Consider the following 45,851-nt stretch of genomic DNA (forward strand, 5'->3'; position numbering starts at 1 on the left):
CGGCCAGCGCATTCCCTGGTAAGTCGGCCTTCCTATCGAATTATTCGATGTTCTTGGCGCAGTTTTTCCACTTATTTTTCATTCTGGCTCGATGGATTATGCGCGCATCGCTGAATGTGCTGAACCGGAGCCTGCCATGATCGAACGTCGTCCCTACGCCAGCCTGGGGCATGCCCAGCACGGCTGGCTGGAAGCCCGTCACCACTTTTCCTTTGCCGATTACCATGATCCGCAGCGCTTGCATTGGGGACGCTTGCGGGTCTGGAATGACGACTGGATTGCCCCGCACAGTGGTTTTCCCGCGCACCCGCATCAGGACATGGAGATCATCACCTATGTTCGCGAGGGGGCGATCAGCCACCGCGACAGCCTGGGCAACCAGGGCCGCACGGCCGCAGGGGATGTGCAGGTAATGAGTGCCGGCAGTGGCATCGTGCACAGTGAATACAACCTGGAAGATCAGCCGACACGCATCTTCCAGATCTGGATCATGCCCGAGCAGCGTGGCTTGCCGCCGTCCTGGGGCAATCGCCCTTTCCCGCGTGGCGAGCGCAGCGGGGCGTGGGTCGTCCTGGCCAGCGGCCTGCCCGGTGATGACCAGGCACTGCCAATCCGCGCCAATGCGCGGGTACTGGCCGCCAGCCTGGCAGCGGGGCAGACATTGCAGTACAGCCCGCAGGCGGGGCGCAAACTGTACCTGGTGCCGGCACTGGGTACGTTGGAGGTGAATGGCGTGCGCGCCGAGTGCGGTGATGGTCTGGCGATTGCCGGAGAAGAGCTGCTGCAGATTAGCGCACACGCAGCGAGCGAGATCGTCCTGGTGGATGCCGCCTGAGTTTCAGCAGGCGGTTTTGCCACTGCCGCTTAGCACTGGCTACAGGTCGATGGGTTATCTGCCAGGGTCTTGCGGAACTGTTCATAGCCGCCGGCGTTGCGCACATGGCGATAGCCCAGTTGCCGCAACTGGTCTTCGGCGATGGACGAGCGACGGCCACTGCGGCAATAGACGACGATCGGCGTCTGTTTGTCCGGCACCAGGCTGGCGATGCGCTCGGCAATCTGCTCGTGGGGCAGCAGCAGGGCGTTGTCCAGCGCCCCGCCGGCAAACTCTTCGGCACTGCGCACATCGATCAGTTGGCTGTTTTCCTGTTGCAGCAGGGCCAGTGCGCCTTGTTCGTCCACCGGGCCGGCCAGCGCCAGGCTGGTGTAGCTGAGGGTCAGGGCGCAGGCCAGGCGGGTGATCAGGCGAGTTTTCATGGTGGATACTCCGGGTAGTTCTGTGGCAGGTTAAGCCCAACAAGGCGTTCTGCCAATCCTTGTCATCCAGCCTTCTTGTTGCTGTCGTCAGGTTGTCATCGACCTGTCCTGCAATGGCGGGCAGCCCACTGTGAAGCAGGACTGAGATGAGCCAACGCCACCCGCTACTGAAGAAATGCCTGTTTCCCGCCGCCGGTTATGGCACGCGCTTCCTGCCGGCGACCAAGGCCATGCCCAAGGAGATGCTGCCGGTGGTGAACAAGCCGCTGATCCAGTACGGGGTGGAAGAAGCCTTGCAGGCTGGCCTGCATGAAATCGCCATGGTAACCGGGCGTGGCAAGCGTGCCCTGGAAGATCATTTCGATGTCAGCTACGAGCTGGAACAGCAGATTCAGGGCAGTGACAAGGAGCGCTACCTGTATGGCATTCGCCATTTAATCGAACACTGCAGTTTTTCCTACACCCGCCAGGTCAGCATGCGCGGCCTGGGGCATGCGATTCTCTGCGGTCGCCCGCTGATTGGTGACGAGCCTTTTGCCGTAGTGCTGGCGGACGATCTCTGTCTGAACCTGCAAGGGGATGGCGTGCTGGCGCAGATGGTCCAGCTGTACCGGCAGTTTCGCTGCTCCATCGTGGCCATCGAGGAGGTGCCGGCGGCCGATACCCATAAGTACGGCATTGTCGCGGGGGAGGCGATTCGCGATGACCTGCTGCGCATCCAGCACATGGTGGAGAAGCCCGAGCCGGCAAAGGCACCGTCCAACCTGGCGATCATCGGGCGCTACATCCTCACCCCGGATATCTTCGACCTGCTGGAGCAGACGGCGCCTGGCAAGGGCGGTGAAATCCAGCTCACCGATGCCTTGCAGCGCCAGGCTGCCGAGGGGTGCGTGATCGGCTACCGTTTTCGCGGCCAGCGCTTCGATTGCGGCAGTGCCGAGGGCTATATCCAGGCCAGCAATTTCTGCTTCGAGCACTTCTACCGCAAGGGCTTGTAATCAGTCGTCGTACCCCAGGTTCGGCGACAGCCAGCGTTCGGTCACCGCCAGTTCCTGGCCCTTGCGCCGGGCGTATTGCTCGACCTGGTCCTTGTCGACCTTGCCGACGGCAAAGTACTGCGCCTCGGGGTGGGCAAAGTACCAGCCGGAGACGGCCGCCGCCGGGAACATGGCGTAGTGCTCGGTGAGGAACACGCCGCTGCGGCCGGGTTTGCCGAGGTCGGCGGCCGGGTCGAGCAGGCGGAACAGCGTGGCCTTCTCGGTGTGGTCGGGGCAGGCCGGGTAGCCGGGGGCCGGGCGGATGCCGCGGTACTGCTCGCGGATCAGCGCCTCGTTGTCCAGTGCCTCGTCCGGGGCGTAGCCCCAGAACTCCTTGCGCACGCGCTGGTGCAGCCACTCGGCGCAGGCCTCGGCGAGGCGGTCGGCCAGCGCCTTGACCATGATCGAGTTGTAGTCGTCGCCGGCATCCTGGTAGGCCTTGGCCACTTCTTCGGCGCCGATCCCGGCGGTGGTGATGAAGCCGCCGACATAGTCGGTCACGCCGCTTTCCTTGGGCGCGACGAAGTCGGCCAGCGACAGGTTGGGCTTGCCGTCGGGCTTGATGTTCTGCTGGCGCAGGTGGTGCAGGGTGGCCAGCGGCTGGCCGTCATCGCCGTACAGCTGGATGTCGTCGTGCTGCACCTGGTTGGCCGGCCAGAAACCGAACACCGCGCGGGCACGGATCAGCTGCTCGTCGATCAGTTTGTCGAGCATCGCCCGCGCATCGCTGTACAGGTTGCGCGCCGCCTCGCCGATGATCTCGTCTTCGAGGATGCGCGGGAATTTGCCGGCCAAGTCCCAAGAGACGAAGAAGGGGGTCCAGTCTATGTAGTCGACCAGCTCGCGCAGGTCGATATCGTCCAGTACCTGCACGCCGGTGAAGCGCGGGCGTACCGGCAGGTAGCCGTTCCAGTCGAAGGCCGGCTTGTTGGCGATGGCCTCGGCATAGGCCAGGCGCTCGGTGCGCGAGGCGCGCGCCGAGGTACGCTCACGGACCACGGCGTATTCCTCGCGGGTCTTCTGCACGAAATCAGCCTTGAGCTCCTTCGACAGCAGGGTGGTGGCCACGCCGACCGCGCGCGAGGCGTCGGTGACGTAAACCACCGCATCGTGGCTGTACTGCGGGTCGATTTTCACCGCGGTGTGGGCCTTGGAGGTGGTGGCGCCGCCGATCATCAGCGGCAGGGAGAAGCCTTGGCGCTGCATTTCCTTGGCGACGAAGACCATCTCGTCCAGCGAGGGGGTAATCAGCCCGGACAGGCCGATGATGTCGCACTTCTCCTCGATGGCGGTCTTGAGGATCTTCTCCGCCGGCACCATCACGCCCAGGTCGACGATGTCGTAGCCGTTGCAGCCGAGCACCACGCCGACGATGTTCTTGCCGATGTCATGCACGTCGCCCTTCACCGTGGCCATGAGGATCTTGCCCTTGGCCTCGGGCTTGTCGCCTTTTTCCGCCTCGATGAAGGGAATCAGGTGCGCCACGGCCTGCTTCATCACCCGCGCGGACTTGACCACCTGCGGCAGGAACATCTTGCCGGCGCCGAACAGGTCGCCGACTACGTTCATGCCGGCCATCAGCGGGCCTTCGATGACTTCGATGGGGCGTGCGCACTGCTGGCGGCACTCCTCGGTGTCTTCGACGATGAACGCGGTGATGCCCTTGACCAGAGCATGCTCAAGGCGCTTGGCGACCGGCAGCGCGCGCCAGGCTTCATCCTCGACTTCCTTGACGCTGCCGTCGCCGCGGTAGTTGTCGGCGATGGCCAGCAGCGCCTCGGTGCCGTTCGGCGTGCGGTTGAGCACCACGTCCTCGACTTTCTCGCGCAGCTCGGCGGGGATCTCGTCGTAGATCTCCAGCTGGCCGGCGTTGACGATGCCCATGGACAGGCCGTTCTGGATGGCGTGGAAGAGGAACACCGAATGGATCGCCTCGCGCACCGGGTTGTTGCCGCGGAACGAGAAGGACACGTTGGACACGCCGCCGGAGCTGAGCGCATAGGGCAGCTCGTCACGGATAAAGGCGCAGGCCTCGATAAAGTCCACCGCGTAGTTGTTGTGCTCCTCGATGCCGGTGGCCACGGCGAAGATGTTCGGGTCGAAGATGATGTCTTCCGGCGGGAAGCCCACTTCATTGACCAGGATGTCGTAGCTGCGCTGACAGATTTCCTTCTTGCGCGCGGCGGTGTCGGCCTGGCCGACCTCGTCGAAGGCCATCACCACCACGGCGGCGCCATAGCGCTTGCACAGCTTGGCGTGGTGCTTGAACTGCTCGACGCCTTCCTTCATGGAAATGGAGTTGACGATGCCCTTGCCCTGGATGCACTTGAGGCCGGCTTCGATCACGTCCCACTTGGAGGAGTCGATCATGATCGGCACGCGCGAGATGTCCGGCTCGCCGGCGATCAGGTTGAGGAAGCGCACCATCGCCGCCTTGGAGTCGAGCATGCCCTCGTCCATGTTGATGTCGATCACCTGGGCGCCGGCTTCGACCTGCTGCAAGGCGACTTCCAGCGCCTCGCTGTAGTTTTCCTCGCGGATCAGTCGGGCGAACTTGGCGCTGCCGGTGATGTTGGTGCGCTCGCCGACGTTGACGAACAGCGAGTTGCGGTCGATGGTGAAGGGCTCCAGGCCCGACAGGCGACAGGCCCGGGGGATCTCCGGGATGACGCGCGGCGGGTACTTGGCCACCGCCTCGGCAATCGCCTGGATATGCGCCGGCGTGGTGCCGCAGCAGCCGCCGATGATGTTCAAGAGCCCCGATGCGGCGAATTCCTCGACCACTTCGGCCATCTGCGCCGGGGTTTCGTCGTATTCGCCAAAGGCATTCGGCAGGCCGGCGTTGGGGTGGGCGGACACATGGGTGTCGGCCTTGGCTGCCAGCTCGGCCAGGTAGGGGCGCAGCTCCTTGGCACCGAGCGCGCAGTTCAGCCCCACGGAAATCGGCTGGGCGTGGCGCACCGAGTTCCAGAAGGCCTCGGTGGTCTGCCCGGACAGGGTGCGGCCGGAGGCGTCGGTGATGGTGCCGGAGATCATGATCGGCAACTCGATGCCGTCCTCGTCGAACACCTGCTGCACGGCGAAGATCGCCGCCTTGGCGTTGAGGGTGTCGAAGATGGTTTCGATGAGGATCAGGTCGGCGCCGCCCTCGATCAGGCCGCGGGTCGCCTCGGTGTAGTTGTCCACCAGCTCGTCGAAGGTGACGTTGCGGTAGCCGGGGTCGTTGACGTCCGGGGAGATCGAGCAGGTGCGGCTGGTCGGGCCGAGCACGCCGGCGACGAAGCGCGGCCGCTCGGGGGTTTCCAGGGTCTTGGCATCGGCCACCTGGCGGGCGACGCGCGCGCCGGCGACGTTCAGCTCATAGGCCAGCGCCTCCATGCCGTAGTCGGCCTGGGATACGCGGGTGGCGTTGAAGGTGTTGGTCTCGAGGATGTCGGCGCCGGCATCCAGGTAGGCCTTCTCGATCGCGGCGATGACCTCGGGCTTGCTCAGCAGCAGCAGGTCGTTGTTGCCCTTGACGTCGCTCGGCCAGTCGGCGAAGCGCTCGCCACGGTAGTCGGCCTCGTCCAGCTTATAGCTCTGGATCATGGTGCCCATGCCGCCATCGAGGATCAGGATGCGTTCCTTGAGGGCTTGCTGGAGTGCCTGGAGGCGGGCGCTACGGTCGGACATCGGGTACTACCTGGCAGGGTGGAACAAAAGGTGGCGAATGATAGCAAGGTTGCATCGCTTCGCCGCATTCGGCAGATCATCATGAATCTAGCTCATGTTGCTGCAAGGGTAGCCTGTTAGACTGTGCGCCTTTGTCCTACCTGCGAGGATTTGCCATGTCCCTGTGTCTGCGGCGCTTCGCCGGTCTGCTCTGCCTGTCGCTCGCCTGGGCTGCCCAGGCCCTGGCCCAGCCGGTTTCCTACAGCCGGGATGTACAGCCGATCCTGCGCGACAAGTGTGTGGCCTGCCATGCCTGCTATGACGCGCCCTGCCAGCTGAACCTGGGGAGTGGCGAGGGGCTGTTGCGTGGCGCCAGCCAACAGGCGGTGTACAACGGTGGCCGTCTGCAGGCCCAGCAGCCCACGCGTCTGTATCTGGATGCGCAGGGCGAAGCGGCCTGGCGACGTCGCGGCTTTCATTCCGTGCTGCAGGCGCAGGATGGCCAGGCCGCCTTGCTGCAACGCATGCTGGAGCTGGGGCGTGAGCACCAGTGGGCAGACAACGCGCGCTTGCCGGATGACCTGGACATCGCCATCAACCGCGACAACCAATGCCCGACGCCGAGCGATTTCAAGCGCTTTGCCCGCCACAATCCCTATGCCGGCATGCCCTTTGCGGTCAGCGGGCTGGACGAGGCGGAATACGCCACCTTGCAGCGCTGGCTGGCCCAGGGCGCGCCAGTCGATGAACAGCCCTTGCAGCCCACGGCGCAGGAGCAGGCGCAGCTGGCCGAGTGGGAAGCCTTCCTGAATGCCCCCGGTGCCCGCCAGGGGCTGGTGTCACGCTGGTTGTACGAGCACCTGTTCCTTGCCCATCTGTATTTTCAGCAAGGCGAGGATCGACACTTCTTCCAGTTGGTACGTTCGCGCACACCGAGCGGCCAGCCCATCGACCCGATCGCCACGCGCCGGCCCAATGACGATCCCGGTACGCAGTTCTACTATCGCCTGTGGCCGATCCAGGGCGTGATCGTGCACAAGACGCACATTACCTATGCGCTCAGTCCAGGCAAATTGCAGCGCGTGCGCGAGCTGTTCTTTGCCGAAGACTGGCCCCTGCAGGCCGTGCCTGGCTATGGCGCGCAACACCGTGCCAACCCGTTCGAGACGTTCCAGGCCATCCCGGCACAGGCGCGTTACCAGTTCATGCTGGATGACGCGGAGTATTTCGTGCGCACCTTCATTCGCGGCCCGGTATGCCGCGGACAGATTGCCACGGATGTGATTCGTGATCATTTCTGGGCGCTGTTCCAGGCCCCGCAACGCGATCTGTACATCACCGACGCCAGCTATCGCCAGGCGGTGACGCCTCTGCTGGCCATGCCTGGGCAGTTCGATGACATCGCCGACCTGCCGGGCCTGTGGAGCGCCTACAAGAACAAGCGCAATGCCTATGAGGATGCGCGTCGCGCGGCCTATGCCGATGCCCCGGCGCCCAGCTGGTCGCAGTTGTGGATGGGCAATGACAATGCCCTGTTGAGCATCTTCCGCCAGCATGACAGTGCCTCGGTACGCAAGGGCCTGGTCGGCGCGGTGCCGCAAACCCTGTGGCTGCTCGACTACCCGCTGTTCGAACGCACCTACTACCAGTTGGTGGTCAACTTCGATGTGTTCGGCAATGTCTCGCACCAGGCACAGACGCGTCTGTACTTCGACCTGATCCGCAATGGCGCCGAGCTGAACTTCCTGCGCTTGATGCCGGCGGCTGCACGCCAGGCCTACCTGGACGACTGGTATCAGAACAGTGGCAAGCTGAAGATGTGGCTGGATTACAGCGCCGCCGACCTGCGCACACCGACGGCGCTGCACCTGCCGGGGAGCGACCCGCGCCAGGCTTTTGCCGAGGCGCTGCTGGAACGCGCTGGCACGCTGAATGCCCGGCCCGATCCGATCAACCGCTGTCGTGGCGCCTATTGTCATCGCCCCGGCCTGCCAGCAGCGCTGGCGGATGCCGAGCAAGCCCTGTCGCGCCTGGCGGCACGCCCGGCGGCCGGACTCAAAGTCATCGAGCAGCTGCCGGAAGCGACCCTGCTGCGTATCGACCTGGGCCAGGGGCAGCGGGAAATCTACAGCCTGCTGCGCAACCGCGCGCACAGCAACGTGGCGTTCATGATGGGCGAGAGCCTGCGCTACCAGCCGGGGCTGGACACCCTCACGCTGTACCCCGGGGTGCTCAGCAGCTATCCGAACTTCCTGTTCAACGTGCCGCTGGCGGAGGTGCCGGCCTTTGTCGAGGCCATGCAGCAGGCACGCGATGCCCAGGCGTTTGGCGAGCTGGTGGCGCGCTGGGGGATTCGTCGCACCCACCCGCAGTTCTGGCGGTATTTTCATGACCTGGCCGACTACATTGATGAGCACGAGCCGCGTGAATACGGGGTGCTGGATATGAACCGCTACCAGAACCTGTAGCGCCCAGGGATAGACCTACTGAAATTGTCGGACTTTTGCCCGCCCGGTGATTGGCGTACACTGCGGCCATCACTGCGAGGAGTAGCCATGAGCGCCATTACCGTTACCGAATCCGCCCAAGCCTATCTGGCCGACCTGCTGGCCAAGCAGAACACTCCGGGGATTGGTATTCGCATCTTCATCACCCAACCCGGCACCCAGTATGCGGAAACCTGCATTGCCTACTGCAAGCCGGGTGAACAGAAGGCTGAAGACACCCCGCTGGCGCTGGCCAGCTTCACTGCCTGGATCGATGCACTGAGCGAGCCTTTCCTCGATGAAGCGGTGGTTGACTACGCCACCGACCGCATGGGCGGACAGCTGACCATCAAGGCGCCGAATGCCAAGGTGCCGATGATCCGCGATGACAGCCCGATCAATGAGCGCATCAACTACTACCTGCAGACCGAGATCAATCCGGGCCTGGCCAGCCACGGTGGCGAAGTGAGCCTGGTCGATGTGGATGATGGCGTAGCCATTCTGCGCTTTGGCGGTGGTTGCCAGGGCTGTGGCCAGGCCGATTACACGCTTAAGGAAGGCATCGAAAAGACCCTGCTCACGCGTATCCCCGAACTCAAGGGCGTACGCGACGTCACCGACCACAGCAATCGCGAAAACGCCTACTACTGAGTGGCTGCGATAACGAAAAAGGCCAACCCCAGGGGGTTGGCCTTTTTCGTTATACCTGCGCGGGACTAGTCAACGGCTTCGCTCAGGCCTGCATGCTCCAGGGCTGCAGTTGTACACCTTCGGCGCACAGGGCACGGCGGGTCTGGTCGAGCAGGCTGGCCAGGGTGGCCGGATCGGAATAGTTGCTGCGGCTCAGTCGGGTGCGGCCCAGCAGGCGGGTGCTGTGACGGTCGATGACGCTCAGGTTCAGTTCGCCATTGCCTTCCTGGGGTGCCCAGGCAACGCATTGGTAAGGGGCAAAGGCGCGGTTGGCGATGATCAGGGCTTCGTTGATACGCAGGGTGGTGCTCATGGGGGCAAGTTCTCGCAAAGGGTCGTGGGGGCTGTGGCGCCATTGATACGCTGGCCGTTGCGGGATAGATGAGCGATGCGATCAAGAAAGTCACGGTGCGTCGGCAAAGCGCAACATCTTGTCGCGTTCTTGACCGAGCGGGCAGGCATCGGGCACTGCCGGCATATTCTGTTGCAGCTTCTTGTGCAGGCCGGGGCGGTCAAACTGCCGTGGATTGGGTATAAAGCACAGCTGAATAGTCACCTTGCCGCCGGAGTCGCCCATGCAGTCGTTTACCGCCGAACATCCCCCGCGCCTGACCCAGCTGCTGGGCTATGCCGGCCTGCTGCCTTTTATCGGTGGCGCCTTGGGCGTATGGCTGACGCCATTGGCCTGGCGCCCGACGGTGTTGTCCGCGCTGCTCGACTATGCCGCGATCATCCTGGCCTTCATGGGGGCGATTCACTGGGGGTTGGCCATGCGCGCCGAGCGCAAGGACACCCTGGCACTCACCCAGCTGGGCCTGTCCGTGCTGCCGGCAGGCCTGGGCTGGCTGGCCATTGTCGACATCATCCCGGCGGGCCTGGCCGTGGCCCTGCTGCTGTTCGGCTTTATCGCGCTGTACCTGGCTGACCTGCGTGCCGTGCGCCTGGAGTTGGCGCCGCGTTGGTACCCGGCGCTGCGCAAGCCGCTGACCCTGGGTGTGGTGCTGTGCCTGCTGGCTACCTGGCTGGGTGTCATGCTGGTTGGCTGAGGCGCATCAGCGTACAGGTGGGTTATCCACCGAGCAGGCAGGCGACCTGTTGCTCGGCCATCTGGCAACGTGCTGCCCAATGACCGGTTAGCTCACTGAATGGCAGGCCCTTGGCTTGCAGCCATGCCCGGCACTGCGTCTCGAAGCGCTGGCGTTGCGCTAGCAACGGCTGGCAGCGCTGGCCATCGGCCTGCCAGGGCATGCCATCGGCAGCCAGCAGCAGGTGCAGGTGGTACTGCCGTTGGCCGAGGGCAGCTTCCAGCCAGACCGGAGCCTGGCCAAACAGCGTGCGGCTCCACAACAGGTTGCTCAGCAGATGGGTATCGAGCAGCAACAGCGGCGGCTGCTCGGCGCGTGCCAGGTCTTCACGGCGCAGCTGTTCGCGGGCTATCGGCTCGATATCGGCGTAACAGGTGTCGCGTTGCACCTGCTCGATGTATTCGCGGACATATTCATCCACCCGCAAACCGCCAAACCGTTCCTGCAGGTGCGCCGCCAGGCGCGTTTTGCCGCTGGACTCCGGGCCGGTCAGTACCACGACCTTCACGGGCTGAGCGCCCGCTGCCAGCTGCGCCAGCCATGCAGGGCCAGCAGACAGAGCAGGCCGTAGAGCAGGGCGGTGAGGTACAGCGCCTGGTCGATGAACAGCGCCACATAGGCCACATCGACCAGCAGCCAGAGCGGCCAGCACTGCACCCGCTTGTGGGCCATCCATAGCTGGGCAAGCAGGCTGAAGGCCGTCAGCGCAGCATCCGACCAGGGGGCCGCGGCATCGCTGAAATGTGCCAGTCCATAGCCCAGTAGCAGGCTGCCGAGGCCGGCCAGCAGCAGCCCGCGCAACACCGGCCAGGGCGCCAGCAGGCTGACCGTGCTTGCCGGGCTGGCGCTGGCCGGGCGCCGCCATTGCCACCAGCCATACAGCTGGGTGATGGCGAATACGCCTTGCAACAGGGTGTTGGCATACAGGCGCGCCTCGAAAAATACCCAGGCATACAGCAGCACCATGACCAGGCCGAGCGGCCAGCACCAGGGGTTTTGTCGGGCGGTGAGGTAAACGGCCAGCACCCCGAGGGCGGCGGCAAAGGCTTCAAGCAGGGTCACAAATGGGCATCCAGCAAGGCGGGTCGGCGCGGCCGGCGATTGTAGAGCAAATCAGCGGGGGTTGGCGGGCTGCAGGCACAGGCTGTCGGCCTGGCGGTACAGCAACAGCAGCTTGCGGGTAATCGACTGACGAATGTCTTCGCGCTCGAAGTTGGAGAGCAGCGGCAGCTTGGCCAGTTGCAGGCGATGCAGGTGCAGATAGGGCAGTTGCTGGTCGAACTCGCGCAGGTCGCCCTTGACCAGCAGGGGGAGGAACTCGTCGCCCACTTTGCGCTGACTGTTGATGATCTGCGCCAGGGCCGGCTTGAACGGCATGCTGCGCGGAGCCAGGCGATTGCCGGGCAACTGGTTGCTGAGCAGCAGGCCGCTCTTGCCGAGCAGTTGCCCGGGCAGCACGCACAGGCCGGTCTTGCGTATCGCCTGCGCGGCAATGCCGTGCAGGGTGTCGTGGAAGGCGTAGGGGTTGGGCAGCACGACCATCTTGCGGCCCAGCTCCGCGGGGAAGTGCAGGCTGTAGTTGGTGTAGAGCTGCTCGACCGACTCCGACCACACGCACAGGCGGTTCTCGAACAGGCGGATGAAGCGCTCGGCCAGCTCGCGGCGTGCCAGGCTGTCCAGGTCCCAGATCAGGTCCGGATTGCCAGCCTGGCTGAGGTCGACTTGCTGGTGGAGCATCTCCATCGTCTGCGCGCCCTCAGATACGGAACTGCCGGAGGATTTGTCCCAGGGCTTCGGCCAGACGCGCCAGTTCCTCGCTGGCTTCGCGGGTCTGTTCGCCGGCCAGGGCTGTCTGGTGGGAGAGCCCCGCAGCCTGGGTGACGTTCTGGTTGATGTCCTCGACCACATGCGACTGCTGCAGGGTGGCACTGGCGATCGAGGCGTTCAGCCCGGTCAGGTTGCGCAGCGCCTGGTTGATCTGGGCGAGGTTTTCACCGGCCTGGCGAGCCTGCTCCACGGTCTGTTGCGAGGCGCGGCTGCTTTCATGGATGGCTTTGACCGCCGCTTCCGAGTTGCCTTGCAGGCGCTGGATCATGTCTTGAATTTCCGCAGTGGACTGCTGGGTACGCTGCGCCAGCAGGCGAACCTCGTCGGCCACCACGGCAAAACCACGGCCCTGTTCGCCGGCGCGGGCGGCCTCAATGGCCGCGTTGAGGGCGAGCAGGTTGGTTTGTTCGGCAATCGAGCGAATCACCTCCAGCACGCTGCCAATCTGGTTGCTTTCGCTGGCCAGCGACTGGATGACCTGTACGGCATCCTCGATGGTATGGGACAACTGGTCGATCTGCCGCAGGCTGCCCTGGATGCTGTTGTGACCTGCCTGGGCCTGTTCTTCGGCGCTGTGCACTTCGCTGGAAGCATGCTCGGCATTCTTGGCGACATCCTGCACGCCGTAGGTCACCTGATTGACTGCGGTGGCTACCAGCTCCATCTGTTGCGATTGCTGCGAGCTGACATGCTGGGCGTTCTGCGCGATGTCGTGCAGCGAGGTCGAAGCCTGGTCCAGCGCACCGGCCGACTCCAGCAGATGGCCGATCACCTGGCGCAGCTTGTGGGTGAAGGCGTTGAAGTGGGTGGCCAGTTCCGTCAGTTCATCGCGGCCATGGGTATCCAGGCTACGGGTCAGGTCGCCTTCGCCGCTGGCGATGTCGGCCATGGCGTGCACGGCTTCGGCGAGCGGGCGGGTAATGCTACGGCTGATCATCACCACCAGGCCGAGCAGCACCATGGCCACCAGCAGCAACATGAAACTGGCACGCAGCGCCAGGCTGGAGAATTCCGCCTCCACGTCGTCGACGTATACCCCTGAACCGATGATCCAGCCCCAGGGCTCGAAGAGCTGGATATAGGAAACCTTGGCCACCGGCTCGCTGGCGCCGGGCTTGGGCCAGTAGTAGCCCACCGAACCGGCACCCTGGCTGAGGGCGATACGCACGAACTCATTGAACAGTGGCTTGCCGGTGGGGTCCTTGATGCCGGAAAGATCCTGGCCATCCAGCTTGGGATTGGCCGGGTGCATGATCATGCGTGGCTGCAGGTCGTTGATCCAGAAGTATTCCTGGCCGGCATAACGCAGGTCGCGGACCATCTCCATGGCCGCCTGCTGAGCTTGGCTGCGGTCCAGGGTGCCTGCCAGCTCGAGTTTTTGATAGTGCTGCAGGATGCCCAGCGCGGTCTCCACCACATGGCGGGTCTTCTCGCTCTTGCCGGCATACATCTGTTCATGGGTTTGTCGTAGCAACAGCACGGCGGCCAGGATCAGCAGCGACAGGGCGATGGCGAGAATCATCCACAGACGACGACTGATGGCCAGATTGCGCAACATGTTCATCAGAGTATTCCTTGTTCTGTGCCCATCCTGCGGTGGGAGGGGCCGGTTGGGCCGCTAGGGCCTGTAACGAATCGCAAAATGACCTATTGGTCATTGCTGAAACTATCACGTTCCGCAGACAGGTGGCGCATTAGCCTTTGGCCGCGTCTGGGCGGCAACTCTGATAGCATTTCGGCCCCCGCTGGCGTGACTTGAGGTTTTTCGTCCCGCGTGGCCGGTTTCAGCGAACTTTTTGCACTCTGCGCAGCCCAAGCGGGCCGGCGCTGATTAACGCAAGTCGCCGTGCGCCTGGCCATGAGTCAGGGCGTCGCAAGGGCCTACAACGCTGCTGTTTTCGGTATAGCAGCCAATTTGTACACAAGGAGTTCCGATGGACCTGTGGTTGGCTTTTCAAGCCATTGTTCTGGGCATTGTCGAGGGGCTGACCGAGTTTCTGCCGATATCGAGTACGGGCCACCAGATCATCGTGGCCGATCTGATCGGCTTTTCGGGTGAGCGGGAGATGGCGTTCAACATCATCATCCAGCTGGCCGCCATCCTCGCGGTGATGTGGGAGTTTCGCCCGCGCATCATCAGCGTGGTGGCCGGCTTGCATCGAGAGCCTCAGGCACGGCGCTTTACCGCCAACCTGCTGATCGCTTTCCTGCCGGCAGCGGTACTCGGCGTGGCGTTTGCCGATCTTATTCACCATTACCTGTTCAACCCGCTGACCGTGGCGGTCGCACTGGTGATCGGCGGTGTGATCATGCTATGGGCCGAGCGCCGCGAACATCTGATCGAAGTGCATGACGTCGATGACATGCGCTGGAGTCATGCCCTGAAAGTGGGCTGCGCGCAGTGCCTGGCGATGATCCCCGGCACGTCGCGCTCGGCGGCCACCATCATTGGTGGCCTGCTGTTCGGCCTGTCACGCAAGACCGCCACGGAGTTTTCCTTCTTCCTGGCCATGCCGACCATGGTCGGTGCAGCGGTGTATTCGGGCTACACCTACCGCGAGCTGTTCCAGCCGGGCGACCTGCCGGTGTTCGCGCTGGGCTTTGTCACCTCGTTCATCTTCGCCATGCTGGCGGTCAAGGCGCTGCTCAAGTTCATCGCCAACCACAGCTACGCAGTGTTTGCCTGGTACCGCATTGGCTTTGGCCTGCTGATCCTGGCGACCTGGCAGCTGGGCTGGATCGACTGGTCCGGCGTGCAGGGCTAACCAGCCGTTGCAAAACCACCTGTTTTGCAACGGCCTGGCAACGCTGCCGGTGTGTCAGTGCCGCCAAAAGGCGCGGGTCACCAGCACCAGCACGGTGATGATTTCCAGGCGACCGAGCAGCATGCCGAAGGACAGCAGCCACTTGGCGCTGTCCGGCAGGCTGGAGAAGTTGCCGGCCGGGCCGATGATCGGGCCGAGGCCGGGGCCGACGTTGCACACCGCGGTTGCCGCGCCGGTCAATGCGGTGATCGGGTCCAGGCCGAGCATCGCCAGGGCGAGCGCCAGGGCGGCGATAGTCAGGGTAAAGAAGAACGAGAAGGTGAGGATCGAACGGACGATTTCCTCGTCGAGCGCGTGCCCGTTGTATTGCTGCTTGATCACCGCACGGGGGTGGATGAGCTGCATCAGGCCGCTGCGCAACAGGGTATAGGCCACCTGGATACGGAAAATCTTCAGGCCGCCAGTGGTCGAGCCGGAACAGCCGCCCATGAAGGTCAGGTAGAAGAACAGCATGAAGGCAAAGCCGCCCCAGGCGCTGTAGTCGCCTACGGCAAAGCCCGTGGTGGTGATGATCGACACCACGTTAACCGTGGCGATGCGCCAGGCATCGAGCAGCGCGTAGTCGCTGTTCAGCCACAACCACAGGCTGGTCACCAGGCTGATCAGCAAGACCGCGCCGAGATAACCGCGTACCTGTTGGTCACGGATAACTGCCTTGCGGTTGCCCCGCAACATGCTCACATAGAGCACAAAGGGAATTCCGCCGAGCACCATGAACACCACGGCGACCCAGTGCGAGGCGTTGCTGAAGTTGGCCAGTGAGGAGTCCGAGGTCGAAAAGCCCGCGGTGGAAACCGTGGTCAAGGCATGGTTGATCGCGTCGAACCAGTCCATGCCGGCCAGCCAGTAGCTGAGCACACAGGCCACGGTAAGGATCAGATAGACCACGGCAATCGACTTGGCGGCCATGTGCGAGCGGGGTACGACTTTCTCGCCCCAGTCCGATGATTCGGTCTGGAACAGACGCATGCCCCCCACGCGCAGCAGCGGCAAAATCGCCACGCCCATGGCGATGAAGCCGATACCGCCAATCCACTGCAGCAGGGAACGCCAGATCAGAATGCCTTCGGACATGCTGTCCAGGCCAACCAGTACCGTGCCGCCGGTGGTGGTGATACCGGACATGGTTTCAAAGAAGGCATCGGTAAAGCTCATGTGATGCAGGAAAATCATCGGCAAGGCGGCATAGACGCAGACCATCAGCCAGATCGAGGTGGTCAGCATGTACATGTCGCGCGGGCGCAGCTGGCTATCCTTCGGCTTGCCCTGCAGCACCATGGCCAGGCCACTGCTGAAGGTGATCAGTGCCGACCAGATGAATGCCTGCAGGTCCTCGGGATGCTCCATCAGCAGCAGGGTGGCCATGGGAACCAGCATCGCCATGGAGAGCGTGATGAGGAAAATGCCCAGGATGAAGGCAATGGTACGCAGCGTCGGCAAGGCCATGGAGACAGGCTCGCAGGAGAAGAGGGCGCCATTCTACCGGGCTGCCCTGCGCTGTAAACCGAGCGGTAACAATCAGCGGATCTGCCGCCAGGGCGAAAAAGGTTGGCCCGGAGCGGGACTTATCAGACTAAAATGCTGGGGTTTTCGCGCCAGTCGCCTGGAGTAACCCCGATGAATGCCCTCGATGCCTTGCTCAACCGCGTGTCGGTGACCCGTTTACTGGCGCCCGCGCCTACCCAGGCCCAGCGCCAGGTGATGTTCCAGGCGGCTTTGCGTGCGCCGGACCATGCGCAGCTGCGCCCCTGGCGCTTCCTGTGCATCGAGGAGCAGGCCCGCGAACGCCTGGGCGAGTTGTACGCCCAGGCCCTGCAGACCGAGCAGCCCGAAGCAACTGGCGAACAACTGGACAAGGTGCGCGCCATGCCGCTGCGCGCGCCCCTGCTGGTGGTGGTGATCGCCAGCCCGAAAGAGCATCCCAAGGTGCCCCGTATGGAACAACTGCTGTCGGCCGGCTGTGCCGCCCATGGCTTGTTGCTGGCGGCGCATGCCCAGGGTGTCGGTGCAGTTTGGCGTACCGGCGAGATGGCTTATTCCCCCGTGGTGGCACAAGGACTGGGCCTGACTGCGGGGGAAGAAATCCTCGGTTTCATCTACCTGGGTACCCCGGAAGGTAAATTGCGCACGGCGCCGCTGCTGGAACAATCCGACTTTGTCAGCGACTGGCCGGCTTGAAAGCCTATGCAGCGCACAAAAACGCGCTGCCTGGGGAACCGATGCGCGCAACCGCTGGTCGGTAAGGCGCTGTTCGTTCGATCACTGTTCAGGGGCGTGCCAGAGCCTTTGGGCAACGCGGCAAGCATGAAGAAAGGTGGCCAAGCGCCATCAGGAGCAAAGTTGACCGCCGCCGTCAAGCTTGGACAAAGAGTCAGCTTCAGGCAGAATGCCCGCGCAATTGAAGAGTGGCGTTCTAGACAGCTTTGCCGTGTTTTTCAGTGCACAAGTGTTACGTTTTGCTGCGCAGCGGGATGAGGATCGAGCAGCCCGCAAAACGCTCGTAGGTAGTCATAAACGAGCCCAGGACAGAGCAGTTAAAGGACTAACCATGCAACAGATCACCCATCATGGCGGAGCCACAGGCGTAACAGGCTCATGCCATCGTCTGCAGCTGAACGCGCAACAGGCCCTGCTGATTGATTGCGGGCTGTTCCAGGGCGCGGAAACCGCTCCTGAAGGCGGCGCGGCTGCCGGACGCCTGGCCATCGACTTCAGCGTGCAGGATGTGTGTGCCCTGGTGGCAACCCATGTGCACATCGACCATGTTGGGCGTATTCCTTATTTGTTGGCTGCGGGCTTCAAAGGCCCGATTCTGTGCAGCGAGCCTTCCGCGCGCTTACTGCCCATCGTCCTGGAAGATGCCTTCCGCCTGGGTATCAGCAGCGACCAGCAACAGGTCGAGCGGTTCATCAAGCGCGTAGCCAGTCAGCTACAGCCGTTGTCCTACAACCACTGGTTTACACTGCTCGACACCCCGCAACAGCAGGTGCGCCTGCGCCTGCAGCGCGCCGGGCATATCCTCGGCTCTGCCTATGTCGAGGTCGAACTGCACGAGCGTAGCCTGGGCCAGCGAGAGCGCGTGGTGTTTTCCGGCGACCTGGGGGCACCGTATACGCCTATCCTGCCGTCGCCCAAGTCTCCCTACAAAGCCGATACCCTGGTCATCGAAAGCACCTATGGCGATCGCCTGCACGAAAATCGCCGGCAACGTCGCCAGCGCCTGCAAGGCCTGCTTGAACAGGCGCTGCGTGACCAGGGTACGGTGCTGATCCCCGCTTTCAGCATCGGGCGTACCCAGGAACTGCTCTACGAACTGGAAGACATCATTCATCGCCAGGCCCAGGCGCCTCGCCGAGCCGGCAAGGAACAGGCAGCCACTGCGCTGGATTGGGCCAACCTGCCGATCATCCTGGATTCCCCGCTGGCTAGCCGCTTCAACCAGGTCTACCGCGAGCTGGATGAGTTCTGGGATGGCGAAGCCCATGCGCGTCTGCGCAAAGGGCGCCAGCCACTGGCTTTTCGTAACCTGCTGACCGTCGATAGCCATGCCAGCCACCAGGCCATGCTCAACCGCCTGGTACAAACCGCCCAGCCAGCGGTGGTGATTGCCGCGGGAGGCATGTGCAGCGGTGGGCGCATCGTCAATTACCTCAAGGCCATGCTGGGCGACAGCCGGCACAACATCCTGTTCGTTGGCTACCAGGCGGCCGGTACGCTTGGCCGGCAGATTCAGCAATACGGCCCGCGCGGTGGCTATGCCGAGATCGATGGCCAGCGCTACCCCATCAAGGCCCAGGTGGCCAGCGTAAGCGGCTACTCGGCACACGCCGACCAGCACGACCTGCTGCGCTTTGTGACGCGGATGCGTCACTGGCCCAGGCAGATCCACGTGGTACATGGCGACAGCGATGCCCAGCAAACGCTGAAGAAAAAGTTACAACTGTGTTACCAGCAGCGGGGTAGCAGCGTTCAAATCACAACCTCCGCCGATAGGGATGCGCGCCCATGAGCTACAGCAAGCTGCAAAACGCGGCCTGGTATCTTGCCCAGTGCAAGCCCCGCCAGGACGAACGCGCCCAGCAGCATCTGGAAAACCAGGGTTACACCTGCTATCGCCCGCAATATCGGCGCGAGCGCGTGCTGCGTGGGCGTTTGCAGGCGCAGATGGAGTCGCTGTTCCCCGGCTACCTGTTCATCCAGCTGGCCGGCGACAGCAACTGGTCGCCGCTGCGCTCCACTCGGGGGCTTAGCCGCATCGTGGCGTTCAATGGCCAACCGCACCCGCTGCCGGCCAGCCTGATCGAACAATTGCAACAGCGCCAGGCTAGTAATGAACAGGCGTATCTGCAGCCCGGCCATCGGGTACGCATTACCGAAGGGCCGTTCGCCGAGCTGGAAGGCATCTACCAAGGCATGAGCGGTGAGCAGCGCGTCATCGTTCTGCTCAACCTGTTGCAACAAACGCAGACCCTGGAGTTACCGATTACCAGCATCAGCAAAAACGCTTGAGCCTGTGCTCCCGCCTAATCGGCGTGGGGCAGGGCACAGGGCGGTGCGGCAGCTTCTGAAAAGTCGCCCGCAGCCCGCTGGAAAGGCCGCCCAGACTGACCGCCAAGGCCTCTGGCCAAGGCAAAACAGCAAGCAGACCAAAGACTTGCGTCAAACTGCCAGCAAAGGCAGCTACACTCACCGTTCTCAGGAAATTGACGATCAATCCTGGGGCGGTAGCGTGCCTGCAACGCACTTGCCTCAACAGCACAGGTGCAGACACGCCCCAAACACCAACCCGCGCCCGATGGCGCAGCCACAAACGGAGTTGCTGTGAGCTCAAATCCACAAACCCCCAATCCGTCCATTCAGCGCGACAGCGATGAAATCGACCTGGGCGACCTGATGCTGCGCATCTGGGCCACCCGCGTCTACGTCGCCAAAGCCGTACTGGTCGTGCTGGCCCTGTTTGTCCTGTACATCGGTGTGAGCTACCTGCTCAGCGAAAAAACCGTGCGCTACAGCCAGGTGTTCGACCTCACCTTCGAAGGCCTGCGCAAAGGCGAATTCCCCAACGGCTCGCCGTTCATGATCAGCGACATCACCAGCCCAACGGTGCTCAATCGCGTCTACCGGCAGAACAACCTGGAAGCCCACGACCTGAAGATCGATGACTTCCGGCGTAGCGTGACCATCCAGCCCTATGCTCCCGACTATGCGCTGATCCGCAGCAAGTACGAGGCGCGCCTGGCCGACAAGAAGCTGACCCCCACCGACATTGCCGAACTGCAAAAGCAGATGGCCAATGAACTGGCCGCCGCGCAAAGCGGCAGCGTCATCATCACCCTGGTCCTGCCCGAGCAACGCAGCCTGAGCAAAGACCTGGCACAGAAGATCCTGCTGGATATCCCCAGCAGCTGGGCAGACCGCGCCATCAATGAACAAGGCGTGCTCAAACCCAATGTGCCGGTGTACTCCGAGCGCATCTTTAACAAGGAACGCTTTGAAAACCTCGACTACCTGCTGGGCATGGACCTGATCCTTAACAGCATCAAACTGGTGCGTAGCAACATCGCCAGCCTCAAGGAACAGCCCAACGCCAGCACCCTGGTTGACGATGAAAGCGGCTTCACCCTGGTCGACCTCGACAAGGCTATCCAGGACGTTGCCGACTACGATATCCGCCAGATCATCGACCCCATCAAGGAACTGGGCATTTCGCGCAACCCCGAAGTGGTCAAGCTGTACTACACCCGCCGCCTGGCCGACCTGCAACAAGAGCAGAAGCTTTGGAAAGACCGTGCCGAAGTCATTCGCCGCGTGCTGGCTGGTTACAGCAGCGATAAAGGCAGCAGCCCAACTGCGGTAAGCAGCAACCAGAACAACATGGTGCCCCAATTGGGTGATGCCTTCCTGGACCGACTGCTGGAAGTATCCCGCCAGGGCAGTGACTTGGAGTTTCGCCAGAAGCTGACCCAGGAAGTGCTCAAGTACGAAAACCAGTCCATCGACCTGGAGCAGCAAATCGCCGAAATCAAGCGTGTGCTGGCCACCATGAGCAACGGCCAAGGTACAGACCAGAAATTGCGCGATGTGTATGTGAAGGTTGTTCAAGAGCAGTTGCCGAGCGTACTGGACAACCTGCGCGAGTACACCCGAGTGATGGGTCGTATGTATGAAAAGCAGGGCAAGCAGAATGCGGGGAATATTAGTCAGTTGGTGGAGGCGCAGGGAGGGAGTTTTAGATTTTATACTAACCCTATATTTGAATCAAAAGACATTACGCTGCTAATCATCTTGATGGCTCTCGTAAGCGTGGCTACTGTATTTTTAGTTATGGTTGCGAGCATGATAAGACTGCGCAATAAATAGATAGAGCTTATATAAAGGAGTGCATAAAATGTTGAAAAAAATAATGCTGATTTCCTTGCTTTTGGGGTTATTAGTAGGTTGTGGAGATAAAGAGTCTTCTACTGTAAAAGTTGTCGGGAATACTGCGGATGAAGGAAGGGAACAGGTAGCTGACTCACAAGCCATAACGGCAATTTATTTGCCTGGTGGTGCTGGGCTTGATTTTGGCAAAAAGCCAGTGGCTGTGACAGAAAGTAAGTGGGAAGATAAAAAACTTTTCATATATGAGTTTGAGTTTGAGGATTCAATGCATGAGACATTAGATAATGCCATATCTGAGATTATGATAGAGCGTGGATATTCTAGGGTCGAGGCGAGTGATCCGAGGTTCATTAAGTATGTGTATTACCAAAAAGGCAAAGATATTATTAATGTCTCATACTCAAAGAGTGTTCGAGAGGGTTTTGTTAGAAATACTTTATTGAAGATTTGGTGGGCTAAATAGCTGATGCTAAGGAAACTCTGAAAAAGACTTCCTGATTTTGGCAAAATACCCGGATTCCACCCGCCGAGTTTTCCGATGAAGCAGATGACCTTCGCCGATGCCGAGTACGCCGGCAAGCGCAAGCAGACCCGCAAAGAGTTATTCCTAATCGAGATGGATCGGGTGGTGCCGTGGAAGAGTTTGATTGCCTTGATCGAGCCGCTTTACCCGAAGAGTGAAGGCGATCGTCCGTCCTATCCGCTGATGTCCATGCTGCGGGTTCATCTGATGCAAAACTGGTTTGGCTACAGCGATCCAGAGATGGAGGGCGGCGGCATAGTTATGGAATTTTATATTTAAGATTTGATTTGTATCTATGATTTTATGGGGCTTTAACGGTTTATGAAGATTCTAATTACTGGAGGGGCTGGATTTATCGGTTCGGCAATGGTGCGACATGCAGTTATGTATAGCAATGACTGGGTGGTTAATGTCGATAAGCTTACTTACGCCGGTAATTTAGAGTCGCTTGCTGGGGTCGCTAATAACGAGCGCTATCTATTTGAGCGGGTAGATATTTGCAACCGTGCCGAAGTAGACCGTGTTCTGGCCCAACACCAACCGGACGCGATCATGCACCTGGCCGCTGAAAGCCACGTAGACCGCTCCATCGACGGCCCTGCAGAGTTTATTCAAACCAACATCGTCGGCACCTATAACCTACTGGAAGCGACCCGCCAATACTGGCAGGCACTGGAAGCAAAAAAGAAAGCTAACTTCCGCTTCCACCACATCAGCACAGACGAAGTCTATGGAGACCTGCCGCACCCAAGCGAAACGCCCAACGCTGAACAACACCTGTTCACCGAACAAACGGCATATGCCCCCAGCAGCCCCTACAGCGCCAGCAAAGCCAGCTCAGACCACCTCGTAAGAGCCTGGCAGCGCACCTATGGCCTGCCGGTACTGGTGACTAACTGCAGCAATAACTACGGCCCGTACCACTTCCCGGAAAAGCTCATTCCGTTGGTAATCCTCAACGCCTTGGAAGGTAAAAGCCTCCCAATCTACGGCAAGGGTGACCAGATCCGTGATTGGCTCTATGTAGAAGACCATGCCCGAGCTCTCTATAAAGTAGTCACCGAAGGCAAGCCCGGCGAAACCTACAACATAGGTGGCTATAACGAGAAGCAGAATATCGAGGTGGTGCACAGCATCTGTGACATTCTCCAACAGCTGCGCCCGAAAGCATCCAGCTACCGCGAGCAAATCACCTTTGTTCAGGACCGCCCCGGTCACGATCGCCGTTATGCCATCGACGCCAGCAAAATCCAGCGCGAACTGGGTTGGCAACCGGAAGAAACCTTCGAGACCGGCATACGTAAAACCGTGCAGTGGTATCTCGATAACCTGGAATGGTGCCGGCGCGTTCAAGACGGCAGTTACCAGCGTGAACGTCTCGGTCAACTCTGATTACAGCAAGGGCAAAAATGAAAGGTATTATCCTCGCCGGCGGCTCCGGCACCCGTTTGTATCCGATCACCAAGGGCGTATCCAAGCAACTGCTGCCGATTTACGACAAGCCAATGATCTACTACCCGCTGTCGGTACTGATGCTTGCGGGTATCCGTGACATTTTGATCATCTCCACCCCCGAAGACCTGCCCAACTTTGAAAAACTACTGGGTGATGGCAGCAATTTTGGCATCCAGCTCAGCTACGCCGAACAGCCAAGCCCGGACGGTCTGGCACAGGCTTTTATCATCGGTGAAGAGTTCATTGGCGATGACAGCGTGTGCCTGGTACTGGGCGATAACATCTTCTACGGTCAGGGCTTCTCGCCCAAGCTGAAACAAGCCGCTGCCCGCACGTCTGGCGCTACCGTATTCGGCTATCAGGTGAAAGACCCTGAACGCTTTGGCGTTGTCGCTTTTGACGAGAACAACAAAGCGATTTCTATTGAAGAAAAGCCTGAGCAGCCCAAGTCCAACTATGCGGTGACAGGCCTCTACTTCTATGACAATGACGTGGTCGAAATCGCCAAGCAGGTGAAACCCTCCCACCGTGGCGAGGTGGAAATCACCAGCGTCAACCAGGCCTACCTACAGCGCGGCGATCTGAATGTGGAGCTGCTGGGGCGAGGGTTTGCGTGGCTGGACACCGGCACGCATGAAAGCTTGTTGGAAGCGAGCAGCTTTGTTCAGACCATCGAGCATCGCCAAGGCTTGAAAGTGGCTTGTCTGGAAGAAATTGCATTTAACAATGGCTGGCTCACCAAAGTGCAGTTAAAAGAGCAGGGGGAAGCATTAAGTAAAAATGGATATGGTCAGTATCTGATCAGGCTCGCAGGGGAGCAAGTATGAGTATTATCAAGCACCGCATTCTTGGAGACCACCGTGGGCAATTAGTCGCGATTGAAGGCCAAAAGGATGTCCCTTTCGAGGTGAAGCGTGTTTTTTACATCTACGGTACTCAACTAGGAGTACCACGCGGTCAGCACTCACATCACAAAACTCAACAATATCTAATCGCGCTGAATGGCTCCTGTAAAGTCACGCTGGATGACGGCAAAAAGAAAATCACTTATGACTTGAACCAGCCCAATATCGGTTTACTTCAAGATGCTTTGGTATGGGGGACAATGCACGACTTCACCCCGGATTGCGTATTGCTTGTGCTGGCCAGCGAGCACTATGACGAAGCTGACTATATTCGCAACTATGATGACTTCCTCAAAGTGGTGGGTGCATGAGCTTCATTTATCCGTTGGCCGATCTTGCCACTACATTAATTGGCGAAGACACAAGGATCTGGCAGTGTGTGGTGATCCTAAAATGAAAGAGTTCAGGCCTGATTGTTTTTTGGTATTTACAAGTGAGTCTCATATTAAGTCAGACTATATTCATGGTCGCTTAAATTTATTAAGTGTGGTAAGAAATGAAACTGGCGAATAATTTTATACTTGATTCAGCCGAGCATCTTCGACCAGCTTTTAGAATAAGCCCATTTAGGACAAGTGATATTGAAAGGAATTCTGCTCTATATTCACTCTGTGAAAATAGTTGCAACTTAAGGTCTTTTTTCAATAATAAATACCCGAGTAAAAATTTCCATGCAACACCGGATGGTAGAAGTGCTATTGGCTTGGCTTTAGAGTCGCTTAGATTAGGTGGAAACGATGTTTTGACGATAGTTACAACATCAAACAATTATTACATAAGTAGCTGCGTAACTAAGGAGGTAGAAAAATATTGCAAGTGGTCGAGAGTTTTAGAAAAAAATACAAAGGCTGTGCTTGTAAATCACGAGTTTGGTTATTGTAGTCAAGATGTCGGATATTATAAATCGTTAGGATATTTTGTAATAGAAGATTTTGCACACTCATTCTATTCTGGAATTGCGAGGAATTCAGGAGAAGATGTTGGTGATTATTTGATATATAGCTTATCCAAGTACTTCCCTGTCCAGGCTGGTGGCATACTGTTGTGCCCGAAAGGAAGCTTTCAGAATTTACATGAAGATGAAGTCTCGCGTTACAGTGAAAGAGTTGTCTCTGGTTATATTGACCAGATTGACAATATAGCAAGAACACGGATAAAAAACTATAAATACTATGAATTTCTATTTAGTGCCTTAGATTTGAAACCCTTTTTTAAAATGAATGAAAATGATTGCCCTGGTGTATTTTGCTTTACTGTTCCTGATCATGTTGACGCCCAGGGAATGAAGATTTATTTAAATAAGCAAGGAATTGAGTCTAGTGTATTTTATGGCGCTAATGCATATTTTGTTCCTTGTCATCAGTCGCTTTCAGAAAAAGAAATAGAATACATTTTCGAGGTTGTTAAGTCATATTTGGGCGGAATTCTATGAAGATTAAAAATATTATAATTAATGGTGATGTCGATGTGGATCCGTCTAGTTCAATTAATAATCTAATACTGAATAATGGTGTTAAAGTTGCTAAACGGTGCTCGCTCTATGGTTCTGAAGAACATGTTCTAGAAATTGGGGGGCATTCATACATTGGTATGAATACTGTTATTAATGGATTTAATGCAAAAGTTATAATTGGTTCTAATGTTAGCATTGCTCAATCCGTAAATATTATGGCGGATTCAGGCCCTAACGCTAGCACTCAAATGCAGGAGTTTTTCCCTATGGTAAAGGGTTCAGTTACTATTGGTGACAATTCCTGGATAGGTGCGAACAGCATTATTATGCCAAATGTTAGTTTGGGCGAGTTTTGTGTCGTTGCTGCTAATAGTTTTGTCTCTTGTAGTTTTGAACCATATTCTGTAGTTGGCGGTAACCCGGCAAAGTTAATTCGGAAGTTAAAGTGAATATTTTAAGATATACAGCCGCCTATAAAAGCGAATGGAATCTTTTTGTTAAAAGCTCAAAGAATGGTCATTTTTTCTTTGATCGTGATTACATGGATTATCACTCAGATAGGTTTAAAGATCATTCCCTGTTGATTTATAGCCCCAGTGGCAAATTGTTGGCGCTATTACCAGCTAATGAGCATGAGAAATATATTTATACTCATCAGGGACTTACTTTTGGCGGATTTATTGTCGATGATAAAATAAAAACAGCTGAGATGCTTGATGTATTTCATGCGGTAAGGGTTTTTTTGAAGACAGCTGGCTTTGAGAGGTTGATATATAAGTGTATTCCGTATATTTATTATATAAAGCCCTCTGAGGAAGATCGTTATGCATTGTTTATAAATGGTGCAACGTTGATAAGGCGTGATGTTACATCGACAGTCGACCTTGCTACGCCTCCAAAATATTCTAAAGGAAGGAAATGGAGTATAAACAAAGCTAAAAAGGAGGGTGTGTTGGTATATGAGTCAAATAATTATGCTGCTTTTTGGGAATTGCTTGAAGGCGTACTTCATGAAAATCATTCAGCAAAACCTGTACACTCAGTTGATGAAATTGCACTATTGGCGAGTCGTTTTCCGGAAAATATCCGACTCTTCTTGGCAAGAAAAGAAGAGACAATCTTGTCTGGTGCACTAATGTATGAAAATCAATATATTGTTCATACTCAATACATGGCGAATAGTGCTGAGGGGCGTGAAATTGGTGCGCTCGATTTGGTTATAGATCATTTACTAACGGGATATTACAAAGGAAAACGTTATTTCGATTTTGGGATTTCTTGCGAACAAAATGGCCGCTATTTGAATGTCGGACTAATTTCTCAGAAAGAAGGCTTTGGTGCCAGGCCAATAGTTCATGATTTTTATGAGTTAAAACTATGATTCAGTTTTTAGATTTAAAAGAGATCAACACACAATATCGTGCCGAGTTACTTGAAGCCTGTGCTCGAGTTATTGACTCAGGTTGGTTTGTTGGTGGTAATGAACTTGCCAGCTTCGAGAAAGAATTTTCTGCCTACTGTGGTACTAAATATGCTATTGGTGTAGCCAACGGCTTAGATGCGCTTATCCTTACACTTAGAGCATGGTTGGCCTTAGGAAAACTTGAACAAGGCGACGAAGTTATTGTGCCGGCCAATACTTACATTGCCAGTATTTTAGCCATCAGCGCTAACGGTTTGACACCTGTGCTGGTTGAGCCCGATGAGAATAGCTACAACCTAAGTCCAGAGAACACCAGAAAAGCAATTACAAAAAAAACTAAAGCCATTTTACCCGTGCATTTATACGGCCAACTTGCTGATATGCCAGCGCTTCTGGGAATTGCCAAAGAGCATGGCTTATTAGTTTTGGAAGACTCTGCCCAAGCACATGGTGCAGAAATTAACGGCATAAAAGCAGGCAACTGGGGCCATGCTTCTGGTTTCAGCTTCTATCCAGGTAAAAACCTGGGCGCATTAGGTGACGCAGGCGCAGTAACAACCAATGATGATGAACTGGCAGAAACTTTAAAAGCACTGCGTAATTATGGCAGTCAAGAGAAATACAAAAACCTGTTTAAGGGTGTAAATAGCCGCCTTGATGAAATTCAGGCAGCTATGCTCAGTGTAAAATTAAGAAAGCTGGACGAAGAAACACAGCGCCGACGCGAAATTGCAGCAGCGTATAAAACTGGTATAAAAAAATCAAAGATAAAACTACCAGATGTTCAACATAAAGCAGCAACCATTGAGCAATCATATTCTCATGTCTGGCATTTGTTTGTAATAAGAACACAATACAGATCTGCATTGCAGCAGCACTTAAACGAGCAAGGAGTACAAACTCTTATTCATTACCCTATAGCACCGCATAAACAAAAAGCTTACAAAGAATGGAATGACCAAAGCTATCCGCTCACGGAAGCCATGCATGAAGAAGTTTTAAGCCTGCCGATAAGTCCTGTGATGACAGATGAACAGGTGCAAGCAGTAATTTCAGCAATAAATTCGTTTACCAGTTGAGCTTCATTTCGTGACTCTGATTAAAACCAGTCTGCTCAACGCCATTGCGGTTGTTATCAAAATGCTAACCATGCTGGGCCTAAATAAGATTCTAGCAATCTATATTGGTCCAGCAGGTTATGCGGCTATAGGCAATTTCCAGAACGCGGTACAAATGATCATTATTTTTGGTAGTGGTGCGATCAATACCGGCGTAGTCAAATACACGGCTGAATATGGAGGTGATGAAGAATCGCAGCGGCAAGTTTGGCGGACAGCAGGTACTGTTGCGTTAATAGGCTCAATAGCAACGGGTGTGCTGGTAAGTATTTTTAGCAAGCCAATAGCGCACTTATTTTTACAGGATGAAGCCTACAGAACCGTATTTATTTGGTTCTCTGTAACCTTGGTGTTTTTCATTTTTAATACTTTGTTGTTGGCTATACTCAATGGAAAAAAGGAAATTCATCGCTACATTATCGCAAACATTGCAGGTAGCATCTTTTCCTTAATAGTGACCAGTTTATTGGCCACTCAGTTTGGTCTTATCGGGGCGCTGGTCGCACTGGCTATTCATCCTTCCTTTGCTTTTATTGTCACCCTTGCACTCTGCTATAAAGCAAAGTGGTTTAAATTTAGCTATTTATTTGGTCGGTTAGACAAAAAAGTAGTGCTTAACTTAGCAAAATTCACCGCCATGGCACTTACCAGCGCAGCATGTGTTCCCGTTAGTCATATTCTTATCCGAAACCACCTTGGTACTACGCTGGGCTGGGAGGCCGCAGGCTACTGGGAAGCTATGTGGCGATTAAGCGCGGCTTACTTAATGTTGGTGACTACAACTTTAAGTTTATATTACTTACCTAGGTTATCTGAACTTAGAGACCCTAAAGAAATAAAGTTGGAAATTCTGCAAGGTTATATGGTTATCCTACCTGTAGCAGCATTCTGCGGACTGGTGATCTACCTTCTACGTGACTTCATTATCGGTCTGCTGTTCACAGCTGAATTTGCACCGATGAGAGATTTATTCGCTTGGCAAATGCTGGGTGATACGCTGAAAATAGGCAGTTGGATTCTAGCTTATCTTATGTTGGGGCAGGCGTTGGTAAAAATGTTTATAGTTACGGAAGTTATATTTGCATTAGGATTTTACGGTTTTACCTATCTTCTTACTCCAGCGTTTGGCTTGCAGGCACCTGTAATGGCGCATACTGTTAATTATGCTCTTTATTGGGTCGTCATGTTTTTTGTAATTAGTTGGTTTTTACGTAAGAAACAGTATGCAAAATAGTTATTTTATTAATGTTGATTTCAGATGAATATTAAACCTTTAGTAAGCATTATTATCCCTTGTTACAATCATGCGCAGTTTGTACAAGAAAGCATTCAAAGTGTGATCGGCCAAGATTATGAAAATATTGAACTGATTATTATTGATGATGGGTCAAGCGATAATTCTGTTGAAATTATTCAACAGTTGATGCCGACCTGTCAAAATCGATTTAAGTCCTTCGATTTTATTTCTAGACCTAATCGAGGTTTAAGTGCAACACTGAATGAGGGAATTTCACTTGCACAAGGTGAAATTATAGGTTTTTGCTCTTCTGATGATGCATTCCATAAACACAAAGTAAGCAGTCAGGTAGCATTCTTCAATACCCATTCAGATATTCATTTTTGTTATACTCAAACCTATGTTTTCGATGACAATGGCATGATATTAGAAGAGCAAACATATCAAGCCAATAAAGGGTTGCACGAGAATGTCACTTTTGAAGAGGTTTTTACATTTAAAGTACATTTTCCTGTTACAGGCATGTATAGAGCGCGCTTTCTTAAAGATGTATTGAAAGGGTTTGATGGGGGTTTATCTGCCGAAGACTACGATATTAGTTTGAGGATACTTTCTGTTAGTAAGGCTGGTTATATTGACGAGAAGCTATTTTTTTATCGCTCACCTGCAGCAATAGGTGCCGATCGTAAGCGGCCAGTCATGAGAAAAGATGTTTCAGAATCACATTTGATAACGATTAATAAGTACAGAAGTCATCCTCTGTATAGCCAAGCTTTGCTGGAGTGGAACTTTAGAAGATTCCAATATTTTTCGTCTTATAAATCTACAAAAATTTATGCTTTGGCAGGTATGATCCGATCCTTTTCGAAAATTAAAGAGCGTTACTTCTATACGGCTTTTTTTAGGTTTATATTCAATTGGAATTGATGTATGTGGTTGCTGGCAAAAAAGTTTTTCCTTTTTATCTATGTTTTTTTGTTTTTATTTAATCCGACTAACTTTGCAAGTTTTAATTTACTATACATCTTGTCGGCGGTAGCAGTATTTAATATTTTGGCTTTTCCTGGTAGGTATTTATTTTTTTTAAATAGCAAGTATTTATTGGTGTTGTTGTTTTTTTTACTCTATCTTGTAGTTTATCTTCTCATTTTTTATTTCAGTGGCGGCCTGGATTCTCTATATAGAATTTATATTTACTTCCTGGTTTTTTTTGCTGTTCTGTGTTCATTGTTTGTCGTCGTTTGTTTTTCTAGGATTTATGCGAACGATTTCAATTTATTTTCTAATTTTTTGATTAAGGTTGGAGTTTTCCAGTTACTGTTTGTGCTGCTAACGCTTGTCTTTTCTGACTTTAGAGGTTGGGTTCTTGAAACTTCTAGAATTGAGAATATAGTTTCCATATCTAATGATTATGGGTTACGTTCATATGGTTTTGCAAATGGTTATACATCTACTTTTCCAATGTTGATGGGGCTTTATGCATTGTTTATGATTTATCGGGTTTTAAATTTTAAAAATTTAAGGATTTCATTTTTTTATGATTTGTTGTTGTTTGGCCTCTTTATTTTGAGTGTTGTTTTAAATGCTAGAATAGGTTTAGTGCCAGTTGTAATATATGTTTCCTTTATTTTTTTCACTATTAGCTATGATCTTAGGAGGTATCCTTCCTTTCTTCTTCTTGCACTTTTAATATTGTTTATTTTTACATTCGTCGATTTGGATGGTTATCAACAGTATTTTGAGCGTTTGTTAGCTGGTTGGTATGAGGCGGTTGAATTTTTTAAAGGCAATTACATTGGTACATTTGAAGTTCTTTCCCAAATGTTGCACTTGCCCGATGATTATTTCCACTTGTTGTGGGGGTATGGTCTTAGTGTTTTTGGTGAGCAAGATAACTTTTCATTTTCATCCGATATTGGGTTTGTTAAAGATGTATATCTCTTTGGGTTGGTGAATACAATTTTGCTTTTTTTTGTGTTGTCTTATTTTTCATATCCGGTTTTTCTTTATTTTAAAAAGAAATTTGGTTTGTTTTTTGTGCTTTCATTTTTCTTGTCTTTTGTTTTTTATTATGCAAAAGGTTCTATCTTTGCCGCTTCTGAAGTCTATAATTTTTTAATTCTTCTTGTAATATTCCAGATCTATATTAAACACAACTCCAAGCTCATCTGACATGTTGGTTGGATGTTATTTTTTTATTGGTGATCTTTTATGCGTAAAATTCTTTTAATTACTACTAAATATCCTACTGGTGAGGGTGAGGCGTGGCTAACCAATGAGCTAGCAGAATGCTTTGCATCGAATGGCGATGAGGTTGCCGTTGTTGTACTTAGCTGGGAGTATTCTGACGGAGCTAGTGGTTTTATTAGTTTGAATGGAGTTGATATTCATAGGGTAAGGTTATGGAAGTTTTTATATTCCAAGTCTTTTATTATGCCAATTCTAAAGATTTTTTTATTCTCGCTACTTGCTAGAGTTAAGTGCAGGGGGGTAATGAATAAGGCAGATATTATAGTTGGAACAACACCCTGCATTGCTGTCTGGGCATTGGTTGATTCATTAGGATTCAAATCTAATGCTCGTAAATTTCTAATTTTGTGGGATTTTTTTCCTTTCTATATGAAGGGCTTATGGGGGAAAGGAAGAAATATTTTATTTAATTTTTTGTATAAATGGGAAAATCGTCTGTATAACAAGTTTGATGTTATTGGATGTATGACTGATGAGAGTATAAAGTTTCTCTGCGATAAGTATACTCTGCCTTCTCCTGCTGTAATAAAACTTCCTTTGTGGGCCAAGCAGGTGGATAGGGTTAAATTGACTGATGCTGAAAAGCTGAATATTCGTATAAGATATAATATATCAACTGATGCATTCGTTTCTGTTTATGGCGGTGCGATGACTAAAATTCAAGGTCTTGATAACATAATCGATCTAGCTGCTAAATTGCATTCATCATCTCAGTTTCAATTTGTTTTAGTGGGAAGGGGGCCGGAGCTTGCTAGGCTCAAAAATAGGGTTCTGACAGAATCTGTCCCTAATGTTGTTTTTGTCGATTATGTTCCTCGTGATGAATACGAGTTGTTGATTGCTTCTTGTGATGTTGGATTGGTTTCATTATCTGGTAAGCATGAAGTCCCTAGCTTTCCATCTAAGTCCATTGATTACCTAAAGGTTGGTTTGCCGATATTGGCCTCAATAGATAAAACTACGGAATTTGGAGAAATATTATGCAATGAAATGAAGGCTGGTTTGTGGGCTGAGTCTGGTGATCATGAAGCTATGGCAAATATTTTGAATTTGTTTTTTTCTGATCCCGAGTATTTAAAAAGACTTTCCGAAAATGGTCGGAAATACTTTGAAGATCAGATGAATGTGATTAATGCAGTTAATGATATTGTTAATGCTTGTGAGGTAATATGAGGTTTAGTAAGAAGGTTTTATTATTGACTGGCGGCACCGGTTCATTCGGAAATGCCGTACTTAATGGTTTTCTGGATACGGATATTGCCGAAATACGTATTTTCAGCCGCGATGAAAAGAAGCAGGATGATATGCGTAAAAAATACGCCAATCCTAAGCTGAAGTTCTACATTGGCGATGTACGCGATTATCAGGCGGTGCTGAATGCCACCCGTGGCGTGGATTATATTTTTCACGCGGCGGCACTAAAGCAGGTGCCATCCTGTGAGTTTCACCCGATGGAAGCGGTGAAAACCAACGTGCTGGGCACTGAAAACGTGCTGGAAGCCGCTATTCAGAACGAAGTGAAGCGGGTGGTGTGTTTAAGCACTGATAAAGCCGTTTACCCCATTAACGCGATGGGTATTTCCAAGGCCATGATGGAAAAGGTAATGGTCGCCAAATCGCGTAACGTAGACCCCACCAAAACCGTTATTTGTGGAACCCGTTACGGTAACGTAATGGCATCCCGTGGTTCGGTTATTCCGCTGTTCGTGGATCAGATGCGTGCTAATAAGCCGCTGACCATTACCGACCCGAACATGACGCGCTTTATGATGACGCTGGCCGATGCCGTAGACCTGGTGTTGTACGCCTTTGAGCACGGCAATAACGGCGATATGTTCGTGCAAAAAGCCCCGGCAGCAACGGTTGAGGTGCTTGCACAAGCTTTGTCCGATCTGCTCGGCAAACCCGGCTACCCCATTAATGTTATCGGTACCCGTCATGGCGAAAAACTGTATGAGGCCCTGTTAAGCCGTGAAGAAATGGTATGCGCCGAAGACCTGGGTGGTTACTACCGCGTTCCGCCAGACCTGCGTGATCTGAACTACGGCAAGTTTGTGGAGCAGGGTGAGCAGGAAATTTCTCAGGCAGAAGACTACAACTCGCACAATACACAGCGCCTGGACGTCGCAGGCATGCAGCAACTGTTGTTAAAGCTGGAGTTCATTCGTGAACTGCGAAAAGGTCGTTACGTCAGCCCCGAGGAGTAAGCCATGCGTGTATTGGTAACCGGTGCCAACGGCTTTATTGGTAAAAACCTGCTGGTGCATTTGGCCGAGCGGAAAGACATTGATGTTGTCTGTTTTACCCGCGAACACTCCGAGGCGGAACTGCCAGCCATGCTGGATGGTGTGCAGTTTGTATTTCACCTGGCCGGTATTAACCGCCCGCAAGACCCCGCAGAGTTTACCACCGGAAATGCGGGCTTAAGTCAGCAGTTAGCCGATGCCATGTTGGCAACGGGTTGCAATGCTCAGGTTGTGTATACCTCTTCCATTCAGGCTGAACTGGATAACCCATACGGCGTGTCTAAGCGTGCGGCGGAAGATGCTTTGCTAGCTCTACGCGAGCAGGGTGTGCCTGTTTCTGTATTCCGGTTGCCGAATGTGTTTGGCAAGTGGGCCAAACCTAACTACAACTCTGCCGTGGCGACCTTCTGCCATAACATTGTGAATGACCTACCCATTCAAATTAACGACCCTGCGGCAGTGGTTAATTTGGTGTACGTCGATGATGTGATTGAGCATTTTCTGGCCTTGCTTGATGCTAAACGCAAGGGCGATGCCTTTGAAACCGTACACCCAGTGTACCAGCTTACCGTGGGTGAACTGGCCGAGCAGTTGTATCGCTTCCGCGATAGCCGCCAAAGTTTAATTACCGAGCGCGTGGGTACTGGGTTGGTGCGGGCTTTATACTCCACCTACCTCAGCTATGTGCCGAAAGAGTGTTTCACCTACGAAGTGCCTAAATACGGTGATCCGCGTGGTGTATTCGTGGAAATGCTGAAAACACCCGATGCGGGCCAGTTTTCTTACTTTACGGCGCATCCCGGTATTACCCGTGGCGGTCATTACCACCACACCAAAACCGAGAAGTTTTTGGTGATTAAAGGCAAGGCCAGCTTTAAGTTCCGACACATGCACACCGGCGAGTTTTACGAACTGGAAACCACCGGCGAAAAGCCGGAAATTGTTGAAACCATGCCAGGCTGGACACACGACATTACCAACATTGGTGATGATGAAATGATTGTTATGCTGTGGGCGAATGAAATTTTTGATCGGGAAAAGCCGGACACCTACGCTTGCCCATTAACGCCTGTGGCTAAGTAAATAGTTAGGTACTTTGTTATGACAAGCGCTGTTAAAAAATTAAAAGTAATGACCGTGGTGGGAACCCGCCCGGAAATTATTCGTTTGTCGCGCGTAATGGCTAAACTGGATGAACACTGCGAACACATTCTGGTTCACACCGGCCAGAATTATGATTACGAACTGAATGAAATTTTCTTTCAGGATTTAGGTATCCGCAAACCAGACCACTTTTTAAGTGCGGCTGGTAGCACCGGTGCGGAAACCATTGGCAATGTAATTATTAAGGTTGACCAGGTGCTAGCTGAGGTTAAACCCGAAGCGGTACTGGTATTAGGCGATACCAATAGCTGTATGGCGGTGCTGCCAGCCAAGCGCCGTAAAATTCCGACCTTCCACATGGAAGCCGGCAACCGTTGTTTTGATATGCGTGTACCGGAAGAAATCAACCGCCGTATTGTTGACCATACCGCCGATATCAACATGAGTTACAGCACCATTGCGCGGGATTATCTGGTGGCAGAAGGGCTACCGCCGGATCGCATTATTAAAACCGGCAGCCCGATGTTCGAGGTGCTGACTTACTATCGTGAAGGTATTGAAGCATCCACTGTGCTGGAGCGGCTGAACCTGAAAGAAGGCCAGTTCTTTGTGGTGAGTGCACACCGTGAAGAAAACGTCGATTCCGACAAAAACTTTATGAAACTGGTGGATGTGCTCAACACCGTTGCCGAGCACTACAATTTGCCGGTGATTGTTTCTACCCACCCACGTACCCAAAAACGCGTCGATGCCATGGGTGTTACCTTCCATCCGAATGTGCAACTGCTGAAACCGCTAGGATTTAAAGACTACAACAAGCTGCAGTTAAGCGCGAAAGCGGTATTGTCTGATAGCGGTACGATCAACGAAGAGTCGTCCATTCTGAACTTCCCGGCCCTGAATATTCGCGAAGCGCATGAGCGCCCGGAAGGTATGGAAGAAGCGGCCGCGATGATGGTAGGTCTGGAAGTGGAGCGTGTAATGCAAGGCCTGGCCATTCTGGAGATGCAAGCCCGTGGCGAGCAACGCGATTTACGGTTAGTGGCTGACTACAGCATGCCCAATGTGGCTGACAAAGTGGTGCGCATTATTCACAGCTACCGTGATTATGTAATGCGGACGGTGTGGAAGCAGTATTGATGTTCAAACGCCTGGACTTAGCGATTATTAACCGGAGTTTCTGGCCGGTTTATCCGGTTATCGGTGAAGCGCTGATGCGCTTTGCCGAGCAGCAGGCTAAAAAGCGAAAGGTCGGCGTGATTTTACAGGATCATGTTGATATTCGTGCTCAGTTACTCAAGCACCAGCGGGGCGAACACGTCAATTTTTACCCGGCTCATGCCTTTTCTGTGTCGGGCAGCAGTATTATGCGACGGGCAATGGATGCCGTATTTTTTATGTTGTGGGTATTTTTGATACTGCTGATCAAGCGCCCTAGAAAGGTTTATGTATCAACTGACCCCCCCGTTTTAGTCCCTTTTATCGTGATGCTATATTGCGCTATTTTCCGAGCTCAGTATTTTTATCACTTACAGGATATTCACCCCGAAGCTGCTAATGTTGTGATCCCGGTTAAGTCTTGGTTGTTTCGGATATTGCGCTGGTTAGATTCAGTAACGATGCGGCGCGCCAATCTGTTGATTACCATCACCCAGGAAATGGCCGATCAGATTCGTTTGCGCTCAGATACCCGATCATCCATTGCAGTGCTTGCAAACCCTTCTGTGTCGTTCGATCAGGTTAAGCTACCTGAGCATAAAATCCTTGGTTTTACGTTTTGTGGTACTGCTGGCCGTTTACAACGCATTCCGTTGTTAATCAAAGCAATTGAGCAATATTGCCACCAAGGAGGCGTGTTGCCATTTGTGTTTGCGGGGGCTGGGGTCTATGCAAATGATCTGGAACGGTTGGCGCAGCAATATAGCAATGTTACCTACAAGGGGTTGGTTTCCGCTTCTGAAGCTGCCCAGATAAACGTTGACTACACATGGGCATTGCTACCGATTGAAGATGAGGTAACACGCTATGCGTTTCCCAGTAAGTCATCGTCCTATGTGTTCTCTGGTGCTCTGATTGCTGCCGTGTGTGGGAATGAAATCAGTGTGGCGAAGTGGGTGGCTGATAATCGATTGGGTGTTGTTGTTACGCCTGAACTCGATGCGTTGTGCCAGTTCTTTTTTAATGTGGAACGCGGCCAGTATGATGCTGAAACGTTTGATTTTGAACGGAAGGAGTTAAAACAGCGTCTTGGATTTGATACTTTCTTGCGGAAGTTGACTGATTTGGTTGTTGATATGGATAGATGCACGAATGGCTAAGGTGCTATTAACCGGCTCTAAAGGTTTTGTTGGCTCGATTTTGTTATCTGAACTTACGAGATTACCTGATTGGCGTGTTGTTTCTGCGGTTCGTTCTGATGCTTCTAACAGTTCTGATGATGTTGTGGTGGTTGGCAATATTGACGGCACTACGGATTATTCGTCGGCACTGTCTGGCGTAAATGTAGTGGTTCATGCCGCCGCACGTGCGCACATTATGCACGATGAAGTAGTTAACCCACTGGAAGAATATCGTAAGGTAAACGTAGAAGGTACGCTGAATCTCGCTAAACAGGCTGCCGCTGCGGGTGTGAAGCGTTTTGTTTATATCAGTTCTATTAAAGTTAATGGCGAAAGTACAACTGGATTGACAGCCTTTGTTGAGGCTAATACTGCTATACCGGAAGACCCGTACGGCGTTTCTAAGTACGAAGCCGAAGTGGGTTTGCGCTTGCTGGCAAAGGAAACAGGTTTGGAGGTAGTGATTATCCGCCCGCCGCTGGTGTATGGGCCAGGTGTTAAGGCCAACTTTTTGAGTTTGCTTAAGCTTTCCGCCACTGGTTTGCCTTTGCCCTTCGGTTCGGTGAATAACAAGCGCAGCATGGTGTATGTGGGCAATTTGGTGGATTTGATAGTGCGTTGTATTAATCACCCCAGTGCTGCCAATGAAACATTTTTGGTATCGGACGGTGACGATGTGTCGTTACGTTCGTTATTAACCATGATGCGTTCGGCAATGGGCCGCTCCGCTTATTTGATTCCGGCACCGGTGGGGTTGTTTAAGTTGGCTGGCACGCTTACCGGTAAGCAGGGTGTGGTGGATCGTTTAGTAGGCGATTTGCAGGTTGATTCGTCAAAGGCTCGAACCCTATTGGGGTGGGTTCCTCCTTATACCGTCGAGCAAGGTATTGCGGCAACAGTAGCCGATTTTATGAGTAAGGAACAATAACGTGTTACGTATTTTTGATTTTACCTTTGCCCTGTTGGGGCTGGTGTTTGGTTTTCCGGTGTTGTTGGTTATTTATGTACTGGGGTTGTTTGATACGGGGTCGCCGTTGTTTTGGCAGGAGCGGGTAGGGCGCAATAAAAAGCCGTTTAATTTAGTCAAGTTTCGCACCATGAAGCTGGATACGGCCTCGGTGGCTACGCACCTTGCCAGCAGTGCTTCGATCACCCGTTTCGGGCATTTCCTGCGTAAAACCAAGCTGGATGAGTTGCCGCAGCTATGGAATGTGCTGAAAGGCGAAATGAGCCTAGTCGGGCCTCGGCCTGGGCTGTTCAACCAGGAAGAGTTAACCGCTGAGCGGGCCAAACGTGGCGTGTTTGCAGTGCGCCCTGGGATTACCGGGTTGGCCCAGGTGAATGAGATCGATATGTCTACGCCTGCGTTGCTGGCAGAGGTAGACCAACAAATGATCGACAGCCTCTGCCTGCGGGATTACTTCAAGTACATCCTGATGACGGTGCTGGGCAAAGGTGCGGGTGATCGCATCGTCAAGTGATCAGCGGCTGGCATAGCCTGCCGTCTGCTGCATTGTGCGGCCTCGACCTGCTCAGGGGCTGCTTTATTACCGCTCACAGTGGCGCATCGGCGTATTATCCGGCGCGTTAGGGACTGACTTTTCTGATGGGTTTATCCATGCGCAAACAAGCTGTCTTGCTGGGCTGTGTTGCCCTGTCCTTGTTGGGTTGCGAGCAACCTGTGACCCAGGACGCCAATCGCCCGCTGGTCTGGCGTGCGCCGGCGCTGCATGAGCAAAGCCCGGCGCTGCAGGCGTTGCGTGAGTGGAGTGCGCAAGCTGAGGCGCCGCTGTTTGTGGCGCGGATCGAGGAAGACCGCTCGGCGGGCGAGGCGCCGCGCCAGCGTTTGCAGGTGCACTCTACGGCTAACGCCATGCGTGTGGAGGGTGAAGTGTTTGCCCGCCTGGCGCGCCTTGGCTATAGCCGCACGCTGCTGCGTGAGCAGGCCGGGCTGTTCGTGGTGGAGTACCGGAACAGTCAGGATTTGCCGGTATCGGCCGAGTATCGCGAACGGGCAGAGCAGGGCGGGGTGAAGAGTACGGTGCTGTTCAGTTGGCCGCAGGGTAACTGAATACGTGCGCTTCATGGCCATGGCCGATAAGGATGTAGGACGTTGTTATGTTGAATATTGCCAATAACCTGCGCTCACGCTTGATTCGCTTGCCGCGTCGCTACAAGCGCATCCTCCAGGTGGTGACGGATGTCGCCCTGGTGTGGCTGGCCTTGTGGTTGGCCTTCCTGGTGCGCCTTGGTGACCCTGAACATATCGAGCCGCTGGGCGGGCATGCCTGGTTGTTTGCCCTGGCCCCGCTGATTGCCATTCCGCTGTTTGTGCGTGGCGGCATGTACCGGGCGGTGATGCGTTATTTCGGCAACGATGCCTTGTTGTCGATTGCCCGCGCGGTGTCGTTTGCCGCGTTGTTGCTGGCGGTGGCGGTGTACTGGTACCAGGACGCCCCGAAGATCATTCCGCGTTCGATGGTGTTCAACTACTGGTGGCTTAGCCTGGTGCTGATTGGTGGCCTGCGCCTGCTGATGCGTCAGTTCTTCATGGGCGACTGGTACTCCGCCGACACGCCTTATCGTTTTACCCATCGTGACAGTGGCTTGCCGCGGGTGGCGGTCTACGGTGCCGGCTCGGCGGGCAATCAACTGGTGGCGGCGCTGCGCTTGGGGCGCTCGATGCGTCCGGTGGCCTTTATCGATGATGATGCCAATATCGCCAATCGGGTGATTGCCGGCCTGCGCGTTTATACCCCCAAGCATATCCAGCAGATGATCGACGAAACCGGCGCGGAGGAAATCCTCCTGGCCATGCCTTCGTTGTCGCGGGGCAAGCGGCGGGAGATTCTCGATCGCCTGGAGTCGCTGCCGCTGCATGTACGCAGTATCCCCGGCTTCATGGACCTGGCCAGTGGACGGGTGAAGGTCGAAGACCTGCAGGAAGTGGACATTGCCGATTTGTTGGGGCGAGATGCGGTGCCGCCGCAGAAGGCCCTGTTCGAGCGCTGCATCAAGGACCAGGTGGTATTGGTGACAGGGGCTGGTGGCTCGATTGGTTCCGAGCTGTGCCGGCAGATTCTCGCCAGCGGTGCGCGTACCCTGCTGTTGTTCGAGCATTGCGAGTTCAACCTGTACAACATTCACAGTGAGCTGCAGCGGCGCTGCGAGCGTGAGTCCCTGCCGATTCAGCTGGTGCCCATCCTCGGCTCGATCCGCAATGCCGGACGCTTGCACGATGTGCTGCAGACCTGGGAGGTCGATACGCTCTACCACGCCGCCGCCTACAAGCATGTGCCGATGGTCGAACACAACATTGCCGAGGGTGTGCTGAATAACCTGGTGGGTACGCTGAATACTGCCCAGGCGGCGATCAAGGCGGGCGTGGCCAACTTCGTGCTGATCTCTACCGACAAGGCGGTGCGTCCGACCAATGTGATGGGCAGCACCAAGCGCCTGGCCGAGATGGTTCTACAAGCCCTGAGCCGTGAGTCGGCACCGGTGCTGTTTGGCGAGGACAAGGCGGTTCATCACGTCAACAAGACCCGCTTTACCATGGTGCGTTTCGGCAATGTGCTGGGCTCTTCCGGCTCGGTGATTCCGCTGTTCCGCCAGCAGATCAAGCGCGGTGGTCCGGTGACGGTTACCCACCCGAATATCACTCGTTACTTCATGACCATTCCCGAGGCGGCGCAGCTGGTTATCCAGGCCGGCTCGCTGGGCGAGGGCGGGGATGTGTTCGTGCTGGATATGGGCGAGCCGGTGAAGATTGCCGTGCTGGCGGAGAAGATGATCCATCTGTCCGGCCTTACCGTGCGCAGCGAGCGCAATCCGCAGGGCGATATCGCCATCGAGTTCACCGGGCTGCGACCGGGCGAGAAGCTCTACGAGGAGCTGCTGATTGGTGACAACGTGCAGCCGACCGAGCACCCGATGATCATGCGTGCGCATGAGGAGCATCTGGACTGGGAAACCTTCAAGCGCTGCCTGGCTCAGCTACTGGCAGCGGTGGAAGCGGATGACTATGCCCGGGTGCGCCAGCTGCTGCGCGAAACGGTCAATGGCTACGCCCCGGATGGCGAGATCGTCGACTGGATTCATCTGCAGCGCCGCCCGCAACGCCCGCATTGACTGGCCATCGCCTGGCGCCCTGTGGCGCACAGGCGAGGTGCTTTACGCTGTATCCACGCCTGTGCCCGCGCACGTCCACGGCGTACCTACAGATGGAAATGGCCCGCCGCCTCCGGCTGGTAGAGGACTTTCCTGATTTCAATCCGGCGGGTGCGCTCAGCAATTCGCCAGTCGATAGCATCCCCTTCCTGATAGCCGAGGATGGCCGCACCGATGTCGGAGCATACGGAATGCTTGCCGCGGCTGCTGTCTGCATCTTCCGGGTACACCAAGGTCACTTCGAGCTCTTCGTCGTCCAGCTGGAGCAAGGCTCTGGAGTTCATCGTGACGACATTGCGCGCCACCTGCTGCGGTTTGACGACAATGGCCCGCTCAAGCTCATGTTCAAGCTCAACGACGGCCGGGCCTTCTTCGAGGACGATCAGGCTTTCCAGCCTGGCCTTGTCGATCTCGGTAATGTAGATCCCCGTGGCGTCGGCCAGGCGCCCTGTACGCAAGCGCTGCAGATAGTCTGCTGCGGTCATGGCAAATGACTTCAGCGTCGGCGTTTCGCGCTCCAGCAGAAAGCCGTTGCGCAGAAAGGCTTTCAGCGAGCGGCTGTTGTCCGGGTGGATCTTGGCGATCAGCTTTTCGGCCCGCATGTCGAGGAATGCCAGTTTCATGCCTTCGCGGATCGTCCGGGCACCCAGGTTGCGCCCCCATTTATCGCTGTCGCCAATGACCAGCACGATCTCGCACTGTGCACCGGTCTTGATCAGCCGGACAAACCCCACCGGCGTATCGTGCCGGTCATAGGCCATGAAGAAGCGCCCGCCGCGGTTGAAGAGATGGGTGAGGATCGGCAGTTGGCTGCGATCGATGGCTTGTTCGATGGAGCGGGAGACATCGCGCGAATCGCTCAGATAGCAGGTAACGCGCTCATCTTCCAGCCAACCCATCAGCGTCAGTGCATGTGCCCGGGTAATTTCAGGGCACAGCGAAATGAAAGGCTTGTTCATCTTCACCACAGGTTTCTGTAAAGGATGAAAGCCCTTCATGGCGATGGCCATGACGGTTCTTTCGGCAACCGGCTATGTTAAGCGATTCGGCGAGTAATGCCGAATGGTTGGGGGCGTTCGAGGAAAACGGCGTTGGCCAACCTCGGGCTTGGCAAGCGCTCAAGCTGGAGACGCTGTGCTGAATGGGCCAGCCGGCACAGCCGTGGCCAGGGTATTGCGAGGCGAAAGACAGGCAAGGCAATTGCCTGCCTGTCTTCCGTGGCCTGTTAGAGGCTTTCCAGCTGCGGGTTGAGGCGGTCGAGCAGGCGATTGATGCGTGCCGGGCTGTCCAGCCGCTCCAGGTCGCTCAGGCGCACCCGTTCTTCAGGCTCCAGGCTCAGGCTGAGCCCGCGTATTTCTCCCAGGGCCAGTTGGCCGAGCAGCTCGCAGGTGTCTTCCAGGCCGCGTGGCAAACGGCCAAGCTCCTCGCTGCACTCGCGCTGCTGCTCTGCCACCTGTTGGCGCAGGTGCTTTTCACGTTGCTTGTCGGCACTGCCGGCAGTGGGGTCGAGGGGCGTGTTGTAGCGCTGGTAGAGCGCCGCGGAACGCTTGAGCATACCCAGGTCACGCAGGCTGACCTGCAGGCTACCCAGTTCGGCTCGTTGCATGGCCAGGGCCAGGTCCTCGGTTTCCTGGACCAGCAGCAGCGGGTTCTCCTGCAGGTCGGCGAGGTTGTCGGTAAAGCGTTGCAGCTCACGGTTGAGGTTGCGCAGGCCGTTCAGCTGGTAGTGCAGGCGGGTGCTGAACAGCTCGGGCAGCTCCAGTTCCAGCTCAGTGACCAGGCTGCTGTCGTCGTCATCAATGTCGACGAACAGCGCCAGGTTGAACGCCGGCATTTCCCGTAGCCCGGTGTTGACCGCCGGGGCAAAGCGCGTGGCCTGGTTGAGTTGGCGGTTGAAGCCTCCCATCTGGCCGAGTTGGCGCAAGCCGCCCATGGCTTGCTGGTCGGCTTCGATGCCTTGCAGGCGCAAGCGCATGCGGCTGCGCTGCTCGTCGCTGATCACTTCACTGATGTGCAGCTCGGCAGCGCGCAGCAGCGGCTCTTTGCCACCCACATCGAAGGTGATGTCGTGAATGCTGAGGCTGCTGCCAAACGGCGAGGCAGATACTTTGCTCCAGCTGAGCTTGTCGTCCAGTTGGTGTTCGTACACCCAGTCTTCGAGTCTTTTTTCCGCTTGGGCACTGCTGTAGCTGCTCAGGCCGAAGTAGCCGGCCAGGCAGGCGGCCAGCGCGCCACCGGCGATCAGGGGAAGTTTGTTCATTCGTCGTCTCCGGCATCCTGTGCGCGGTCAGGCCAGGCTTGCTTGATCAGTTCCTTGGCGCGTTCGGGCGTCCATTGCGCATCGCCGACTTCCAGGCGTACCAGGCTGAGTGGGTCGCGCAGGTCGCTACAGCCTTTTTCCTCGCAGGGCAGCAGGCTGTTGGCATTGACCAGGGTCAGCGGCAACTGCTGCTCATCCAGGCGCTCGGGGTCGAGGCTGACCTGGCCTTGCACCAGGTACCAGCCTTTACCAGCCTGCTGCTCGCTGTCACGGCTATCGAGCAGGGCCGGGTAGGGGTACTCGACCTGCCAGAGCCCGTCCTGCTCACCAGTGATCTCGACAATCTGCCGGTAGGCGCGCGATTCGCCACGCATCAGCGCGGCATAGTCACCACCGCCCATCGGGTTGTAGCTGATATCGCTGAGGATGCGCTGGTAAAGCGCTTCGGGCTTGCGGGCATCGCGACGCAGTTGCCGATACAGGGCCAGTTGCTGTTCAGCCTGACGGGCCTGCAGTTCGCGCTGCAGTTGCTCTTCGCGCTGGCGTTGCAGTTCGGCCTGGCGCTGTTGCTCGGCTTCCTTTTTCTCCAGGTTGAACAGGTGGTTCTGCGCGTATTGCGGGTTGAATTGCCATTGCTTGCTGCGGTAATGGCGACTGACCTGTACCTGATACAGCCAATAGTCGCGGTTACCTTTCAGCAGACCTTGCTCGAGGTCGCGCATCGCGTAGTAGTCAAGGTTGCTCAGGCGCGGCAGCAGGCTGTCGAGACGGGTGGTGGCCAGCTCGATATTGCGGTTGATGGCCTCCAGCGTGCGGTATTGCTCGCGGTCTTCGGTGAGGGCGATCACGTCGGCGTTACCGGCGCTCCAGTAGCCATTCCAGTTGCGCGCCAGGCGCAGCAGGTAGTGGGTCTGGTTGGCGGGCTCGCTGTGCAGCAGGAGCAGCAGGTTCTTGTTGCCATCGAAGCCAACCACCGGCAGCGCCGGGGCGTTGCCTTCGACGGTAAGACCGCTGATGAAGCTGCCTTCGAACTGGTAGAGGCGCTTGCCGTCGCTACGGGTCAGCAGCAGGCTGCCCGGGCCGCTGGCGTAGCCATCGCTGCCACAGCTGACCTGTTGCGATTGCACGCTGATGTTGTTCAGCGCTTCGTCAGGCTGGAAGCCCAGGCGGAAGCGGCAACCTTGGCTGTCCTGTACTTCGACGAGGAATTCGGCCTTGGCCAGGGCCTGGCTGCTGCTCGGTGGTTGCCATCCCGCTACGGCAAAGTCGCGCTTGACCGGCGCCACTGCCGGGGCGGCTTCACGCGTGGTATCCGGTGTGTTGTCGGCCTCAGCCAACGGGCTGGTGCTGGGCGTGGCCGGCGCGGGGGCTGCTGGGGCTGGTTCGGCCGGGGTGCTGTCGTTAACCGGGGCGCTGGCCGGCGCAGGGTTAGCATCGCTGACCGCCGCGGCGGGTGTTGTTGTCTGGGCAGTGGCGCTGTTCTCAGTGGCGACGCTGTCCGGGGTACTGGCTGCTGCTTGTGCCGGGCTGGCGTCTACCTGTACCGCCCAGCCGCTGGCCAGGCTGGCCTTGCCGCTGGCATGGGCTTGACCATTGGCGTGCTGGCTGGTCCAGCTGAGTTGTTGCGCGCTGGGGCACTGGCTGCTGAACAGGCTGCCCAGCTTGGGCAGCAGGCGTTCCACGGCGGCAACATCCGGCGTGTTGGCAAAGGCGAAGCGCAGGGTCAGGTTGTCGCTGCACCAGGCCTGGCCGTCGGCGTGTTCGACAAACACTTCGACGTTTTCGGCCTTGGAGTAGGCCAGCCGATGGCTGGCCGCCTCAGCCGATACCGCCAGGGCGAGCAGGCTGAGGGTGGCAAGGGTTTTCATGGGCGCGCTCCGTCAGATCAGTTCCCAGGCGCCATCGGCGGCCTGGCAGGCTTTGACGGTCTGCTGCTGGTTGCTGCCCTTGGCATTGACGTCATAGTTGAGCGTGCGACAGGTGGTTTGTGCGGTGACAGGTTGCTCTACCGGGGCGGCGGCAAGATCCACGGCATCCAGGTCGAAGCCCTGGCTCTTGGCGCTGGCCAGTTCGATGCTGTCCAGGTCGGTGGCGCTGTCGGCAACGGCGCGGGGGGCGCTGCTCGGGGT

The 45,851-nt window shown here is 55.4% G+C and carries 43 protein-coding genes and 3 pseudogenes (1 of these 46 only partly in view); 32 read left to right on the forward strand and 14 right to left on the reverse strand.

From position 1 onward, the window contains the following. Positions 1-22: the end of an SDR family oxidoreductase gene (locus CFY91_RS12015; RefSeq protein ID WP_093986612.1), read on the forward strand. 680 nt of this gene lie to the left of the window's left edge; the window shows 22 of its 702 coding nt (coding positions 681-702); the start codon falls outside the window, past its left edge; it ends in the stop codon at positions 20-22. 114 nt (positions 23-136) lie between these two features. Continuing rightward, complete coding sequence (locus CFY91_RS12020; RefSeq protein ID WP_093986613.1) at positions 137-835, forward strand: pirin family protein; 699 nt, start codon at positions 137-139, stop codon at positions 833-835. Between the two features lie 29 nt (positions 836-864). On the opposite strand, the gene CFY91_RS12025 is transcribed toward CFY91_RS12020, so the two are convergent. Then, on the reverse strand, positions 865-1,257 hold the full coding sequence (locus tag CFY91_RS12025) for a rhodanese-like domain-containing protein (RefSeq protein ID WP_093986614.1): 393 nt from the start codon (positions 1,255-1,257) through the stop codon (positions 865-867). Between the two features lie 146 nt (positions 1,258-1,403). Between CFY91_RS12025 and galU the strand changes: the two genes are divergently transcribed. Further along, entirely contained in the window at positions 1,404-2,255 is an 852-nt protein-coding gene (gene galU / locus CFY91_RS12030) for a UTP--glucose-1-phosphate uridylyltransferase GalU (RefSeq protein ID WP_093986615.1), read from the forward strand. Here the strand turns inward: galU and metH are convergent, their stop codons facing one another. Next, positions 2,256-5,966: a methionine synthase gene (metH, locus tag CFY91_RS12035; RefSeq protein ID WP_093986616.1), complete on the reverse strand. Its 3,711-nt coding sequence runs from the start codon at positions 5,964-5,966 to the stop codon at positions 2,256-2,258. Positions 5,967-6,121: 155 nt separating this feature from the next. On the opposite strand from metH, the gene CFY91_RS12040 reads away from it, so the two are divergent. Together CFY91_RS12040 and nfuA are read left to right on the forward strand one after the other, a co-directional pair. Then, positions 6,122-8,413 carry a fatty acid cis/trans isomerase gene (locus CFY91_RS12040; protein ID WP_093986617.1) on the forward strand — a complete coding sequence of 764 codons (2,292 nt, stop codon included), beginning with the start codon at positions 6,122-6,124 and terminating at the stop codon, positions 8,411-8,413. A gap of 87 nt (positions 8,414-8,500) precedes the next feature. Further along, entirely contained in the window at positions 8,501-9,082 is a 582-nt protein-coding gene (gene nfuA / locus CFY91_RS12045) for a Fe-S biogenesis protein NfuA (protein WP_093986618.1), read from the forward strand. 82 nt (positions 9,083-9,164) lie between these two features. Here nfuA and CFY91_RS12050 read toward each other — a convergent pair whose 3' ends face one another. Together CFY91_RS12050 and CFY91_RS16030 are read right to left on the reverse strand one after the other, a co-directional pair. Further along, positions 9,165-9,434: a hypothetical protein gene (locus tag CFY91_RS12050; protein WP_093986619.1), complete on the reverse strand. Its 270-nt coding sequence runs from the start codon at positions 9,432-9,434 to the stop codon at positions 9,165-9,167. A 90-nt stretch (positions 9,435-9,524) separates the two neighbouring features. After that, complete coding sequence (locus tag CFY91_RS16030; RefSeq protein WP_157825283.1) at positions 9,525-9,698, reverse strand: hypothetical protein; 174 nt, start codon at positions 9,696-9,698, stop codon at positions 9,525-9,527. Here CFY91_RS16030 and CFY91_RS12055 point away from each other — a divergent pair. Further along, positions 9,697-10,167, forward strand: coding sequence for a DUF3429 domain-containing protein (locus CFY91_RS12055; protein WP_093986620.1), 471 nt, complete (start codon positions 9,697-9,699; stop codon positions 10,165-10,167). The genes CFY91_RS16030 and CFY91_RS12055 overlap by 2 nt on opposite strands. A 22-nt stretch (positions 10,168-10,189) precedes the next feature. Here CFY91_RS12055 and CFY91_RS12060 read toward each other — a convergent pair whose 3' ends face one another. The 5 genes and pseudogenes from CFY91_RS12060 to CFY91_RS16455 form a co-directional block, all read right to left on the reverse strand. Then, positions 10,190-10,714: an AAA family ATPase gene (locus CFY91_RS12060; protein ID WP_093986621.1), complete on the reverse strand. Its 525-nt coding sequence runs from the start codon at positions 10,712-10,714 to the stop codon at positions 10,190-10,192. Further along, complete coding sequence (gene pnuC / locus CFY91_RS12065; protein ID WP_093986622.1) at positions 10,711-11,268, reverse strand: nicotinamide riboside transporter PnuC; 558 nt, start codon at positions 11,266-11,268, stop codon at positions 10,711-10,713. Before pnuC ends, CFY91_RS12060 begins: the two co-directional genes overlap by 4 nt. A 51-nt stretch (positions 11,269-11,319) precedes the next feature. Further along, positions 11,320-11,949 carry a hypothetical protein gene (locus CFY91_RS12070; RefSeq protein WP_093986623.1) on the reverse strand — a complete coding sequence of 210 codons (630 nt, stop codon included), beginning with the start codon at positions 11,947-11,949 and terminating at the stop codon, positions 11,320-11,322. 13 nt (positions 11,950-11,962) lie between these two features. Then, a complete protein-coding gene (locus CFY91_RS16450; RefSeq protein WP_371870527.1) occupies positions 11,963-12,697 on the reverse strand; it encodes a methyl-accepting chemotaxis protein in 735 nt (244 codons plus the stop codon). Between the two features lie 120 nt (positions 12,698-12,817). Further along, positions 12,818-13,597 (reverse strand): annotated as a pseudogene (locus tag CFY91_RS16455) (cache domain-containing protein); the annotation flags it as partial. Between the two features lie 370 nt (positions 13,598-13,967). Between CFY91_RS16455 and CFY91_RS12080 the strand changes: the two are divergent. Continuing rightward, the gene (locus tag CFY91_RS12080) at positions 13,968-14,798 is read left to right on the forward strand and encodes an undecaprenyl-diphosphate phosphatase (protein ID WP_093986625.1); all 831 of its coding nucleotides are present in this window, start codon (positions 13,968-13,970) and stop codon (positions 14,796-14,798) included. A gap of 54 nt (positions 14,799-14,852) precedes the next feature. Here CFY91_RS12080 and CFY91_RS12085 read toward each other — a convergent pair whose 3' ends face one another. Beyond that, on the reverse strand, positions 14,853-16,304 hold the full coding sequence (locus CFY91_RS12085) for a TrkH family potassium uptake protein (protein WP_093986626.1): 1,452 nt from the start codon (positions 16,302-16,304) through the stop codon (positions 14,853-14,855). A gap of 171 nt (positions 16,305-16,475) precedes the next feature. On the opposite strand from CFY91_RS12085, the gene CFY91_RS12090 reads away from it, so the two are divergent. The 25 genes and pseudogenes from CFY91_RS12090 to CFY91_RS12205 all read left to right on the forward strand — a co-directional run bounded on the left by CFY91_RS12090 (position 16,476) and on the right by CFY91_RS12205 (position 41,423). Then, entirely contained in the window at positions 16,476-17,036 is a 561-nt protein-coding gene (locus CFY91_RS12090; RefSeq protein WP_093986627.1) for a nitroreductase family protein, read from the forward strand. A gap of 370 nt (positions 17,037-17,406) precedes the next feature. Then, on the forward strand, positions 17,407-18,867 hold the full coding sequence (locus CFY91_RS12095; protein WP_093986628.1) for an MBL fold metallo-hydrolase RNA specificity domain-containing protein: 1,461 nt from the start codon (positions 17,407-17,409) through the stop codon (positions 18,865-18,867). Continuing rightward, positions 18,864-19,367: a transcription/translation regulatory transformer protein RfaH gene (gene rfaH, locus CFY91_RS12100; protein WP_093986629.1), complete on the forward strand. Its 504-nt coding sequence runs from the start codon at positions 18,864-18,866 to the stop codon at positions 19,365-19,367. Before CFY91_RS12095 ends, rfaH begins: the two co-directional genes overlap by 4 nt. A gap of 312 nt (positions 19,368-19,679) precedes the next feature. After that, on the forward strand, positions 19,680-21,218 hold the full coding sequence (locus CFY91_RS12105) for a hypothetical protein (RefSeq protein ID WP_093986630.1): 1,539 nt from the start codon (positions 19,680-19,682) through the stop codon (positions 21,216-21,218). Between the two features lie 28 nt (positions 21,219-21,246). Then, positions 21,247-21,702: a hypothetical protein gene (locus CFY91_RS12110; RefSeq protein WP_093986631.1), complete on the forward strand. Its 456-nt coding sequence runs from the start codon at positions 21,247-21,249 to the stop codon at positions 21,700-21,702. A 75-nt stretch (positions 21,703-21,777) separates the two neighbouring features. Then, positions 21,778-22,008, forward strand: a pseudogene (locus tag CFY91_RS12115) (transposase); the annotation flags it as partial. Positions 22,009-22,083: 75 nt separating this feature from the next. Beyond that, positions 22,084-23,154 carry a dTDP-glucose 4,6-dehydratase gene (gene rfbB, locus CFY91_RS12120; protein ID WP_093986632.1) on the forward strand — a complete coding sequence of 357 codons (1,071 nt, stop codon included), beginning with the start codon at positions 22,084-22,086 and terminating at the stop codon, positions 23,152-23,154. A 17-nt stretch (positions 23,155-23,171) separates the two neighbouring features. Then, the gene (rfbA, locus tag CFY91_RS12125; RefSeq protein WP_093986633.1) at positions 23,172-24,044 is read left to right on the forward strand and encodes a glucose-1-phosphate thymidylyltransferase RfbA; all 873 of its coding nucleotides are present in this window, start codon (positions 23,172-23,174) and stop codon (positions 24,042-24,044) included. Continuing rightward, positions 24,041-24,433 (forward strand): sugar 3,4-ketoisomerase, encoded by a 393-nt coding sequence (locus tag CFY91_RS12130; protein WP_093986634.1) that lies wholly within the window; start codon positions 24,041-24,043, stop codon positions 24,431-24,433. The genes rfbA and CFY91_RS12130 overlap by 4 nt, the downstream gene beginning before the upstream one ends. 185 nt (positions 24,434-24,618) lie before the next feature. Continuing rightward, positions 24,619-25,554 carry an aspartate aminotransferase family protein gene (locus CFY91_RS15915; protein ID WP_133063688.1) on the forward strand — a complete coding sequence of 312 codons (936 nt, stop codon included), beginning with the start codon at positions 24,619-24,621 and terminating at the stop codon, positions 25,552-25,554. After that, a complete protein-coding gene (locus tag CFY91_RS12135) occupies positions 25,551-26,024 on the forward strand; it encodes an acyltransferase (RefSeq protein ID WP_093986635.1) in 474 nt (157 codons plus the stop codon). The genes CFY91_RS15915 and CFY91_RS12135 overlap by 4 nt, the downstream gene beginning before the upstream one ends. Further along, positions 26,021-26,956 (forward strand): GNAT family N-acetyltransferase, encoded by a 936-nt coding sequence (locus CFY91_RS12140; RefSeq protein WP_093986636.1) that lies wholly within the window; start codon positions 26,021-26,023, stop codon positions 26,954-26,956. The genes CFY91_RS12135 and CFY91_RS12140 overlap by 4 nt, the downstream gene beginning before the upstream one ends. Continuing rightward, entirely contained in the window at positions 26,953-28,077 is a 1,125-nt protein-coding gene (locus CFY91_RS12145) for a DegT/DnrJ/EryC1/StrS family aminotransferase (protein WP_093986637.1), read from the forward strand. Before CFY91_RS12140 ends, CFY91_RS12145 begins: the two co-directional genes overlap by 4 nt. A 10-nt stretch (positions 28,078-28,087) precedes the next feature. Then, positions 28,088-29,350 (forward strand): O-antigen translocase, encoded by a 1,263-nt coding sequence (locus tag CFY91_RS12150; protein ID WP_093986638.1) that lies wholly within the window; start codon positions 28,088-28,090, stop codon positions 29,348-29,350. A gap of 24 nt (positions 29,351-29,374) precedes the next feature. Continuing rightward, positions 29,375-30,280: a glycosyltransferase family 2 protein gene (locus CFY91_RS12155; RefSeq protein WP_093986639.1), complete on the forward strand. Its 906-nt coding sequence runs from the start codon at positions 29,375-29,377 to the stop codon at positions 30,278-30,280. Between the two features lie 3 nt (positions 30,281-30,283). Next, a complete protein-coding gene (locus tag CFY91_RS12160; protein WP_093986640.1) occupies positions 30,284-31,525 on the forward strand; it encodes a hypothetical protein in 1,242 nt (413 codons plus the stop codon). 39 nt (positions 31,526-31,564) lie between these two features. Next, the gene (locus CFY91_RS12165) at positions 31,565-32,776 is read left to right on the forward strand and encodes a glycosyltransferase family 4 protein (protein ID WP_093986641.1); all 1,212 of its coding nucleotides are present in this window, start codon (positions 31,565-31,567) and stop codon (positions 32,774-32,776) included. After that, the gene (locus tag CFY91_RS12170) at positions 32,773-33,810 is read left to right on the forward strand and encodes a polysaccharide biosynthesis protein (protein ID WP_093986642.1); all 1,038 of its coding nucleotides are present in this window, start codon (positions 32,773-32,775) and stop codon (positions 33,808-33,810) included. Before CFY91_RS12165 ends, CFY91_RS12170 begins: the two co-directional genes overlap by 4 nt. A gap of 3 nt (positions 33,811-33,813) precedes the next feature. Then, positions 33,814-34,932: a UDP-2-acetamido-2,6-beta-L-arabino-hexul-4-ose reductase gene (gene wbjC, locus CFY91_RS12175; RefSeq protein ID WP_093986643.1), complete on the forward strand. Its 1,119-nt coding sequence runs from the start codon at positions 33,814-33,816 to the stop codon at positions 34,930-34,932. 18 nt (positions 34,933-34,950) lie between these two features. Then, positions 34,951-36,093 (forward strand): non-hydrolyzing UDP-N-acetylglucosamine 2-epimerase, encoded by a 1,143-nt coding sequence (gene wecB, locus CFY91_RS12180; RefSeq protein WP_093986644.1) that lies wholly within the window; start codon positions 34,951-34,953, stop codon positions 36,091-36,093. Next, positions 36,093-37,271, forward strand: a complete 1,179-nt coding sequence (locus CFY91_RS12185) for a glycosyltransferase family protein (protein ID WP_093986645.1) — start codon at positions 36,093-36,095, stop codon at positions 37,269-37,271. The genes wecB and CFY91_RS12185 overlap by 1 nt, the downstream gene beginning before the upstream one ends. Next, positions 37,264-38,220 (forward strand): UDP-glucose 4-epimerase family protein, encoded by a 957-nt coding sequence (locus CFY91_RS12190; RefSeq protein WP_093986646.1) that lies wholly within the window; start codon positions 37,264-37,266, stop codon positions 38,218-38,220. The genes CFY91_RS12185 and CFY91_RS12190 overlap by 8 nt, the downstream gene beginning before the upstream one ends. Before the next feature lies 1 nt (position 38,221). Further along, complete coding sequence (locus CFY91_RS12195; protein WP_093986647.1) at positions 38,222-38,773, forward strand: sugar transferase; 552 nt, start codon at positions 38,222-38,224, stop codon at positions 38,771-38,773. A 137-nt stretch (positions 38,774-38,910) separates the two neighbouring features. Next, positions 38,911-39,363, forward strand: coding sequence for a hypothetical protein (locus CFY91_RS12200; RefSeq protein ID WP_093986648.1), 453 nt, complete (start codon positions 38,911-38,913; stop codon positions 39,361-39,363). Positions 39,364-39,419: 56 nt separating this feature from the next. Further along, complete coding sequence (locus CFY91_RS12205) at positions 39,420-41,423, forward strand: polysaccharide biosynthesis protein (protein ID WP_093986658.1); 2,004 nt, start codon at positions 39,420-39,422, stop codon at positions 41,421-41,423. 86 nt (positions 41,424-41,509) lie between these two features. Here CFY91_RS12205 and CFY91_RS12210 read toward each other — a convergent pair whose 3' ends face one another. The 4 genes and pseudogenes from CFY91_RS12210 to CFY91_RS12225 form a co-directional block, all read right to left on the reverse strand. Then, a complete protein-coding gene (locus CFY91_RS12210) occupies positions 41,510-42,472 on the reverse strand; it encodes a bifunctional GNAT family N-acetyltransferase/nucleoside diphosphate kinase regulator (protein WP_093986649.1) in 963 nt (320 codons plus the stop codon). A 215-nt stretch (positions 42,473-42,687) separates the two neighbouring features. Beyond that, entirely contained in the window at positions 42,688-43,722 is a 1,035-nt protein-coding gene (locus tag CFY91_RS12215) for a hypothetical protein (protein ID WP_093986650.1), read from the reverse strand. Then, positions 43,719-45,590, reverse strand: coding sequence for a cell envelope integrity TolA family protein (locus CFY91_RS12220; protein ID WP_093986651.1), 1,872 nt, complete (start codon positions 45,588-45,590; stop codon positions 43,719-43,721). The genes CFY91_RS12215 and CFY91_RS12220 overlap by 4 nt, the downstream gene beginning before the upstream one ends. 12 nt (positions 45,591-45,602) lie before the next feature. Further along, positions 45,603-45,851: pseudogene (locus CFY91_RS12225) on the reverse strand (SH3 domain-containing protein); the annotation flags it as partial.

Source organism: Pseudomonas fluvialis (genome assembly GCF_002234375.1).
GTDB classification, from domain to species: Bacteria; Pseudomonadota; Gammaproteobacteria; order Pseudomonadales; family Pseudomonadaceae; genus Aquipseudomonas; species Aquipseudomonas fluvialis.

Excerpts from the sequence above, each read along its gene's own strand:
- CFY91_RS12020 (WP_093986613.1), top strand. The coding sequence starts at position 137 with ATGATCGAACGTCGTCCCTACGCCAGCCTGGGGCATGCCCAGCACGGC.
- CFY91_RS12025 (WP_093986614.1), bottom strand. The coding sequence starts at position 1,257 with ATGAAAACTCGCCTGATCACCCGCCTGGCCTGCGCCCTGACCCTCAGC.
- galU (WP_093986615.1), top strand. The coding sequence starts at position 1,404 with ATGAGCCAACGCCACCCGCTACTGAAGAAATGCCTGTTTCCCGCCGCC.
- metH (WP_093986616.1), bottom strand. The coding sequence starts at position 5,966 with ATGTCCGACCGTAGCGCCCGCCTCCAGGCACTCCAGCAAGCCCTCAAG.
- CFY91_RS12040 (WP_093986617.1), top strand. The coding sequence starts at position 6,122 with ATGTCCCTGTGTCTGCGGCGCTTCGCCGGTCTGCTCTGCCTGTCGCTC.
- nfuA (WP_093986618.1), top strand. The coding sequence starts at position 8,501 with ATGAGCGCCATTACCGTTACCGAATCCGCCCAAGCCTATCTGGCCGAC.
- CFY91_RS12050 (WP_093986619.1), bottom strand. The coding sequence starts at position 9,434 with ATGAGCACCACCCTGCGTATCAACGAAGCCCTGATCATCGCCAACCGC.
- CFY91_RS12055 (WP_093986620.1), top strand. The coding sequence starts at position 9,697 with ATGCAGTCGTTTACCGCCGAACATCCCCCGCGCCTGACCCAGCTGCTG.
- CFY91_RS16030 (WP_157825283.1), bottom strand. The coding sequence starts at position 9,698 with ATGGGCGACTCCGGCGGCAAGGTGACTATTCAGCTGTGCTTTATACCC.
- CFY91_RS12070 (WP_093986623.1), bottom strand. The coding sequence starts at position 11,949 with ATGGAGATGCTCCACCAGCAAGTCGACCTCAGCCAGGCTGGCAATCCG.
- CFY91_RS16450 (WP_371870527.1), bottom strand. The coding sequence starts at position 12,697 with ATGGAGCTGGTAGCCACCGCAGTCAATCAGGTGACCTACGGCGTGCAG.
- CFY91_RS12080 (WP_093986625.1), top strand. The coding sequence starts at position 13,968 with ATGGACCTGTGGTTGGCTTTTCAAGCCATTGTTCTGGGCATTGTCGAG.
- CFY91_RS12085 (WP_093986626.1), bottom strand. The coding sequence starts at position 16,304 with ATGGCCTTGCCGACGCTGCGTACCATTGCCTTCATCCTGGGCATTTTC.
- CFY91_RS12090 (WP_093986627.1), top strand. The coding sequence starts at position 16,476 with ATGAATGCCCTCGATGCCTTGCTCAACCGCGTGTCGGTGACCCGTTTA.
- CFY91_RS12095 (WP_093986628.1), top strand. The coding sequence starts at position 17,407 with ATGCAACAGATCACCCATCATGGCGGAGCCACAGGCGTAACAGGCTCA.
- rfaH (WP_093986629.1), top strand. The coding sequence starts at position 18,864 with ATGAGCTACAGCAAGCTGCAAAACGCGGCCTGGTATCTTGCCCAGTGC.
- CFY91_RS12110 (WP_093986631.1), top strand. The coding sequence starts at position 21,247 with ATGTTGAAAAAAATAATGCTGATTTCCTTGCTTTTGGGGTTATTAGTA.
- rfbB (WP_093986632.1), top strand. The coding sequence starts at position 22,084 with ATGAAGATTCTAATTACTGGAGGGGCTGGATTTATCGGTTCGGCAATG.
- rfbA (WP_093986633.1), top strand. The coding sequence starts at position 23,172 with ATGAAAGGTATTATCCTCGCCGGCGGCTCCGGCACCCGTTTGTATCCG.
- CFY91_RS12130 (WP_093986634.1), top strand. The coding sequence starts at position 24,041 with ATGAGTATTATCAAGCACCGCATTCTTGGAGACCACCGTGGGCAATTA.
- CFY91_RS15915 (WP_133063688.1), top strand. The coding sequence starts at position 24,619 with ATGAAACTGGCGAATAATTTTATACTTGATTCAGCCGAGCATCTTCGA.
- CFY91_RS12135 (WP_093986635.1), top strand. The coding sequence starts at position 25,551 with ATGAAGATTAAAAATATTATAATTAATGGTGATGTCGATGTGGATCCG.
- CFY91_RS12145 (WP_093986637.1), top strand. The coding sequence starts at position 26,953 with ATGATTCAGTTTTTAGATTTAAAAGAGATCAACACACAATATCGTGCC.
- CFY91_RS12155 (WP_093986639.1), top strand. The coding sequence starts at position 29,375 with ATGAATATTAAACCTTTAGTAAGCATTATTATCCCTTGTTACAATCAT.
- CFY91_RS12160 (WP_093986640.1), top strand. The coding sequence starts at position 30,284 with ATGTGGTTGCTGGCAAAAAAGTTTTTCCTTTTTATCTATGTTTTTTTG.
- CFY91_RS12165 (WP_093986641.1), top strand. The coding sequence starts at position 31,565 with ATGCGTAAAATTCTTTTAATTACTACTAAATATCCTACTGGTGAGGGT.
- CFY91_RS12170 (WP_093986642.1), top strand. The coding sequence starts at position 32,773 with ATGAGGTTTAGTAAGAAGGTTTTATTATTGACTGGCGGCACCGGTTCA.
- wbjC (WP_093986643.1), top strand. The coding sequence starts at position 33,814 with ATGCGTGTATTGGTAACCGGTGCCAACGGCTTTATTGGTAAAAACCTG.
- wecB (WP_093986644.1), top strand. The coding sequence starts at position 34,951 with ATGACAAGCGCTGTTAAAAAATTAAAAGTAATGACCGTGGTGGGAACC.
- CFY91_RS12185 (WP_093986645.1), top strand. The coding sequence starts at position 36,093 with ATGTTCAAACGCCTGGACTTAGCGATTATTAACCGGAGTTTCTGGCCG.
- CFY91_RS12190 (WP_093986646.1), top strand. The coding sequence starts at position 37,264 with ATGGCTAAGGTGCTATTAACCGGCTCTAAAGGTTTTGTTGGCTCGATT.
- CFY91_RS12200 (WP_093986648.1), top strand. The coding sequence starts at position 38,911 with ATGCGCAAACAAGCTGTCTTGCTGGGCTGTGTTGCCCTGTCCTTGTTG.
- CFY91_RS12210 (WP_093986649.1), bottom strand. The coding sequence starts at position 42,472 with ATGGCCATCGCCATGAAGGGCTTTCATCCTTTACAGAAACCTGTGGTG.
- CFY91_RS12215 (WP_093986650.1), bottom strand. The coding sequence starts at position 43,722 with ATGAACAAACTTCCCCTGATCGCCGGTGGCGCGCTGGCCGCCTGCCTG.
- CFY91_RS12220 (WP_093986651.1), bottom strand. The coding sequence starts at position 45,590 with ATGAAAACCCTTGCCACCCTCAGCCTGCTCGCCCTGGCGGTATCGGCT.